Raw genomic sequence first — 57,267 nt, 5'->3', positions numbered from 1 at the left:
ACCTGGACGACCCGCGCCGCCGTATCCGCTTGCTCGAGGATCAGCTGGCGAAGCTCAAAGCGGCGAATCAAGGCGAAGTGAACCGGCTGCTGGCGGCCAGCGAGGAGCGTTACCGTACGCTCTTCAAAGCCATCGACTCGGGGTTCTGCATCGTCGAGATGCGCTTCGACGATGCGTTGCGGGCGATCGATTATCGCATCGTCGAGGGCAACCCCGCGTTCGAACGCATGACCGGCCTGTTCGATGCCAACGGCAAATGGGTCAGCGAAATCGCCCCGGACCTCGAGCGCCACTGGTTCGATCTCTATGGCCGCGTCGCGCTGACCGGTGAGCCGGTGCGCTTCGAAAACGCGGCCGAGGCCTTCGGCCGCTGGTACGACGTCCAGGCGCTGCGCATCGGCGAGCCGTCGGAGCGGCGCGTGGCGATCCTGTTCAATGACATTTCCGAGCGCCGGCAGGCCGAACTGGCGTTGGCCCGTAGCGAGGAACACTGGCGCAGCCTGTTCGAGAACCTCAGCGAGGGCTTCATTCTCGGTCAGCTACTGCGCGACGAGGTCGGCAATCCGGTCGACTGGCGCTACCTGGACATCAACCCGGCCTGGGCCAGGATGACCGGCATCAGCGCCGCAGACGCTACCGGCAAAACGGTGCGCGAAGTTTTCCCCGGTATCGAACAGGAATGGATCAGCGAAACGGCCCAAGTGGTTGCGTCCGGAAACTCTGCCACGTTTACCCGGCAGATCGGCGCGCTTGGCCGCTGGTATGAAGGGCGCGCGCATCGCGTCGATGCGCATCGGGTCGACGAGGAGCGTTTCGCTATCATCTTTCGCGACGTGACGGAGAGTCGAAAAGCCGAGGTGCGCCGCAACGGCCTGCTCGAGCTCAGCGATCAGCTGCGCAACATGCGCGACCCGACCGAAATGTCCTACGTTGCCGCCGAAGTGCTGGGCAGGACCTTGGGGGTCGACCAGGCAGGCTATTGCATGCTCGACCTGGATACCGAAACCGCGCTGCTTGAGCGCGACTGGACTGCACCGAACGTGCCTAGAAGCACGGGCGGGTACCGGATGCGGGACTTCGGCTCCTTCATGGACGATCTCGGTCGAGGCGAAACCGTGGCCATCACCGATATCCGGATCGACCCACGTACGCGGACACATGCCGAGGTCCTTGATGGCCTCTCGGTACGCGCGCTGCTCAACGTGCCCGTCGTCGAACAGGGCCGCACCGTCGCCTTCATCTTCGCCAATTGTTCCTGGCCCAGAGCCTGGGATGACGAGGAAGTGGCCTTTGCCCGTGAGGTCGTCGAGCGTACCCGAGGCGCCATCGAACGCCGCCGCGCCGAAGACAATCTGCGAGAGCTCAACGCGCGGCTCGAGAGCCTGGTCGCCGAACGCACCGCCGAACTGTTGAAGTCCGAAGAGCTGCTGCGCCAATCGCAGAAAATGGAAGCGGTCGGGCAACTCACCGGGGGGCTGGCACATGACTTCAACAACCTGCTCTCGGGTATCAGCGGGAGCCTTGAGCTATTGTCCAAGCGCCTTCAGCAAGGGCGCCTGAACGACCTCCCACGCTATCTGGACGCAGCTCAGGGCGCGAGCCGACGGGCCGCCGCCCTCACCCACCGACTCCTGGCCTTTTCCCGTCGCCAGACCCTCGACCCCAGGCCCACCGATGTCAATTGCCTGGTGGACAGCATGGAAGACCTGGTACGGCGCACCATGGGACCCGAAGTCGTGATCGAGGTGATCCGCGCGCCCGGTCTCTGGTCGACGTTGGTCGACTCCAATCAGCTGGAAAACACGCTGTTGAACTTATGCATCAACGCCCGCGACGCCATGCCCAGCGGCGGCAAGCTGACCGTGGAAACCGCCAATCGCTGGCTGGACACCGACGCTGCCCGTGAGCTGGACGTGCCGGCCGGGCGCTACGTGTCGCTGTCGGTGACCGACACCGGCAGCGGCATGCCGCCAGAGGTGCTGAGCAAGGCGTTCGATCCGTTCTTCACCACCAAGCCGCTGGGCATGGGAACAGGCCTTGGGCTGTCGATGATCTACGGCTTCGCCCGGCAATCGGGCGGGCAGGTGGTGATCCGTTCCCGCCTCGATGAAGGCACGCAGGTCAGCGTGTTGTTACCTCGCCACTTCCAGCAGGCCGGCACCGCCGAGCACGCCCCCATGCACGGCGAGCCGCCCCGGGCTGTCGCCGGCCAGACCGTACTGGTAGTCGATGACGAGCCGACCATCCGCATGCTGGTCTGCGAAATTCTGGAGGAACTGGGCTACGCCGCGATCGAGGCCGAAGACGGCGCCTCCGGTCTGAAGGTTCTGCAATCGGACCAACGCATCGACCTGCTGGTCTCGGACGTCGGCCTGCCCGGCGGCATGAATGGCCGGCAGATGGCCGATGCCGCCCGTGTCGGGCGCCCGGATCTGAAGGTCCTGTTCATCACCGGTTACGCCGAAACCGCCGCCGCGATCGGCAGCACCCACCTGGAAACCGGCATGTACGTGATGACCAAGCCCTTCGACATCGAAGCGCTGGCCGTTCGGATCAAGGAACTGATCGGCGACTGACCCCAGCTCAGGGTCGGGCGCCGAAGCTCCGTTCGACCAGCGTCCAGCCGCGTACCTGCTCATGAATGCTGAGTCCCAATCCTGGCCGTTGCGGCACGATCATGGTGCCGTCGCGGATCTCCAGGCGCTCGTTGAATGCCGGCTCCAGCCATTCGAAGTGCTCGACCCAGGTGTCGTGCTCGTAGGCCGCCGCCAGGTGCAGATGGATCTCCATGACGAAGTGCGGCGCCATGGTCATGCCGCGTATTTCGGCCAGCGTGGCCGCCTTGAGAAACGGCGTGATGCCGCCGATACGCGGCGCATCGTGCATCAACACGTCCATCGCCGCATTTTCGATGAAGGCATGGACATCGGCGCTGCTGGTGAGCATCTCGCCGGTGCCCACCGGCGTGTCGAGCTGGGCGGCCAATGCCGCATGGCCCGCCATGTCGTGGGCGTCCAGCGGTTCCTCGATCCACTCCAGGGCGTAGGACTCCAGCGCGCGCCCCATGCGCAGGGCCGTGGTGCGATCCCATTGCTGGTTGACGTCGACCATCAGCGGCACCGCATCGCCCAGATGCTTGCGCAGCGCCTCGACGCGCTGCAGATCGACACGTCGGTCGGGATGGCCGACCTTCATCTTGATGCCCCCAATGCCACGCGCCCGCGACTGGGTGGCCTTGTCCAGTACCTCTTCGATCGAGGCCTGCAGATAACCGCCGGAGGTGTTGTAGCAGCGCACGGCATCACGCCGGGCACCGAGCAGCTTGGACAGCGGAAGCCCGGCACGTCGCGCCTTGAGATCCCAGAGCGCCGTGTCGAGGGCGGCGATTGCCTGCACCGCTACGCCGCTGCGGCCGACCGAGGCGCCGGCCCACAGCAGTTTGCTCCAGAGTCGGGAAATGTCGTTGGGGTCCTCATCCAGCAGCAACGGCACCATCTCGCAGGCATGCTCGAACTGGGCCCGCGCGCCAGCGCGCAGTGTGTAGCTGAAGCCCATCCCGGCGTGCCCCTGGGCCGTTTCGAGTTCGGCGAACAGCAGTGCGACCGAAGCCAGGGGACGTTGTTTGCCGGTGAGTACCTTGGCGTCGCTGACCGGCGCCGCGAGGGGCAGATCGACCGAACGCAGCCTGATCCAGACGATTCGATCGCCCTGTGTTTCGGTGCTGGATGCGTGCATACCATCCTCCCGTGTGCAGAGTGAAGCCTGAGGGAGCGGTCTCGACCGCGAAAGGGCATGCGCACGAGCGACCAGACATCGGGTGTCGCTGGCTTTAACAGCTCGCGGTCGAGACTAGAGACTAGGCGTCCCGACCACTCCCACGGGGTATCGAGGCCACCGCAGACTCGCAGTGGCCGAGAGAGGCGTTATTGCGCGCCCTGCTTCTGGACCAGCGCGGCCAGGCGCTCGTACTCGTCGGGCTTGAGGTCGGTCAGCGGCGCGCGAACCGGGCCGGCGTCGTAGCCTGCGATCTTCGCACCCGCCTTGACGATGCTCACCGCATAGCCCTTGCACTGGTTGCGGATGTCCAGGTACGGCAGGAAGAAGTCGTCGATCAGCTTGCCCACCGTCTCGTGGTCGTCGCGGGCAATGGCGTGGTAGAAGTCCATCGCCGTCTTCGGGATGAAGTTGAACACCGCCGAGGAATACACCGGCACGCCCAGCGCCTTGTAGGCCGCAGCGTAGACTTCGGCAGTCGGCAGACCACCCAGGTAGCTGAAGCGATCGCCCAGACGACGGCGGATCGAGACCATCAGTTCGATGTCGCCCAGGCCGTCCTTGTAGCCGATCAGGTTCGGGCAGCGCTCGGCCAGTTGCTCGAGCAGCTCAGGCGTCAGCCGGCAGACGTTGCGGTTGTAGACCACCACGCCGATCTTCACCGCCTTGCACACCTGCTCCACATGGGCGGCCACGCCTTCCTGGCTCGCTTCGGTCAGGTAATGCGGCAGCAGCAGCAAGCCCTTGGCGCCTAGGCGCTCGGCTTCCTGGGCGTATTCGATCGCCAGGCGGGTCGGGCCACCGACGCCGGCGAGGATCGGTACCTGGCCGGCGCAGGTGTCCACCGCCGTCTTGATGATGTCCGGGTACTCGCTCGGGGCCAGCGAGAAGAACTCGCCCGTACCGCCCGCCGCGAACAGCGCAGTCGCGCCATAGGGCGCCAGCCACTCGAGACGCTTGGCGTAGCTCGCGCGGTTGAAGTCGCCCTGGGCATCGAAATCGGTAATCGGGAAGGACAGCAGGCCGGACGAAAGGACGGACTTCAGCTCTTGTGGATTCATGGAGGGTCACCTTGAAAGGGTCTTATTGTTGGGTGCGCAAAATCGTTGCGTGGCTTGTTATAGGTCATCGTACAACTACATGCAAGTCACCCAAGCCACTCTGGGTCGTCACTCCGCCGTTCCGATGTCGACGTTAGTGCAATGGGCAAGCCTGACCGGGCTGGATAAGGTAACCCGCGAACCTGTTGCCCCGAGCCTTGTCTGATCACGCTAAGCCGCGTTCTAAAGCGCCGGAGCCGATAGACACGCAACGAATCCGGAAACTGGCGAGCAATGCCTGCCAGCCGGCGGGTTGACAAAGACAAGACAGCTGCAAAATAATCGAACCTCGTCATACGACGACCGATGACACTAACAAAAATAAGCGACGGGCCTATCCGACCATGACAAGCACGACCTTCTCCTATACGCCCTTCAACCGCATCCTGCTGACTGGCGCCGCAGGAGGTCTGGGCAAGGTGTTGCGCGAAAGCCTGCGTCCTTACGCCTCTATCATCCGCCTGTCCGACATCGCACCCATGGCACCGGCCGAAGGCAGCCATGAGGAAGTGGTGCAGTGCGATCTCTCTGACAAGGCAGCCGTGCATACCCTCTGCGAAGACGTGGATGCTATCTGTCACTTCGGCGGTGTGTCGGTCGAGCGCCCCTTCGAAGAGATTCTCGAAGCGAATATCCGCGGCATCTTCCATATCTACGAAGCCGCACGCCGCCACGGCATCAAGCGGGTGATCTTCGCCAGCTCCAACCATGTGGTCGGCTTCTACAAGCAGACCGAGAAGATCGACGCCAGCGCCCCCCGCCGCCCGGACAGCTACTACGGCCTGTCCAAGTCCTACGGCGAGGACATGGCCAGCTTCTACTTCGATCGCTACGGCATCGAGACCGTCAGCATCCGCATCGGCTCCTCCTTCCCCGAGCCGCAGAACCTGCGGATGATGTCGACCTACCTCAGCTACCGCGACCTGACCAATCTCATCGGCCGCTCGCTGTTCACGCCCGAGGTGGGTCACACCGTGGTCTACGGCATGTCGAACAACCGCGACGTGTGGTGGGACAACCATATGGCCGCGCACCTGGGCTACGAGCCCCAGGATAGCTCTGAAGAATTTCGCGCCAAGATCGACGCCCAGCCGCCATATGCCCCCAACGATCCGGCGGGCATCTACCACGGCGGCGCATTCGTAGAGGCGGGCCCGTTCGAAGACTGACCTGACCCAACGCCGAACCGCGAACAACAACAAAGAGAATCGCAATGGCCAGCCAAGCAGAACTCATCTTAGACGCGCAGAACGCCACCGGCGAAAGCCCGGTCTGGGTGGCAGCGGAACAGGCGCTCTACTGGGTCGACATCCCCAATCGTCAGCTCCTGCGCTGGACGGCCGCCGATAACCAGGTCACGCGCTGGACCGGCGAACAGATGATCGCCTGCATTGCCCGCCGCAGCGGCCAGGGCAACCGCTGGGTCGCAGGCATGGAAAGCGGCGTGTTCGACGTCGTCCCGCAGGATGACGGCACTCTGGCCGCCAGCCCCGTCGCCTCGGTTGAGCATGCCCAGGGCGGCATGCGCTTCAACGACGGGCGCTGCGACCGCCAAGGACGTTTCTGGGCCGGCACCATGGTCATGGACATGGGCGCCGGGGTAGCGGCCGGCGCGCTCTATCGAATCGACGGTGCCTCGGACGACGACACCCTCTCCGCGCAACTGAGCGGCTTCATCGTGCCCAACGGCCTGGGCTTCAGCCCCGACGGCCGCACCCTGTATCTCTCCGATTCGCACCCCAGCGTGCAGAAGATATGGGCTTTCGATTACGACACCGACAGCGGCACGCCGAGCAATCGCCGGCTGTTCGTCGACATGAACGAGCACCCTGGCCGGCCGGACGGCGCCGCGGTGGATGCCGACGGCTGCTACTGGATCTGCGGCAACGATGCCGGGCTCGTCCATCGCTTCACGCCGGACGGCCGCCTCGACCGCTCCCTCGCCGTGCCGGTCAAGAAGCCGGCCATGTGCGCCTTCGGCGGCAGCCGCCTCGACACCCTCTTCGTCACTTCCATCCGGCCCGGTGGCGATCTTTCCGATCAGCCGCTGGCGGGCGGCGTGTTCGCCCTCCACCCGGGCGTCACCGGACTGGAGGAACCTTTTTTCCGCTGACCCGTGTTCCAACCGAGGCAGGGCTGTTCCGGCCGCTACCTTGATGCTCGCAACGCTGCACACCAAACAACAACAAGATGGAGATTCACATGAACTTCAAACGCAAGTTGCTCCTTGCCGCCCTCCCCTTCGCCTTCTGCCTGTCCGGGCTGGCACAGGCCGACATGACCCTGAAGATCGCCGAGATCCACCCGGCCGGCTATCCGACGGTCGTTTCCCAGGAAAACATGGGTAAGGCCATCGAAAAGGCGACCAACGGCGAGCTCAAATTCCGAATGTTCTCCGGCGGCGTGCTCGGCTCCGAAAAGGAAGTGGTCGAGCAGGTACAGATCGGCGCAGTGCAGATGACCCGCGTCAGCCTCGGCACACTCGGCCCCGTGGTCCCGGACGTGAACGTGTTCAACATGCCGTTCGTGTTCCGCGATCACGACCACATGCGCAAGGTTATCGACGGTGAAATCGGCCAAGAGATCCTCGACAAGATCACCAACTCCGAATTCAACATGGTCGGCCTGGCGTGGATGGATGGCGGGGTACGTAACCTCTACACCAAGAAGCCGGTGCGCAGCCTCGAAGACCTCAAGGGCATGAAGATCCGCGTGATCGGCAACCCGATGTTCATCGAGACATTCAACGCCCTGGGCGCCAACGGCATCGCCATGGACACCGGCGAAATCTTCAGCGCCTTGCAGACCGGCGTGATCGACGGCGCCGAGAACAACCCGCCGACCATGCTCGAGCACAACCACTTCCGTAATGCCAAGTACTACACGCTGACCGGGCATTTGATCCTTCCCGAGCCGATCGTGATCTCCAAGGCGACCTGGAACAAGCTCACCCCCGAGCAGCAGGAGATCGTCAAGAAGTACGCCAAGGAAGCCCAGTTCGAAGAACGCCGGCTGTGGGACGAAAAATCGGCGGCAAGCGAGACGAAGCTCAAGGAAGCCGGTGTCGAGTTCATCGAAGTCGACAAGAAGCCCTTCTTCGACGCCACCGCGCCGATTCGTGAAAAGTACGGCGCGCCTTACGCCGAGCTGATCAAGCGGATCGAAGCGGTCGAGTAAAAAAACTCTGAAGAACCCCGCGGCGGTCAGCATGAGCTGGTCGCCGCGCTCGCGGTGAAGTCTCATGAAAAACACGATTCTGCGCATCAACGACGTGATCTACATGGCCTGTATCTGGGTCGCCGGGCTATCGGTCGCGGTCATGTCCCTGATCATTCCCTGGGGCATCTTTGCGCGTTACGTCCTTGGTTCCGGGGCCGGCTGGCCCGAACCGGTGGCGATTCTGCTGATGGTCCTGTTCACCTTCATCGGGGCAGCGGCGAGCTATCGCGCCTGCGCCCACATGGCCGTGAGCATGTGTACCGATCGACTGCCTGCCTCGATGCAGGGCGCGGTCACCGTGCTGGTTCAGATACTGATGGCGATCATCTGCCTGTTCATGGTCATCTGGGGCACCAAGCTGTGCATGGCGATGTGGAACCAGTTCATGAGCACACTGCCGACGCTGCGCGTGGGCATCACCTACTCACCCATTCCGATCGGGGGCTTTCTGACCCTGATCTTCATTCTCGAAAGACTCTTTCTCGGAGACCAGAGCCAACGCCGCGCGGTCAATTTCGAGCTGGTGGAAGACAGCAAGGAGGCCGTGTAAATGGACGCTCTCATTCTGCTCGGCAGTTTCGCCGTACTGATCATGGTGCGCATGCCGGTGGCGTATGCGCTGGGCCTGTCGGCCCTTATCGGCGCCTGGTACATCGACATCCCCTTCGATGCGGTGATGATCCAGATCGCCGGCGGCATCAACAAATTCTCGCTGCTGGCCATTCCCTTCTTCGTGCTGGCCGGCGCGATCATGGCCGAGGGCGGCATGTCCCGCCGTCTGGTGGCCTTCGCCGGGGTGCTGGTCGGATTCGTCCGCGGCGGCCTGTCGCTGGTCAATATCATGGCCTCGACCTTCTTCGGTGCCATTTCCGGCTCGTCCCTGGCCGATACTGCGTCGGTGGGTTCGGTGCTGATTCCGGAGATGGAGAAGAAAGGCTACCCGCGCGAGTTCTCCACCGCGGTCACCGTCAGCGGCTCGGTACAAGCCCTGCTCACCCCGCCCAGCCATAATTCGGTGCTCTATTCGCTGGCCGCTGGCGGCACGGTATCGATCGCCTCGCTGTTCGTCGCCGGCATCGGCCCGGGCCTGCTGCTCAGCGCGGTGATGATGACCCTGTGTCTGATCTTCGCCAAGAAACGCAATTACCCCAAGGGCGAGGTCATTCCGCTCAAGCAGGCACTGAAGATCTGCGTCGAGGCCATGTGGGGCCTGATGACCATGGTGATTATCCTCGGCGGGATTCTGTCGGGCATTTTCACCGCGACCGAGTCAGCCGCCATCGCGGTGGTCTGGGCTTTCTTCGTGACCATGTTCATCTACCGCGACTACAAGTGGCGTGACCTGCCCAAGCTGATGCACCGCACAGTGCGCACGCTGTCGATCGTGATGATCCTGATCGCCTTCGCCGCCAGCTTCGGCTACATCATGACGCTAATGCAGATCCCCTCGAAGATCACCACCGCGTTCCTGACCTTGTCGGACAACCGCTACGTGATCCTCATGTGCATCAACTTCATGCTGCTGGCACTGGGCACGCTGATGGACATGGCGCCGCTGATCCTGATCCTCACGCCCATCCTGATGCCCGTGATCACCGGCATCGGCGTCGACCCGGTACACTTCGGCATGATCATGCTGGTGAATCTGGGTATCGGGCTGATTACCCCGCCGGTGGGTGCTGTGCTCTTCGTGGGCGCGGCGATCGGCAAGGTGAGCATCGAAAGCACCGTCAAGGCGCTGCTGCCCTTCTACGCCGCGCTGTTCATGGTACTGATGGCCGTCACCTACATTCCGGCCATCTCGCTGTGGCTGCCCAACCTGGTGCTGTAACGCGCTGAGCCGCACGTAGGCCCCACCTCCCCGCTCCCGCTTGTTCACGCAGGCGGGAGCGGTGCGCTTTACCCCATGTCAAAGCTTCGATTTTTCAGTCAAAAAGCAGGTTCCATGACGCTGCCCACTCCTTTTCCTCGTCACATCGCCGTTCTCGTTCTGCTCTGCCTGGGCTGTTCCTTCGCCGGCAACCACGTCGCCGCACGGGTCGCCTTCGATAGCGGCGCCGGTGTCCTGCTAGCCATTCTTTGCCGTTCGGGCGGTACCTTGCTGGTGCTCACTGCGCTGGTGATCTGGCAACGCCAGCCGTTGCGACTGCCTCCTGGCACCGGACGGTGGCAATTGCTGCTGGGCCTGCTGATCGCGATCCAGAGTCTGTGTCTCTATTCGGCCGTGGCACGGATTCCGGTGGCGCTGGCGTTGCTGGTGGCCAACGTGTTTCCGATCCTGTTGGCGCTGCTCACCTGGGCGCTGGGTGGGCCGCGCCCCACCGCGCGCGCCTCGTTGATCATGGGTCTGATTCTGGTGGGCCTGGCCTTCGCCCTGGATGTTCCGTCGCGTCTGGGCGACGGCGCGCCGGTTGGCGACGACTGGGCGCTGGGCATCGGACTGGCGTTCTGCGGCGCCAGCGTCTTCGCCTGCGCCCTGTGGATCACCGATCACAAGCTGTCCACGCTACGCGGCTCGGTACGCAGCATGCTGACCATGGCGATCGTCTTCTCCAGCGCCAGCGTGGCCGGGTACAGCGGACTGTTGCCCGGCGGGCTCGACCTGCCCGGCAGCGACTCCGGCTGGTTGGCGCTGTGTCTGCTGGTGGTGCTCTACGGCGCCGCGTTCATCACGCTGTTCGTCTGCGTGCCGCGACTGGACATGGCACGCAACGCCCCGGTGATGAACATCGAGCCAGTGGCGACGCTGCTGATGGGCTGGGTGGTGCTGGGCCAGATGCTCAGCCCGATCCAGATGTTCGGCGGGCTGATTGTCGTCATCGGGATCGTCATCCTGACCTCGCGCAAGGCTTGAGGATGATGATCGATCGCGGACAGGCCACACCGCGAATAGGCCGCTGAGCCTCGCGGCAGTCGCTAACTCACGCAAGGCCCATTTCGGGCCTGTCTTTACTCGCTCTCCGCCTCTGCCTCTTCATGGGCCTGACGCAGGCGTTCGCGGCTGTTGGTCAGGTGCAGGCGCATGGCGGCACGCGCGGCATCGGAATCCTGACGAGCGATGGCGCTGTAGATCTCTTCATGTTCGCGGCTCAGACGGCCGAGGTAGTGCTGCTGGTCATCGTGCACCAGCCGCGCCGAGTTGAGCCGCGCACGCGGAATGATCGCGGTGCCCAGGTGCTTCATGATGTCGGTGAAGTAGCGGTTGTCGGTGGCTTCGGCGATCTGCTGATGAAACTGGAAATCGGAAACCACGGCATCGCTCGAATGCGCCACGCTGTCGTTGAGCGTATCGAGGAACTTGCGCATCTCGGTGAGCTGTTCGGGGGTGCGCCGCTGCGCCGCCAGCCCGGCGGACTCCACCTCCAGGCTGATGCGCAGTTCGAGGATCGACAGCACGTCGCGCAGGGTGACGATGGTTGCCGGATCGATGCGCAGGCCCGTGGTGCTGGGCGTATCCAACACGAAGGTGCCGATGCCGTGGCGTGTTTCCACGAGTCCGGAGGCCTGCAACCGGGAGATCGCCTCGCGCACCACGGTGCGGCTGACGCCCTGCGCCTGCATGATCGCCGACTCGGTCGGCAGCTTCTCGCCGCGCTTGATGTGGCCGTCGCGTATCTGCTGCGAAAGCTCAATGACCAGCTCCTGAGCCAGGCTGCGGTGCTTGCGGCGCACTCTTGGCTGCGGTGGGCTCGAGTTGTCCATATCGGCGGCGGTTCCGGAAGAAGGAAAGTCTGGCATCTTATCCCATCCAGTTGTACGACAACATCCCTCTGGATGTTGTCGAGCGTATCGACAGCGTGACCGGCTCGTCAGGGCTGCAGTGTCGCCTGATGGTCGTTGGCCTGGCGCCAGGCCAACTCGTTGGTGATGGTTGCGAGCGGCGCCAGCATGCCGAAGTCGAACGGGGTCATGGCCACGCCCCGCTCGACGCGAAGTGGCCAGTCATGATTGGCCAGCGCGGCCTTGCCAACCGCTACCAGATCTGCCTCGCCACGCTCGATCAACCCCTGCGCCTGCTCGCCCGTGGCAATCCCGCCATTGCCTATGACCGGTACCGCGGCGCTCGCCTTGGCCAGGGCGCAGAGGCTGGGGCCTTCGCCAAAGGCAGGTGCGCTAGCGTCAGGCTCGCTGATGTGCAGGTAGTCGAGCCCGGCATTGGCCAGGGTCGCCAGACGAATCTTGGCTTCCTCGACACCGCCGTCCCACTTGAGCTGGCTGTTGGTCACCATCGCCTGGGACAGACGCAGCCCGACCACGAAGTCCTCGCCCACGGCCTTGCGCACCTCACGGATGACCGTCAACGGCAGGCTCAGGCGCGCCTTGAAGTCACCGCCCCAGCGATCGCTGCGCTGGTTGAATTCGACACTCATGAATTCGTGCAACAGGTAGCCGTTGGCACCATGCAACTCGACGCCGTCGAAACCGGCATCGCGCGCATGGATCGCCGCCTGGGCGAAGCCTGCGATTGCCTGCTGGATTTCCTCCTCGGTCATCTCGGCCGGTACCGCGTAAGGCCCTTCACCACCGTAGAAGCTCAGTTGGGTGCCGGCTGGCTGCACGGCCGAAGGCGCGACGCGGCGTGCGTGGTGAAGATTGCCCTGGGTCTGGCCGCCAGCATGCATCAGCTGCGCGATAAAGGCGGCGCCGGCGTTGTGCACCGCCTCCACGGTCAGTTTCCAGCTGTCGCGATGGGCCTCGGTGGCCAGCCCCGGCTGGTTGAAATAGCCCTGGCTGTATTCCGTATCGGTGTAGATGCCCTCGCTGATCAACAGGCTGAAGCCACCCTTGGCGAAGGCGCTGTAGTAGCTGAGCATCAGGTCGTTGGCACGGCCTTCGGGCTCGGCGCTGACCCGAGTCATGGGTGCCAGCACGGCGCGGTTGCGCAACCTGAGGTGCTTGAGTTCGAAGGGGGCGAGCAAAGGGTGCATGGGAATCCTCGTCTGGTACGCGGCGGGCGTGTCTAGTGTCTGAGGCCGAGGTCGCCGATGAGTTCGCCCGTCGAGGCTAAAGTCCAAGCGCCCCACGCCGTGGCGGACGCTAGACTCGACGCTTTGCCATGCCGAGCACCCAATGCCTGCCACGCGCATCCTGCTGCTGACCACCCTGGCCATGCTGGCCTTCACCGGCAACTCGCTGCTCTGCCGGATCGCCCTGCGCGACACCGCCATCGACGCCTCCAGCTTCACCGCCGTGCGCCTGGTCTCCGGCGCGCTGGTACTGTGGGCGCTGGTCCGCCTGCGCGCCCGGCAGCCGCTGGGGGGCAGCTGGCCGGGGGCACTGTCGCTGTTCGTCTATGCCGCCGGCTTTTCCTTCGCCTACCGGGAGCTTGCCGCCGGAACCGGCGCGTTGCTGCTGTTCGGTGCCGTTCAGCTGTGCATGCTGTCGATCGGCTGGCTGCGCGGGGAGCGGCTGACCGGCCTGCAAAGCCTGGGATTGCTGCTGGCGCTGGCGGGAATGATCACCCTCCTGCTACCGGGCGCCAGCGCACCGCCACTGGGCGCCGCCTTGCTGATGGTGCTCGCCGGGGCGGGATGGGGCATCTATTCGCTGCTCGGACGCGGCGCCGGCGACCCGCTGTCCGCCACGGCGGGCAACTTCGTCCGGGCTATTCCACTGGCCCTGGTGCTTGCACTGGTACTGCTGCCAACGCTGCGCTGGGACATGCCCGGTCTAGTCTACGCCGTGCTTTCCGGCGCCCTCACCTCCGGCCTCGGCTACGCCATCTGGTACAGCGCCCTGCCCGGACTCGGTGCCCTGCAGGCCGCCACCGTACAGCTCAGCGTGCCGGTACTCACCGCCCTGGCCGGCAGCCTGCTGCTGGCCGAAGCGCTGACACTGCGGCTGCTGCTGGCCGCGATTGCCGTGCTCGGCGGCATCGCCTTGGTACTGCAGGTACGCCGCACCGCTAGCCGCTAGCTTGCCACCGCCGCCGGCGGCTCTCGGCACCCGATTGCCGTAGTCAGAAGTCGTAGGTCAGGGTCGCCATGACGTTGCGCGCCTCGCCGTAGTAGCACTGGTTGAGGCTGTTACAGGCCGCCACGTATTTCTCGTCGGTCAGGTTGTTCAGGTTCAGCCGCACCCCGAGGCCGTCCAGACCGACACGGGACAGGTCGTAGCCGAGCATGGCGTCGAACAGGGTGTAGGACGGAATGCGCAGGGTGTTCTCCGCATCCGCCCAGCTCTTGCCGAAATAGCGCGCGCCGGCACCGATCTGCAGGCCTGCCAAAGGACCGTTGGACAAGGTGTAGTCACCCCACAGCGAGGCCATGTTGCGCGCGACCGCATTGGGCGTGTTGCCGCGGTTGTTCACGCCGGCCGTCCCCACGTAGTCCTTGCTGTACTCCACATCCAGGTAGGTGTAGCTCGCCAGCACGTTGAGGTCCCGAACCGGACTGACGCGCGCCTCCAGCTCGACGCCGCGGGAGGTGATCTCGCCCACCGAGCGGAAGAAGCTTTCGTTGGAATCCTTGCTCGACAGGTTCGACTGCTTCAGGTCGAACAGCGAGAGGGTGTACAGGTCGTCCGTTCCGAGCGGCTGATATTTGAGGCCCACCTCCACCTGCTCGCCTTCGGTCGGATCGAGCAGTGTGATGTCATAGGCGCTGCCGTCGAAGTTGTAGGCACCGGTGGCGTTGGGGTTGAACGATTCCGAATAGCTGACATACGGCGACAGCCCGTTATCGAACGCGTAGAGCACACCGACCCGGCCGGTGAACTGCTCCAGCTTGGAGCGATCGGACTGATCGCCGTAGAGCGACTCCGTCTGCCTGAACGAGACATCCACCCAGTCTTGCCGCACGCCGAGCGAGAACCGCCAGTTTTGCAGGCTGATCAGGTCCTGCAGGTACAGGCCGGTCTGCTCCAGCTCGCGCGATTCGTCGTACTGGTGGTAGAACGCCAGGTTGCCGGGGTTGGCGACACCGGTGTAGGGGTTGATGCTGCCGACGCCCGTTGCGGCGTCGTAGTTGACCTTGGCCTTGCGCCGCTGATAGTCCAGGCCGGTGACCAGCGTATGGCTCAGGGCACCGGTATCGAAAAGGAACTGGAGCTGATTATCCAGCGTCCAGGCGTGCAGCACCTCATCGGCGCCGGTGTGATAGCGATCCAGCTCGTCGGCGGTGAGATAACCGTACTGGTAGACCTGACCGGACTCGACCGTCGAATCCAGGTACTGGAAATTCTGCCGCGCGGACACCACGTCGTTGAAGCGGTGCTCGAGCTGGTAGCCGATCATCTGCTGGGCGCGCTCGAACTTCTCGTAGGCCTCATCGCCCTCGAAGAAGCTGCGCGAGATGCGCCGGCCATTGTGGGAGGTGACGGTGCCGTCGGCCGGCAGGCCGCCGTGATAGCCGCTTTCCGGGTCACGCTGGAGCATCGCCAGCAAGGTCAGTCGGGTGTCTTCGCCAAGGTTGACGGCCAACGAAGGCATCAGTGCGTAACGCTTTTCCTCGACGCCGTCGACCTGGTTGTCGGCGTCCTTGACGACCCCGACCAACCGATAGGCCAGGCGCTGCTCCTCATCCAGTGGGCCGGTGAAGTCGAAAGCGGCCTGCTTGTAATCGTCGCTGCCATAGGAAAGCTGAAGCTGGCGACGGGTCTCGTACTGCGGCTTCTTGGTGGTCATCGCCACCAGCCCACCCGGCAGGCTGCGGCCATAGAGCACCGAAGACGGGCCCTTGAGCACGTCGATCCGCTCGATGAAATAAGGGTCGACCTGAAGGCTGCTATAGGTCCCGCTGTCGCCGAGCAGCTTCTGTCCGTCGAGGTAGAGGTTGTCCACCGAGCCGTCCGTGATCCCCCGCATGGCCACGTAGTCGTAGCGGGTCGTCGCGCCGTACGGCGTGCTCATCAGGCCGGGCGTGTAGCGCAGCGCCTGGGCGACAGTGCGCGAACCCTGGTCATCCATCTGCTGGCGGGTGACGACCGAGACCGTCTGTGAGGTTTCGGCCAGGGGCATGCTGGTCTTGGTGGCCACGCTGCTATGGGTCGCGTTGTAGCCGTCCATCTCGCCCAGGGCATTGCCCAGGGCGAACCCCTGCACGACCATCGGTTCCAGTTCGGCTGCCGCCTGCGCCGCAGACGTCGGCGCCGGCCTCAGGGAATAGTTGCCCTGCCCGTCTCGCGTGGCCTGCAGGCCGGAGCCCCGCAACAAGGCGGCAAAACCTTCATCGATGCCGTACTGGCCGCTCAGCCCGGGCGACTGCAACCCGCGGACCAGCTCGCCATTGACCGACAGCAGCACGCCGGCCTCGCCGGCGAACCGGCTCAGCGCCCCCGAGAGAGACCCGGCGGGAATCTCGTAGCTGCGCTGCGCCTGGCGGATCTGGTTCGGCTCGGCCGCGACGGCAAGCGAAGGGGGCAGCGCAGCCAAAGGCAGGGCCAGCAATGCGGCGCGGACGGCCAAGGCGAGGGAGCGCTGTCTGATGGGGTTGAATGGCTTACGGGCGTTACGCATGGCGAATCCTTCTGTTTCCATGGGCGGGTGCGAAGACCTTTGCGCCTATTGCCCCTCTGGAAACGGAAAAGGGAACTGCGAATACGAATATTTCGCGTAGTGTTCGTTCAGCCCTGGTGTAGCTCGGCGCGCGGCTCGAGGGTGATCCACCAGCGCGTGTGGCGATGAACCCGTACCGGCAGCGTCGAGGCCAGCGCCGCGAGAATCCGCTCGGTATCGCCCAACGGGAACGCGCCCACCACCGGCAGGCCGGCAACCTGTGGATCGCATGCGAGGTAACCGCGGCGGTAGCGTGAAAGCTCGTCAATGAAGTCGCCCAGACGGATGCTGTCGGCCAGCAGCACGCCATCGACCCAGGCCTGCCGGGCCTGTTGCAGCGGCTCGCTGGCCGACACCCTGACGCTGTCGAAGCGGGCCTGCTCGCCCGCCCGCAGCCAGGTGCCGCTGGCGGCCTCGTAGGGCATCACCTCCACCGCTCCGCTGAAGACGCCCAGTTGCGTCCGGCCCGATCTCTGGCGCACCGCGACCCTGCCCTGTGCCTCGGGACGCACCCAGCCCTGCGCCGACTCCAGCCTGAACGGCGGGCTGCCGGCGGCGGGGTCGATCAGGACCTCACCACGGTGCAGCCGCAAGTGCCGCGTCGCCGCGTCGAAATCGGCGGCGGTATCGGTGTTCAGCCACAGGTGCGAACCGTCCGCCAGCCGCAGGTCGCGCACCTCGCCGACACCGCTGCGCAGCGAGGCCGACCATTCGCGCCAGGGCAACGCACCGACGCCACCCATGCCCAGGGCGCCGCCACCTACCAGCAGCGCGAGGATCTTCAGGGCCTGCCGACGGCTCGCCTGCCCGCCGTGCAGTCTCGCACCGGCCTCACGCGCCGCCGGGTCGAGGGCAAGGCGCTCGAACCGGCCGCTGATGCGTTCGACCCGCTGCCAGGCGAGCGCATGCGCCGGTTCATCGAGCCAGCGCCGCCAGGCCAGCCGGTCAGCCTCGCTGACGTCCCCCGAGCCCAGTATCGAGAACCACCGGGCCGCCTCTTCGAGTACGCGCAAGTCGGTACTCATGAGGCGTCCTGCAGGGCCAGGCAATGCAGCATGGCCTGCGCCATGTACTTCTTGACCATCCGCTCGGAAACCCCCAGCGCCTCGCCAATGGCGGCATAGGTGAGCCCCTGCAGCTGGGACATGAGAAAGGCGCGCCGCACCCGGTCCGGCAAGCGGGCCAGCATGGCGTCCACCTCGAGCAGGGTCTCGACGATCAGCGCGCGGGTCTCCGGAGAGGGCGCCACCTGTTCGGGCTGCAGGGCCAGCGCCTCGAGGTAGGCCAGCTCGATCTGCCGGCGCCGCCAATGGTTGGCAAGCAAGCCCTTGGCGATGGTGTGCAGGTAGGCGCGCGGCTCGCGGATCGAGGCAACGTCCTGATCCCTGGCAAGAATGCGTACGAAGGTATCCTGGGCCAGATCGGCCGCGTGATGCGAACAGCCGAGATGCCGCCTCAGCCAGCCCTGCAGCCAGCCGTGGTGGTCGCTGTAGAACCGGTGCAGCTGCTGCTGTCTGAGGATGCCATCGCCTGCCATGATCTGCCCTCGCACGGAGGACGAGAATGCTAACGCTTCTCAACACCATGCACCAGGCATTGCAACTCAGCTTTCGATCAATGCCTGAATGCGCCGCGCCAGTACGTCGAGCGCGAAAGGCTTGGTAATCAGCTCCATATTGTGGTCCAGGAAGCCGCTGGCCACTGCAGCGTTTTCCGCGTAGCCGGTCATGAACAGCACTTTGAGCCCGGGCCTGGCCAGGCGCCCGGCATCGGCGACCTGACGACCGTTGAGCCCCGGCAGGCCGATATCGGTCACGAGCAGGTCGATGCGCTGCGAGCCGTTGAGGACCGCCAGCCCCGAAGGGCCGTCGGACGCTTCGAGCGAGGCGTACCCCAGGTCGCGCAGCACCTCCACGATGAGCCCGCGTACCACCGGCTCGTCCTCAACCACCAGTACCACTTCGTTTTCGCCGGTGGCGGCCAGTGCTTGCTGATCGTCCTCGTCATGTTCCTCGATGCCGCCCTCGTCGCGATAACGCGGGAGGTAGAGCTTTACTGAGGTGCCCTGCCCCACTTCGCTGTAGATCACCGCATAGCCTTCTGACTGCCGCGCAAAGCCGTAGATCATCGACAGACCCAGGCCGGTACCTTGCCCGGTCGGCTTGGTGGTGAAGAAAGGGTCGAAGGCCCGCTCGATGATCTCAGGGGCCATGCCGACACCGGTGTCGGTAACGCTCATGCAGACGTACTGCCCAGCGCTGACCTCATGGTGCCTGGCGGCATAGGCCGAATCCAGGTGTGCGTTGCAGGTCTCGACGATCAGCTTGCCGCCGTCGGGCATGGCATCGCGTGCGTTGATCGCTAGGTTGAGCAGCGCACTTTCCAGCTGATTGGGGTCGCACAGGGTCTGCCAGAGTCCGGCCGAGAGCACCAGCTCGACCTCAATCAGCTCGCCCATGGTGCGGTGCAGCAGGTCTTCCATCGAGGAGACCAGGTGATTGGCGCGCACAGGCTTGGGGTCCAGCGGTTGGCGACGGGAGAAGGCCAGCAGTCGGTGAGTCAGGGCGGCGGCACGTTTCGCTGACGTCATGGCACTGCCGACGAAGCGCTCGAGTTCGCCCGTTCGGCCTTGCAACAGTCGCGTCTGCATCAAATCCAGCGACCCGGTGATCCCCTGCAGGAGGTTGTTGAAGTCATGGGCAATACCGCCGGTGAGCTGGCCGACCGCTTCCATCTTCTGTGCCTGCCGCAACGCCTCCTCGGTGCGACGCAGGGTCTCCGCAGCCTGCTTCTCGGCCGTCACGTCGCGGCCGATGGCATGGATCAGCCCAGCTCCGGGTACTGCCGTCCAAGAAAGCGCTATGTAACTGCCGTCGCGATGCCGGTAGCGATTTTCAAATCGAAGAGTCGTCACCCCCTGTTCCAGCGAGCCAACCTCGGCAAGCGTTGCCGGCAGGTCGTCGGGATGCACATAGTCCAGGAACATCGCGCCGAGAAGCTCGCTCTCGTCGCGTCCGAGCATGGTCGACCATGCCGGGTTGACCGCCTCGATGACCCCATCGAAGCGCGCCACCAGCATCAGATCGGTAGACAGGGTCCAGATGCGGTCACGATCAGTGCGCAACGCAGTTTCCATTATCTTGCGTTCATGGATGTCGTTGTTGCTGCCCAACCAGGCGACCACATCTCCGGCCTCATCGCGCACCGGCAGAGCACGTATGAGGAACCATCGATATGCGCCGTCGGAGCGCTGCAACCGCGCCTCGGTTTCGTAAAGCAGTCCCCCGGCGCGAGCCACGGCCCAGACGTCGAGCAGCATCTGCCTATCATCCGGGTGGATGATTTCGACCCAACCGAAGGGCAATGCTTCCTGCGTCGACCGGCCGGTATATTCCAGCCAGCGTTCATTCAGGTAGCTCAACGAACCGTCAGGATTGCCGAGCCAGATCATCGAAGGCCCAAGATTGGCGAGCTGCCGGAAACGCGCTTCGCTCGCTTTCAAACGCAACTCGTTGGCGCGCAGCGCGTGCTCGGCCTCTTTAGCCTGGGTAACGTCGTGCCCCTGGACAAAAATGCCCTTTACCTCGCCGTCCGCATCCGTAATCGGCTGATAGACCAAGTCCAAGTACCGCTGCTCGCGCGCGGCTTCCGGCGTACGCTGGATCAACAGCGGGTAACCGTGGGCGATAAACGCCTCGCCGCTGAGGTACACCTCGTCCAGCAGGTCGAAGAACGCTTGATCGGCCACGTCCGGAAGCGCCTCACGTACCGTACGGCCCAGCACCTGGCGGTGACCGATGAGCTGCTGATAGGCCTGGTTCACCAGCTCGAACTCGTGATCCGGACCGCGCAGCACTGCCATGAATCCAGGCGCCATTTCGAACAACGCGCGCAGCCGATCGCTTTCCTCGGCGAGCCGGGAGTTGAGCCTGGCGACGGCCTGCTTCTCCAGCCGAAGCACGTCGTTGACACGCTGCAGCGCCGCTTCCGCACTCACACGTTCTATCGAAGCCCAGGCACGGTCGACTACTTCGCGCAGAAGTTCGACCTCGCTGTCATGCCATTTTCGAGGATGGTGCTGGGTCACGAAGAGAATGGCGGATAGCCTGCCCTGTTTGATCACCGGCAGGTGAAGCAAGGCAGTTACTCCGATGTCCTCGAATTCCTTAGGGCACGTGGCGGTTCGCGGATCAAGCGCCACATCATCCACGCTCACAACATCACCGTTGAGCAGACTAGCGAAGAATGCATCACCAAACTTCGGCATGTAATGCCTTCCGGCGATGGAGGACACTCCAGGGCCGCACCAGTCTCGCTCGATCAGCGCCCAGTTGCCGGCATCTACTACGGCAAAACCCGCACGAGAAGCCCCAAGGGTGCGCCCGACAATCTCCGCCGCCGCATGGGATATCTCCGCCACATTCCGAAGCTCGCGCAGCCGCTCGCTGAGTTCCAGCAAGGCGGCTTCACGGCGTTGCCCACGCTTGCGGCCATTGATGTTGCGGTAGAAGACCGCCAGCCCCTCGTCGATAGCGTAAGCGCGGATCTCCAGCCAAACGTCCTTGTCAGGCGAGACGAAGTGGTAATCGAATTCAGTTGTCCCCCGTTCGGCCATTGCCTTGCGATAGCGCAGTTCCAGCTCGGTGCCGCGGGTATTCGGCCAAACCTGCCAATGGTCCTGGCCAATCAGCTGTTCAGGAGGCCGGCCATCGCCCCGCAAGGCCGCATCGTTCATGCGGATAATGCGATAGTTTCTGTCCAGCACTAGGAAGGCCTCGCCCATGCCCTCAAGCACATTGCGAGCTCGTGCCTCGCTAGCGACCAGTGCACGCTCGGCCAGAATCCCAGCGGTGGTTTCGGTACAGGCGCAGAACAGGCCTGCCACCTGCCCCTGCTCATCACGGATCGGACTGTAGGAGAATGTGAAATAAGCTTGCTCGGGGAATCCGTTGCGCATCATCAACAGCGGCAGGTCCTGCGACCAAGTGCCTGCCCCAGAAAGCGCCTGTTCGACTAGCGGCTCGATGTCGTCCCAGATCTCCGACCACAAATCGGCAAAGCGCTGCCCCAGCGCGCCCTCGGCTTTGGCACCGAGTACGGCGGCATATGCCTGGTTATGGATGAATACCAAGTCCGGCCCCCAGGCGAGGAACATCTGGTGACGCGAAGCCAGCACGATCGCGACTGCGGTACGCAGGGACTGAGGCCAGTGCTCAAGGGGCCCCAGTGGATTGTTCGACCAGTCGACTGCGAGCATCGGCTCTACCATCGCCCCGCCATCACGCAAAAAAACCGGCACGGCCGACTCGGATACCTCAGCTGTCATCACCACCTCGTCTTGCATATCGCCGATGACACGGCGCACCGAACTTAGACCCGGTCCCGTCAAGATGATCCATTTCACATAAGCGGGCCAGCGACACACGACGAGCACTCGCCGGTGCGTTTCGGTATAGCCACAGAACCGAAGCGCCTTCGCCGCGTCTATTCCTCCTGTGCCGCCATCGGTCTGCTTCTAAGAGAAACGCAATGAACGTCACCCACGGAGTGGTGTTGCTAGCGCGCAGCGGGTATGCCGCCCGCGGCGTCGTGTATGTGATCATCGGAATATTCGCTTTCACCGCCGCCCTGGGCTCGGGGCGCACCGTTGACAGCAAAGGCGCTGTCGAGCAACTGCTGTCGCAGCCTTTCGGTACCGCCCTGCTCTGGCTGTTGGTCATCGGCCTGTTGGCGCATGTCATCTGGCGGCTGACCCAGGCGATCGGTGATACCGACCGCCACGGCACCGGTGCCAAGGGCTTGCTGGTGCGTGCCGGCTTGATCGGCAGCGGCATCACCAATCTGCTGCTGGCGCTGTTCGCCCTGGGCGTTCTGGGAAGCGATCTGGCCTCACTGACAGGTGACGGCTCAGGGAGCGGCGGCGGGAACGGGGACTTTCTGTCGCGCTTTTTGGGATGGCGCAACTCCAACCTGGTGATTTATCTGCTGGCGCTGATCCCGCTGGGGGTCGGGGTCGCTCACCTGATCAAGGCCTGGCGCGGCAGTTTCGAGCGCTACTTCCAGTGCGATGAACAGAAGATGCGTCTGATCACGCCCGTGTCGCGGATCGGGCTGGTCGCGAGGGGTAGCGTCTTCCTGATCATCTCGGCGCTGCTGCTGGTGGGTGGAAACCGCTATGAGCCCACAGACCCGCCCGGGTTGAAGGAAGCGCTCCAGGCCTTACAGGGCCTACCGCTCGGCTGGTTATTGCTGGGCGCGGTCGGCCTGGGTCTACTGGCCTTCGCCCTCTATAGCTTCGCCCAGGCCCTATGGCGCAGGATCGACCTGTCCGAAGTCACCGGCTAGCTGCCTCATTGCGGCGCCAACTCGACCTGTAAAGCTCGCGGTCCCCTTCGCTACCCAAACGAAAAAGCCGACCCTGAGGTCGGCTTTTTCGAAACAGCTATCAGCCCGCCTGATACTCGCGCTCGGCCTCTTCGAAGCGCTCGACCATCGCCGACGAAGGCCCCTGGCCGATGCGGCTGAAGACCACGATAGCGAGGCTCGCCAGGATGAAGCCCGGGATGATCTCGTACAGACCCAGCCCGATGAACTGCTTCCACACCACCACGGTGACGGCTCCAACCAGCATCCCGGCCAGCGCGCCGTTGCGGGTCATGCCCTTCCACAGCAGCGAAATCAGCACCACCGGACCGAACGCCGCGCCGAAGCCGGCCCAGGCGTAGGACACCAGGCCCAACACCTTGCTCTCGGGATTCGAGGCGATACCGATGGCGATCAGTGCAATCAACAGCACCATGCCACGGCCGACCCAGACCAGCTCGGTCTGCGAAGCGCTCTTGCGCAGCATCGCCTTGTAGAAGTCCTGGGTCAGGGCGCTGGAGCTCACCAGCAGCTGCGCGCTCAGGGTGCTCATCACTGCCGCCAGTACGCCGGAGAGGATGATCCCGGCGACCCAGGGGTTGAACAGGATCTTCACCAGTTCCAGGAATACCCGCTCGCCGTTCTCGCTCACCGGGCCGGCCTGCTCCGGGTGGCCGGCGAAGTAGGCGATACCGAAGAAGCCCACCGCCACGGCGCCGGCAAGCGTCAGGATCATCCAGGCCATGCCGATGCGACGGGCGTTGGGGATGGTCCGGACCGAGTCGGCGGCCATGAAGCGCACCAGGATGTGCGGCTGGCCGAAGTAGCCCAGGCCCCAGGCCAGCAGCGAGATGATCGCCACGAAGGACAGCCCATTGAACATGTCGAAGGCGGCCGGGTTCTGGGTGGCGATGGTGTCCATCGCAGCCCCCATGTCGCCCACCGCCAGGATCACGAACACCGGGGTGATCAGCAGCGCGAAGATCATCAGCGTGGCCTGCACGGTGTCGGTCCAGCTCACCGCCAGGAAGCCGCCGATGAACACGTAGAGGATGGTCGCCGCCGCGCCGATCCACAGTGCGTATTCGTAGGGCACGCCGAAGCTGCTCTCGAACAGGCGCGCACCGGCCACCACGCCCGAGGCGCAGTAGATGGTGAAGAACACCAGGATTACCAGCGCCGAAAAGATGCGCAGCAGGCGGCTGGTGTCTTCGAAGCGGTGGGTGAAGTAATCCGGCAGTGTCAATGCGTTCTGATTGCACTCGGTGTGCACCCGCAGGCGGCCGGCGACGAACAGCCAGTTCAGCCAGGCACCGGCGATCAGGCCGATGGCGATCCAGCTCTCCGAGAGACCGGCGACGAAGATCGCACCCGGCAGGCCCATCAACAGCCAGCCGCTCATGTCGGACGCGCCGGCCGACAGCGCAGTGACGAAACTGCCCAGGCTGCGACCGCCGAGGATGTAGTCGGAGAAGTTCTTGGTGGCACGGTAGGCGACGAAGCCGATCAGGATCATCGCCACGATGTAGACCACGAACGTGATCAGAGTCGGGTTGCTAAAGTCCATGGAATTATCCTTGTTAGGCGCAGCCCGATGCCTGCTGCTGCGCTGGAACGCACGAATGTCTGACTGCCTGGCCGGAGCGGCCAAGCAATTTTGGCGCGCAAGAATACCGGCACTGGGGGATTTCCGACCAGCGCTCCCTGTATGCGGGACGGCAAACAGCTCTGAGTGGCGCGAACCTGGCGGCCATTTAACCGCGTAGTCGAATGGCTGAATACCGCGTCAGACCTCCAATGCGTTGCCCGGGGCGACAAGCCGGCTTCATCCCTCCGAAAGCCGTTGCGGCACGGACAACCGTATCGATGGTCTAGACGTTATCGACTGTCACGAAGGTGCGGTCCACGACAAACCAGGAGGTTCGCCATGATCGTCAACATCGATACCGCCACCGGCACCTGCAGCACCGTTGTCAACGAAACCACCTACCGCAGCGCCATCATGGACGTGCGCATCAGCACCGACCCGCAGGCGCGCATGTCGGTCGCGCACATCGACAGCGCCAGCGTCCATGTTGCCGAAGACGAGGCTGAACACCTGATCGCGGCGGGCGCAAAGGATGACCGGGAGAACCTGGTTGCCGACGTCTGAGCGACCGGCATGAGTCCAACCGGACGAAGGTAGAGAGAAAACCCGAGGCCGTATACCCGGCCGCGGGTTCCTGCTTGCGAAGCACGAGCAGAGTGAGGAAAGTGGCTCTGTAAAAGCTCGCGATCAAGACCGCTCCACGGCTCGCAGAGATCGCCGGAGCGACATGTTCCAGGTTTCGGGGAGTGCGTGGGAGCGGTCTTGACCGCGAACTGTGGGCTCACCACCCTCCAAAACGAAAAAAGCCGACCCTGAGGTCGGCTTTTTCGAAACAGCTATCAGCCCGCCTGATACTCGCGCTCGGCCTCTTCGAAGCGCTCGACCATGGCCGACGAAGGACCCTGGCCGATGCGGCTGAAGACCACGATGGCGAGGCTCGCCAGGATGAAGCCCGGGATGATCTCGTACAGACCCAGCCCGATGAACTGCTTCCACACCACCACGGTGACGGCTCCAACCAGCATCCCGGCCAGCGCGCCGTTACGGGTCATGCCCTTCCACAGCAGCGAAATCAGCACCACCGGACCGAACGCCGCGCCGAAGCCGGCCCAGGCGTAGGACACCAGGCCCAGCACCTTGCTCTCGGGATTCGAGGCGATACCGATGGCGATCAGTGCAATCAACAGCACCATGCCGCGGCCGACCCAGACCAACTCGGTCTGCGAGGCGCTCTTGCGCAGCATCGCCTTGTAGAAGTCCTGGGTCAGGGCGCTGGAGCTCACCAGCAGCTGCGCGCTCAGGGTGCTCATCACTGCCGCCAGTACGCCGGAGAGGATGATCCCGGCGACCCAGGGGTTGAACAGGATCTTCACCAGTTCCAGGAATACCCGCTCGCCGTTCTCGCTCACCGGGCCGGCCTGCTCCGGGTGGCCGGCGAAGTAGGCGATACCGAAGAAGCCCACCGCCACGGCGCCGGCAAGCGTCAGGATCATCCAGGCCATGCCGATGCGACGGGCGTTGGGGATGGTCCGGACCGAGTCGGCGGCCATGAAGCGCACCAGGATGTGCGGCTGGCCGAAGTAGCCCAGGCCCCAGGCCAGCAGCGAGATGATCGCCACGAAGGACAGCCCATTGAACATGTCGAAGGCGGCCGGGTTCTGGGTGGCGATGGTGTCCATCGCAGCCCCCATGTCGCCCACCGCCAGGATCACGAACACCGGGGTGATCAGCAGCGCGAAGATCATCAGCGTGGCCTGCACGGTGTCGGTCCAGCTCACCGCCAGGAAGCCGCCGATGAACACGTAGAGGATGGTCGCCGCCGCGCCGATCCACAGTGCGTATTCGTAGGGCACGCCGAAGCTGCTCTCGAACAGGCGCGCGCCGGCCACCACGCCCGAGGCGCAGTAGATGGTGAAGAACACCAGGATCACCAGCGCCGAAAAGATGCGCAGCAGGCGGCTGGTGTCTTCGAAGCGGTGGGTGAAGTAGTCCGGCAGTGTCAATGCGTTCTGGTTGCGCTCGGTGTGCACCCGCAGGCGGCCGGCCACGAACAGCCAGTTCAGCCAGGCCCCGGCGATCAGGCCGATGGCGATCCAGCTCTCCGACAGGCCGGAGACGAAGATGGCGCCGGGCAGGCCCATCAGCAGCCAGCCGCTCATGTCGGACGCGCCGGCCGACAGCGCGGTGACGAAACTGCCCAGGCTGCGACCGCCCAGGATGTAGTCGTCGAAATTCTTGGTGGCACGGTACGCGATGAAGCCGATCAGGATCATCGCGCCGATGTAGACCAGGAAGGTGATGAGTGTGGGTGTACTGATGCTCATTGTGTTCCCTCGTTAGTTGTTGTCGATGGGTGCGAGGGAAGCCCCGAACCCACCTGGCAGAGGGCGATGGCCATGACGCCATCACCGGGCGACGAACCAGAACCGGCTCGTCAGTGGCGCAAGAGCGATACGCCAACTGTTCGTGTTGTTGTACGTCGCCGGCAGCCGAATCGACTGCCGGCTGGTGCACCCGTAGCGGTCAGTCGTCGACTAGCGACAGCAGCGAGGCGTTACCGCCTACTGCCGTGGTGTTGGTCGAGGTGGTGCGTTCGTTGATGAAGCGCAGCAGGTAGCTCGGGCCGCCCGCCTTCGGGCCGGTTCCGGACAGCCCGTTGCCACCGAACGGCTGCACGCCGACCACCGCACCGACCTGGTTGCGGTTGATGTAGAGGTTGCCGATCCGGGCCAGCGACTCGATGCGCGCGGCGGTTTCCTCGTTGCGGCTGTGCACCCCGAGGGTCAGCCCGTAGCCGGTGCCGTTGATCGCAGCGACCACCTTTTCCAGATCGGCGGCGTCGTAGCGCACCACATGCAGGACTGGCCCGAAATGCTCCTTGGTCAGCTCGTGAATGCCGCCGATCTCGAATGCCACCGGGGCGACGAAATGGCCGTTCAAACCCTCCGGCAGACGGGCTTCGGCAATCAGCCGACCTTCGCCCTTGAGCTTCTGGATGTGCGCCAATAGACCTTCACGGGCTTCGGCGTCGATCACCGGACCCAGGTCGTTCTCGCGCAGATGGGTCGGGCCGACCTTGAGCTCGGCCATCGCGCCCTTGAGCAACTCGATCACGCGGTCGGCGATGTCGCGCTGCACGTAGAGCACGCGCAGGGCCGAGCAGCGCTGGCCGGCGCTGGTGAAGGCCGAGCCTATGGCATCCTTGACCACCTGCTCGGGCAGCGCAGTGGAATCGACGATCATCGCGTTCTGGCCGCCGGTCTCGGCGATCAGGGTGGCGATCGCCCCCTCCTTCTCGGCCAGCTGGCGATTGATGATGCGCGCGGTGTCGGTGGAGCCGGTGAAACACACGCCAACCACACGCGGATCGCGGCAGAACACGCTGCCCAGGGTCGCGCCCTCGCCGGGTAGGAAGGCGATGGCATCCTTTGGCAGGCCGGCTTCGAACATCAGTTCCAGTGCGCGCGCCGCGATCAGGCTGGTCTGCTCCGCCGGCTTGGCCAGCACGGTGTTGCCGGCCACCAGCGCCGCGGTGATCTGACCGAGGTAGATCGCCAGCGGGAAATTCCAAGGGCTGACGCAGACGAACACGCCACGGCCCTCATGGAACAACTCGTTGCGCTCGCCGGTCGGGCCCTTGAGCTCTTCGCGGCCCAGCTTCTGGCGCGCCTGCAGAGCGTAGTAGCGACAGAAATCCACCGCCTCGCGGACCTCGTCGATACCGTCCTGCAGGGTCTTGCCGGCTTCACGGGTGCAGAGCGCCATGAGTTCGGCACGGTTGGCCTCGAGCAGGTCGCCGAGCCGTTCGAGAATCGCGGCGCGCTCTTCGACCGGCGTCGCGTTCCAGCGCGGCCAGGCTGCCGCCAGGCCATCGAGTGCCTGGCGGGCGTGCTCGGCGGTAGCGAACTGGGCAGTTCCGACCACATCGGCGAGGTCATAGGGGCAACGGACTTCGCTCGCGGTACCGCCCAAGGTCTTGCCGTCGATGACCGGCGCAGCCTGCCACTGGCGCGACAAGAAAGGTTGGTAAGCGCTGGCCAGTTCGTTCCATTGAGTCTGGATATTCATGTTGATGCCTTGCGAGTTTTTCCGATTGCCGTACAGCGCCGGCGGGAGCGGGATGCGTGAGTTGCCAAAGGTCTTGAACTGGCGCAGCTGGGTCACCGGATGATCGATCAGCGATTCCACCGGCACGCGCGGATCGACCAGCTGGTGGACGAATGAGGAGTTCGCGCCGTTTTCCAGCAGACGCCGCACCAGGTACGGCAGCAGATCCTTGTGCGCCCCGACCGGCGCATAGATGCGCACGTTCTTGCGGTATTTCTCGATCACCGTGTCGTACAGCGCATCGCCCATGCCGTGCAGGCGCTGGAACTCGAACTCGCGCGCGTGCCCGGACGCAGCCTGCGCCTCCTGGGCCATCGCCAGGATGCAGCTGACGGTATGCGCGTTGTGGCTGGCGAATTGCGGATAGATCACGCCGCGGGTCTGCTCGGACAACAGGTAGCGCGCACAGGCCAGGTAGGAGGTATCGGTGCCCTCCTTGCGGGTAAACACCGGATAGCCGGACAACCCCTGAACCTGACACTGCTTAATCTCGCTGTCCCAGTAGGCGCCCTTGACCAGGCGCAGCGGGATACGTGCGCCGAGTTCCTTGCCCAGCAAGGTCAGCCACACCAGCACCGGCAGGCAGCGCTTGGAGTACGCCTGGATAACCAGACCGAACTCACCCCAGCCGGCGATCGCCGGGTCGCGCATGAGCTTTTCGAAAAGCTCCAGCGACAGCTCGAGTCGGTCCGCCTCTTCGGCATCGATGGTGATGCCGACGTCGAGTGTGCGTGCCAGTACCGCCAGCTCACGCACGCTCTCGAACAGTTCACTGAGCACGCGCTCGCGCTGGGCGACCTCGTAGCGCGGGTGCAGCGCCGACAGCTTGATCGACACCGACGGTCGCGGGCCCGGCCCGACCTGGGGCTCGGCGCCGACGGTCTCGACGGCACGGCGGTAGTCGGCCATGTACTTGTCGGCGTCTTCGACCGTCAGGGCCGCTTCGCCGAGCATGTCGAAGGAGTAGGTGTAGCCCTTTTCGCGTTCGGGACGGCCGTTCTTCAGCGCCTCGGAAATGGTGCGCCCGAGGACGAACTGCTTGCCCATCAGCTTCATCGCCTGGTTCATCGCGGCGCGAATCACCGGCTCGCCGGAGCGCTTGATCAGGCGACCGAGGACATTCTTCGGCCGGCCATCACCGCTTTCCGGGTCGACAACCCGGCCAGTCATCACCAGCCCCCAGGCGGCGAAATTGACCAGCACGTTGTCGCTCTGGCCCAGGTGACGCTCCCACTCGGCAGCGTTGAGCTTGTCGCGGATCAGCGCATCGGCAGTCACGGCGTCTGGCACGCGCAGCAGCGCCTCGGCCAGGCACATCAGCATCAGGCCTTCCTGGGTATCGAGGCTGTACTGGCGCAACAGTGCATCGAGGGTATCGACCGCATTGTCACGGCCGCGAACGGCCTCGATCAGGCTGCGCGCCTCCTGTCGGATCGATTCGATGCCCGCCTCGCCAGGGTCGGCGAGTTGCAACAATTCGTTGAGATACTCGGCTTCGTCGACGCTGTAGTTTGCGCTGACCTGGGGAAAGAACTCGGCGGCTTTCAGATTGGCGAAGTCGCCCTGCAAGACGTGACCGGCTTTGAACATCTCGCCGCTCCTCTGGAGGTGAAGATAGGTATGGGTCTAGCCCACGACAGCACCGCTCACAACACGTGCGCGCGGCTGCTTTCGCAAGGGGATGGCGGAATGTAGAGGCAGCCACCGGGGCGGTTCTTGCGCAAAGCTATGAAGTTTTTGCGAAAAGCTCCGCCAGCTGCGGTTATTTGGCGCAGGAATGCGCCTGGCACCAATAAGGTGCGCGGCGGCGATGAGAAAGGAATTCCCCGTAAAGGGCGAAGCCGTCAGGCCGGCTCGCGGCGCATCCGTCTTGGTGTCAGGCCCAGGTAGCGGCGCATCGCAGTGGTCAGCGCGCTCTGGCTGGAAAATCCGCACTCCTCGGCGATCCGTACCAGCGGCAGCGGGCTCTCGCGCAGCATCCGCGTGGCACGGTCCAGACGTGTCTTGAGCAGGTACTGATGAGGCGTCAACCCGACGCAGTCCTTGAACTGCATGTGAAAGTGGCTGGGGCTCAGGCAGGCGACCTGAGCCAGCTCGGCGACGCTGATGCGCCTGGCCAGGTTGTCATGGATGTGTGCGTCGAGCCGCTCGATGTCCAGCGAGCCGGCAGGGACGCGCTGCTGCTCGCCGAACAGGCGCAGATGCAGCGCCCGCAGCAGCACGCCGCCCAGCGCACGCCCCAGCAAAGGGTCGCTGCCGTAGCGAGCAAGCTCGGCGCCGGCGTAGCTCAGCAAGTTCTGGAAGTCCGCATCGAGCGCCGGATAGCGCGGCGTATCGAACAGTTGCGCGAGCAGGTCGCGGTCCTCCTGAGGGAGGTTCTGCTCGTCGAGGTCGAGAATCAGCATGCGATTGTCGCCAACCCCGGCGAACTCGTGCTCGGCATCGCCTGGCACCAGGCACGCCCGCATGCGACAGACTTCGCCACCCGCACCGTTGACCTCGAATTCCGCACGCCCAGCCAAGGACAGCACCAATTGGTGATAGTCGTGGGCGTGTTCGTGGGCCTGTGAGTCCAGGCAAAGCAGGCGGGCTTGGAGCATTGGCGGGTACCTCGGGATTCGGTCGACTTTAACCGAGCCCCGCCCTACTTGCACAGCCACAGGACGCGCGGGATTGAAATCATCGACGGCGCTACCCATCTAAGCAGCATCCAATGCCAACAGGTGCCCCATGAGCGATCAGGACAACACGCCGGAAATCGTCGAAGAGATCACCCAGTCAGGCGGCAGCCTGGCACTGCCTGGGCAGACGCTCCCCGAGCGCGTCTACATCATCCCGATCCATAACCGCCCCTTTTTTCCGGCACAGGTGCTGCCGATCATCGTCAACGAAGATCCCTGGGCGGAAACCCTCGAACTGGTTTCCAAGACGCCACACCAGCGCCTGGCTCTGTTCTATATGGACAGCCCGACCGAAGATAGCAGCAGCTTCGACCCGAACAGTCTGCCCCAACACGGCACCCTGGTTCGGGTCCACCACGCCACCCGCGAAGGCGGCAAGCTGCAGTTCGTCGCCCAGGGCCTGACCCGCGTACGCGTGCGCGGCTGGCTGCGTCGCAAGCCGCCTTACCTCGCCGAGGTCGATTACCCGCAGAGCGAAGACGACCCGCGCGACGAGGTCAAGGCCTACGGGATGGCGCTGATCAACGCCATCAAGGAGCTGCTGCCGCTCAATCCGCTCTATAGCGAGGAATTGAAGAACTACCTCAATCGCTTCAGCCCCAACGACCCCTCGCCGCTGGCCGACTTCGCCGCGGCGCTGACCACTGCGCCAGGACTGGAACTGCAGGAAGTGCTCGACTGCGTGCCGATGCTCAAGCGCATGGAAAAGGTCCTGCCGCTGCTGCGCAAGGAAGTCGAGGTCGCCAAACTGCAGAAAGAACTCACCGGTGAGGTGAACCGCAAGATCGGCGAGCGCCAGCGCGAATTCTTCCTCAAGGAACAGCTCAAGATCATCCAGCGCGAACTGGGCATCACCAAGGACGACAAGAGCGCCGACGCCGACGAATTCCGCGCCCGGCTGGTCGGCAAGACCTTGCCCGCCCCGGTGCAGAAGCGTATCGACGAGGAGCTCGGCAAGCTGTCCATCCTCGAAACGGGTTCGCCTGAATACGCCGTCACCCGCAATTACCTCGACTGGGCCACCGCCCTGCCCTGGGGCGTCTACGGCGAAGACAAGCTCGATCTCAAGCGCGCCCGCAAGGTGCTGGATCAGCATCATGCCGGGCTCGACGACATCAAGAGCCGCATCCTCGAGTTTCTCGCCGTAGGCGCCTTCAAGGGCGAGATCGCCGGTTCCATCGTCCTGCTGGTCGGCCCGCCCGGCGTCGGCAAGACCAGCATCGGCAAATCGATTGCCGAATCGCTCGGCCGCCCGTTCTATCGCTTCAGCGTGGGCGGCATGCGCGACGAGGCCGAGATCAAGGGCCACCGACGCACCTACATCGGCGCGATGCCCGGCAAGCTGGTGCAGGCGCTCAAGGACGTGGAGGTGATGAACCCGGTGATCATGCTCGACGAGATCGACAAGCTCGGCGCCAGCTACCAGGGCGACCCGGCGTCGGCCCTGCTCGAGACCCTCGATCCGGAGCAGAACGTCGAGTTTCTCGACCACTACCTGGACCTGCGCCTGGACCTGTCCAAAGTGCTGTTCGTCTGCACCGCCAACACCCTGGACTCCATCCCCGGCCCGCTCCTGGACCGCATGGAGGTGATTCGCCTTTCCGGCTACATCGCCGAGGAAAAACTGGCCATCGCCAAGCGTCACCTGTGGCCGAAGCTGCTGGAGAAGACCGGCGTACCGAAGCAGCGGCTATCGTTGAGCGACAGCGCCCTGAAGGCGGTGATCGACGGCTATGCCCGCGAAGCGGGCGTGCGTCAGCTCGAGAAACAGCTGGGCAAGCTGGTGCGTAAAAGCGTCGTGCAGCTGTTGGAAGACCCGGAGCGCACGATCAGGATCGGGCCGAAGGATCTGGACGACTACCTCGGCAAACCGGTGTTCCGCAGCGAACAGGTGCTCTCGGGCGTCGGCGTCATCACCGGGCTGGCCTGGACCAGCATGGGCGGCGCGACGCTGCCGATCGAGGCCACCCGCATCCACACCCTCAACCGTGGCTTCAAGCTGACCGGCAAGCTCGGCGACGTGATGAAGGAGTCGGCGGAAATCGCCTACAGCTACGTCAGCTCGCACCTGAAGGAATTCAAGGGCGATCCGCAGTTCTTCGACGAGGCCTTCGTTCACCTGCACGTGCCCGAAGGCGCCACGCCCAAGGACGGTCCGAGTGCTGGCATCACCATGGCCAGCGCCCTGCTTTCTCTGGCCCGCGGCCAAGCGCCGAAGAAAGGCGTGGCCATGACCGGCGAGCTGACCTTGACCGGACAGGTGCTGCCGATCGGCGGGGTGCGCGAGAAGGTCATCGCGGCACGTCGGCAGAAAATCTTCGAACTGATCCTGCCCGAGCCCAACCGGGGGGACTTCGAAGAGCTGCCCGATTACCTCAAGGAAGGCCTCACGGTGCATTTCGCTCGGCGTTTCGCCGACGTCGCCAAGCTGCTGTTCTAACCGCGCTTCATTGGCATGCCGCAGCCCGCGCCTGGGCCTTTGTGCCCGGGCGGGCTATCCTTGCGGTTCGTTTTACGGATCGGTCACGCCCATGCTTTCGGTTCCTCGCCTCATCCTGCCCGCCTCGCTGGTACTGCTCGCCGCCTGTTCGAGCACCCCGCCCAGCAGTGTCTCGCTCAAAGACGATCGCAGCTGCCCGCTGAGCCTGCACAACGGTCAGATGCTGATCGTCAGTCTGCCCAGCAACCCCACCAGCGGTTACCGCTGGAACCTGCAGGACGCAGCACCCGCTCAGCTCAAGAGCCTCGGACCCGAAGTGTTCAGCTCACCGGACAAGGACGTGATCGGCGGCGAAGGGCTCTCCACGTGGCGCTTCCAGGTGCAGGGTAGCGGCACAGGCAGGCTGTACCTGGCCTACCAGCAACCCTGGGACGCCGCCGCCGAACCGGCCGGATTGTTCGACTGCCGCATCGAGGTGCGCTGACGCGCTGTACGCGCCGCCCTCTGCGTTTCCGCTACAATGCCGGCCCTTTTCGCCGCATCGCCAAACGCCGTGAGCCACGATCCCGATCATCTGTTCGCCAAGCCCCTGCCCCACGTACCGGACTTCGTGTTCAACGAAGATGTGGTGCGCGTGTTCCCGGACATGATCAAGCGCTCGGTGCCGGGTTACCCGACCATCGTCGAGAACATCGGCGTGCTCGCCGCGCAATTCGCCCAGCCCGACAGCTGCCTGTACGACCTCGGCTGCTCGCTGGGCGCGGTCACCCAGGCGCTGCGCCGCCACGTGAAGGCTGACAACTGCCGGGTGATCGCGGTGGACAATTCGGCCGCGATGACCACGCGCTGCAACGAATACCTGCATGCGCAGGATTCGATGTTCCAGGAGCTGCTGCCGGTCAGCGTGATCGAGGCAGACATCCTGACCCTGGAGTTCCAGCCCGCCTCGCTGGTCGCCCTCAACTTCACCCTGCAATTCATCCCGCCCGAGCAACGCCCGGCACTGCTGACGCGCATCCGCCAGGCCCTGCTGCCAGGCGGCGCGCTGATCCTGTCGGAGAAGCTGCGCTTCGAGGATGAGCAGGAGCACGCCTTGCTCACCGACCTGCACGTCGCCTTCAAGCGCGCCAATGGCTACAGCGAGCTGGAAATCGCCCAGAAACGCAGCGCCATCGAGAACGTGATGAAGCCCGACAGCCTGCAAACCCACCGCCAGCGCCTGCTCGACGCCGGCTTTTCCAAGGTGGTGCCCTGGTTCCAGTGCCTGAATTTCGCCTCTCTGATTGCCCTGCCATGAATCTCGATCTTTCCTCACTGGCCTGGCGCCTGGCCGGTACTCCCCTGGCCGCCTGGGCCAACGGCCTGCAGCAACAACTCGACGCCAAGCTGGAGATCGGTCACGGCGACCTGCCGCGCTGGCAACGCGCCGTCGACGCCCTGCCCGACCTGACGCCGACCGATGTCCGCCTGGATCAGGGCGTTCGCCTGAGCGCTGCTGGCCAAGAACAGCTCCATGGGCAGACGCTCGAAGCCCTGCGCGGGCTGATCCCCTGGCGCAAGGGCCCGTTCGAGATCTTCGGCGTGCCGGTGGATACTGAATGGCGCTCGGACTGGAAATGGTCCCGTGTCGCCCCGCATCTGGATCTGTCCGGCAAGCGCATCCTCGATGTCGGCTGCGGCAACGGCTACTACATGTGGCGCATGCTGGGTGCCGGCGCCCACAGCGTGGTCGGCATCGATCCCAACTGGCTGTTCTTTTGCCAGTTCCAGGCGATCAAGCGCTACCTGCCGGAGCATCCCGCCTGGCATTTACCGCTGGGCATCGAAGAGCTGCCCGCCAGGCTCGAAGGCTTCGACACGGTGTTCTCCATGGGCGTGCTCTATCACCGCCGCTCCCCCATCGATCATTTGCTCGATCTGCGCGACTGCCTGGTCAAAGGCGGCGAGCTGGTTCTCGAGACTCTGGTAGTCGAGGGCGATGAGCACACCGCCCTGGTGCCGGAAGACCGCTACGCGCAGATGCGAAATGTCTGGTTCCTGCCCTCCGTACCGGCGCTGGAGCTATGGCTGCGGCGGGCAGGCTTCGTCGATGTACGCTGCGTGGACGTCAGTCTCACCAGCACCGAGGAGCAGCGCAGCACCGAATGGATGCGCTACCAGTCGCTTCCGGACTTCCTCGATCCGCAAGATCCGAGCAAGACCCTCGAGGGGCTGCCGGCGCCGATGCGCGCAGTGATCGTCGCCCGCAAGCCCTGAGATCAGGCGAAAGGGCCTCGGCGAGAGACGTGGCACGCAACGATTTCCTGTAGCGGTCGCCGAGCTCCCTGCATCACCTCCTCGCGAACCGAGCCCAGGCGCGCCTGTCCTCGTGCCTCCAGCGCGATCAAACGACGCAACCGGCGTCGCCAGCGCCAGGCCCAGAGCCAGTCGGCGACACGCCGTTGCAGCCCCAGGGGCCACATCGCCGGCAGGTAGAAGTCCGGCATAAAGTCCCGATCGTTCCGCCCATGTCTAGCCCGTGTCTTCCGTTCCGAAGTCTTCATGACGCAGCCTCCGTTACCGGGTACGCCTGATTGCGCCCCTGGAGACAGAATGAAAGTGATGCAGTGTTCATTCAAACGACTAAACTACAATCGTCGATTAAGAAAAATTGAACGGTAGACATGAACGACGCGAGCTTCTCGGTGCAGCATTCGCCGCTGCCGTTGCTGGAAAGCGACCAGCTGCGAACCTTCATTGCCATTGCCGAGACCGGCAGTTTCACCCGCGCCGCCGGGCAGATCTTCCGCACCACCTCCGCAGTGAGCATGCAGATCAAACGGCTGGAGCAAACGCTGGGCCACAGCCTGTTCGTTCGTGAAGCGCGCCAGGTGCGCCTCACGCCCGAAGGCGAGACGCTGCTCGGCTATGCCAGACGTCTGCTGAAACTGAACGAGGAAGCGGTGGCGCATTTCGTGCGCGCCCCGATCAAGGGGCTCGTGCGTTTCGGCACTCCGTCGGACGTCGGCTCGCAAATCCTGCCGGGCATCCTCGCGCTGTTCGCCCGAAGCCACCCGGGAATACAGGTGGAGGTTTCGGCCGGACGCAGCATCGAGCTGCTCGAGCGCCTGGACGATGGCGAGCTGGACCTGACGCTGATCAGTATCGGCAACGCGGGGCAGGACGAGGCACGAGGCGAATTGATCCACTCCGAACCGCTGGTATGGGCCGGGCGTGACGGTGGCCTGGCCGTCGAGCGCTCACCGCTGCCGTTGGCCCTGTCCAGTCAGGATTGCCGCTGGCGCCGCACTGCACTCGATGCGCTCGACCGGATGGGCAAGCCCTACCGGATCGCCTACAGCAGTGAATATTGCGCCGGGCAGGCTGCGGCGATGCTCGCCGACCTGGCGATAGCGCCCTTCCCGCTGAGCCTGGTCCAACCTCCGCTCAGGCAGTTGGGCGCTCAGCATGGCCTGCCCGAACTGGGCCAGTGTCATATCAAGCTGGTGCGCAGCAGCAACCGCGGCAGCGCGGTCGAGGCCCTTGCCCTGCAAATTGCCGCGGCGTTTCGCGCACCACGAAGGTGAGCACCCAGCCCCTCAGTGACGCGAGGTGCTGACGATCAGGTGCTTCATTTCCTTGACCGCCTGCTTGAAACCGACGAACAGGGCATGGGCAACGATGGCATGACCGATGTTCAGCTCGTGGATCCCTTTGATCGCCGCCACCGCCTGGGTGTTGTGGTAGTGCAGGCCATGGCCCGCATTGACGATCAATCCGAGCTCGTTGCCTAGCGCCACGCCTCGACGGATGCGCTCGAGCTCCTCGGCCTGCTTGGCCGGCGTTTCGGCATCGGCATAACGGCCGGTGTGCAGCTCGATGGCCGGCGCGCCGATCCGCCGCGCAGCCTCGATCTGCTCGGGTTCGGCGTCGATGAACAGCGAGACTTCGCTGCCGAGCCGGCTCAAGCGCTCCACCGCCGTGCGGATACGCGCTTCCTGGCCGGCAACATCCAGTCCGCCTTCCGTGGTCAGTTCCTGGCGGGTTTCCGGGACCAGACAGATGTGCTCGGGGCGGATGCTTTCGGCGAACTTGAGCATCGCGTCGGTAACGCCCATCTCGAAGTTCATCCGGGTCTGCAGCGCGTCCTTCATCATCCGTACGTCGCGCTCCTGGATGTGGCGACGATCTTCGCGCAGGTGAAGGGTGATGCCGTCGGCCCCGGCCTCCTCGGCATCCAGCGCCGCCTTGAGCGGGTCCGGGTAACGGGTGCCGCGCGCCTGGCGCAGGGTGGCGACGTGATCGATGTTGACGCCAAGCAGAATACGACTGGATTCAGCCACGGGTAGGCTCCTTGAGGTTCATGAACAGCTCGCGGCTGACCAGCGGTCGGCCGCCTAAGTGAGGGGCGAGGGCCTGTCGCATCAGGCGTTTGGCCGCGGCCAGCGCACCGGGCGATTGCCAGTCGGCCTCGGCCATCGCCAACAGTTCGGCGCCCTGAAACAGCCCGGGTTGAAACTGCCCGACCGGCTCCAACCCCGCATCCGGCATCAGCCGATAGAGCCCGTCCGCAGCGACGGGCTGCCCCTGAATATCGTGGTCCAGCGCAAAGCCGTACCCGAGTTCGGACAACAATCGCCACTCGAACGCTCGCAGCAAAGGCTCCAGCGGACGCTTGGCCGCCAACGCCGGCAGCGTCGCCGCATAGTGCTCGAACAGATCGGGGTGAGCGTCTTCGGCGGGCAGCAGCCGAATCAGCAGCTCGTTGAGGTAGAGCCCGCTGAACAGCGCATCGCCATCGAGCCAGTGAGCGAGCCCTACACCTTCCAGGCGCGCCAAGGTCTTCAGCTCGCTGCGGCCGCGCAACTCCACTTCCAGCGGCACGAACGGCCGCGCCAGACTGCCGGCCCTGCCCCGTGCGCTGCGCAGCACGGCGCGCAGGCGCCCCTGGGGCGTGAACAGGTCGACCAGGGCGCTGCTTTCCTTGTAGGGACGGCTATGCAGGACAAAAGCGGCTTGAGCGGTCATGGCAGCTCATCGGCAATGACGCGGGAACGGTGCCGCAACGGTGCGGCCCGGCAATCAACTGTCGCGGTAACCGAGCGAGTGCAACGCGCGCTCGTCGTCGGACCAGCCGCCCTTCACCTTGACCCAGAGGTTGAGCATGACCTTGGAGTCGAACAGCACCTCCATGTCCTTGCGCGCTTCCTGGCCGATGCGTTTGATGCGCTCGCCCTTGTCGCCGATGATGATCTTCTTCTGACCGTCGCGCTCGACCAGGATCAGGGCATGGATGTGCAGCACCCGGCCCTCCTGCTTGAAATCTTCGATCTCGACGGTGATCTGGTAAGGCACTTCGGCGCCGAGCTGGCGCATGATCTTCTCGCGCACCAGTTCGGCAGCGAGGAACCGGCTGCTGCGGTCGGTGATCTGGTCTTCCGGGAAGAAATGCTCGCCTTCGGGCAAGCGTTCGGCCACCAGTCGCTCGAGGGTGTCGAGGTTGTGGCCGTGCTGGGCGGAGATCGGCACGATCTCGGCGTTCGGCAACTGCTGCGCGAGCCACTCGAGGTGCGGCATCAGCTCGCCCTTGTCCTCGACGCGGTCGGTCTTGTTGACCGCCAGGATCACGGGGCCCTGCACGTACTGGACGCGCTCGAGCACCAGTTGGTCCTCGTCGGTCCAGCGGGTACGGTCGACCACGAAGATCACTACATCGACGTCCTTCAGTGCCGAGGACGCGGTGCGGTTCATGTAACGATTGAGCGCCGTCTCGCCGTTCTTGTGCAGCCCAGGCGTGTCGACGTAGACGGCCTGGATCGCGCTCTCGGTCTTGATGCCGAGCATGTTGTGACGGGTGGTCTGCGGCTTGCGCGAGGTGATCGCCAGCTTCTGTCCAAGGATGTGGTTGAGCAGGGTCGACTTGCCGACGTTCGGCCGCCCGACGATCGCCACATACCCACAGCGGCTCACCGCGCCCTCTTCATTCATTTCCGTTCTCCACGCCAAGGGCGATCAATGCGGCTGCCGCGGCAACCTGTTCGGCGATCCGCCGGCTGGCGCCCCGCCCTTGTGTCGTCTCGTTGAGCAACGCCACCTGGCACTGGACGAAGAAGGTCCGGCAATGTGGCTCACCCTGGATATCCACCACTTCGTAGCGCGGCAGCTCGCAGGCGCGCGATTGCAGAAACTCTTGCAGGCGCGTCTTCGGATCCTTGTTGGTATCGACCAGCGTCAGGCTCTGCAGCTCGTTTTCCAGCCAAGCCAGCACCCGCTCGCGCGCGGCGTCGATGCCGGCATCCAGGTAGATCGCCCCAATCAGGGCCTCCAGCGCATCGGCCAGAATCGACTCACGGCGAAAGCCGCCGCTCTTCAGCTCGCCTGAACCCAGACGCAGGTAGTCGCCGAGCTCGAAACCGCGCGCCAGGATTGCAAGCGTTTCGCCTTTGACCAGGCGCGCGCGCAGCCGTGAAAGCTGCCCTTCACGTGCCTGGGGGAAGTGATTGAACAGGGCTTCGCCAGCGACGAAGTTGAGAATGGCATCGCCGAGAAACTCCAGGCGCTCATTGTTGCGCCCGGCATAACTGCGATGAGTGAGAGCCAGGAGCATCAACTCCTGGTCCTTGAATTGGTAACCGAGCTTGCGCTCCAGGCGGGCTAACGAAGTGCTCACGGCATCCTTAAACGATATTCTTTGTCGAAGCGCGCAACGAGGTCCAGGTTGCGGATCATCGGCTCACGCTTCTCGTAATTCAGGTGCGCCTTGAACTCGTTGTTCTCGACTTCCACCTTGAGCACGTCTCTGACTTTCAGGTCGCGGACGCCATTGACCTGCATCCCTTTTTCCACATGACTATAAAAGTCGCGAACACTGCGGATGTCCAGCGCCTTGTCGGTTTCCACCGAGCTGATGATCTTGTCCATCGACATGTAGTCGAAGTAATGCGGCATCATCTTGAAAGCCGTGCTTGCGACGAACGCAACCACCGCCAGCAGCATGACCCAGCCCAGCATGGACATCCCTTTCTGAGAACGCGCGAAACTCATTTCGACCTCAACGTCTTGCAGTACCCACCGATCGGGGCTCGACAAATATAGCGGCCTGCGCAAAGCGAAGACGGCGGCAATTCACAGCTTTAGTGAATCAGCCCCACGCGTGAGAAGTTCGGCAGGTTGCTGAACTTCGGATCGGGCCAGCTCATCCATACGGCGAATGCCTTGCCGACGATATTGCGGTCGGGGACCATACCGGCCAGGTTCGCCGGAATGCCCGGATCCTGCCAATAGCGGCTGTCGTTCGAGTTGTCGCGGTTGTCGCCCATCATGAAGTAATGCCCATCCGGCACGGTCCACTGGCGCCCGGGCTCGACCCGATAGCGACCCATCTCTTTGCGGATCTGGTGCTCGACCTCGCCCAACTGCTCGTTGTAAAGCGCCGCGCTGCCAAGGCTGCCCGGCTCCTCACCGATCAGGGTTTCCGCCACCGATTGATCATTGATGAACAAACGCTTGTCGCTGCTGTAGCGGATGACATCTCCAGGCAACCCGACCACACGTTTGATGTAGTTGACATTAGGGTCGCTGGGGTAACGGAACACCATCACGTCGCCACGCGCTGGATCGCTTACGTCGATGATCTTGGTATCGATCACAGGTAGGCGAATACCGTAGGCAAACTTGTTGACGAGGATGAAGTCGCCGACTTCCAGCGTCGGTTTCATCGAGCCAGACGGGATCTGGAACGGCTCGACCAGAAACGAGCGCAACACCAGCACGATCGCCAATACTGGAAAGAACGATTTGCCGTACTCGATCAGCAAAGGTTCCTTGTTCAGCGCGTCCAGCGTGCTCTGGTCGGTCTCCCCTACTCGTCCTTCGTAGGCAGCGATCGCCCTGCGGCGGCGTGGCGCCAGTACCAGCAGATCGATGAGCGCCAGCGCACCACTGACCGCCACGGCGATGACCAGCAACAACGGGAAATTGATCGACATATCAGCTATCTACCTTCAGCACCGCCAGGAACGCTTCCTGGGGGATTTCGACGTTGCCAACCTGCTTCATGCGCTTCTTACCGGCCTTCTGTTTTTCCAACAACTTGCGCTTACGGCTAACGTCACCGCCGTAACACTTGGCCAGAACGTTTTTGCGCAGTGCCTTGACGGTGCTTCGCGCGACGATCTGACCACCGAGCGCAGCCTGAATGGCGACATCAAACATCTGCCGTGGGATCAGCTCCTTCATCTTCTCGACAAGGATGCGCCCTTTGTAGTGTGCGTTGTCGCGATGAACGATCAGCGCCAGTGCGTCGACCTTGTCACCGTTGATCAGGATGTCGAGCCGAGTCAGGTTGGCTGACTGGAAGCATTCGAAGCTGTAGTCCAGCGAGGCGTAGCCACGACTGACAGACTTGAGGCGATCGAAGAAGTCGAGCACCACTTCGCTCATTGGCAAGTCATAGCGCACCTGGACTTGCGAGCCTAGGAACTGGAGGTCTCGCTGAACGCCGCGTTTCTCGATGCACAGGGTGATGACACTGCCCAGGTGCTCCTGGGGCACCAGGATATTGGCGCGCACGATGGGCTCGCGCATGTCCTCGATCGCGGACATGTCCGGCAGCTTGGAGGGGCTATCGACGTAGATGGTCTCGCCGTTCTTGAGCAACAGCTCATAGACCACGGTCGGCGCAGTGGTGATCAGATCCAGATCGTATTCGCGCTCGAGGCGCTCCTGGATGATCTCCATGTGCAGCATGCCGAGGAAGCCGATGCGGAAGCCGAAGCCCAATGCGTCAGAGCTTTCGGGCTCATACTGCAATGCCGCATCGTTGAGCGTCAGCTTTTGCAGCGCCTCGCGGAAATCTTCGAAATCGTCTGAGCTGACTGGGAACAGTCCCGCGTAGACCTGCGGTTTTACCCGTTTGAAACCAGGCAGCATCTCGACATCGGGCGTGCTCGACAACGTCAAGGTATCGCCAACCGGCGCACCGAGGATGTCCTTGATGCCAGCAATGATGAAACCCACTTCGCCGGCCTTCAGATCGGCCGTGCTGGTGTGCTTAGGGTTGAACACGCCGACGCTGTCGACCTGATGCACCTTGCCGGTGGACTTGACCAGGACCTTGTCGCCCTTCTTGATCCGGCCATGACGAACACGGACCAACGAGACCACACCAAGATAGTTATCGAACCAGGAGTCGATGATCAGTGCCTGCAGCGGCGCTTCGATTTCGCCCGTCGGCGGCGGGATGACGGCTACCAGACGCTCAAGCACATCGTCCACGCCCATCCCGCTCTTGGCGCTGCAGGCAACGGCGTCGGTGGCGTCGATGCCGATGATGTGCTCGATCTCGCCCTTCACCTTGTCGGGATCAGCCTGGGGAAGGTCCATCTTGTTCAGGACTGGCATCACTTCCAGCCCCTGCTCGATAGCCGTGTAACAGTTAGCAACGGACTGGGCTTCGACGCCCTGCCCCGCATCGACGACCAGCAACGCGCCTTCACAGGCGGCCAATGAACGGCTCACCTCATAGGTGAAGTCCACGTGACCGGGGGTGTCGATGAAATTCAACTGATAGGTGATGCCATCTTTCGCCTTGTAATAGAGCGTGACGCTGTGCGCCTTGATGGTAATGCCTCGTTCCCGCTCCAGATCCATCGAGTCGAGGACCTGAGACGCCATTTCGCGCTCGGTCAGGCCACCACACATCTGGATGAAGCGGTCCGCCAAGGTCGACTTGCCGTGATCAATGTGCGCGATGATGGAAAAATTGCGGATATGACTCAGGTCACTCACAGCTCAACACTCGAAATGCCGCAGGCCGATTGCCTGCCGAAAATAGCCGACAAGTGTACTCGAACGCCTAAGCAAGCGCCACGCCGGCCATACGACCGGCCTTTATTGGGATAGTGACCGAACAGCCGCCCACCCCTGCGCCTAGCTCTCAATCGGTGAGTTTGAAAGTAATGAAACTCGCACGCCCTTGGCGCAGCACCCGCATGGAGACCGAGCGGTGCTTCGGCAGTTCTTCGGCGACCTGGGTAAAAGTGCGAACCGAATTGATCGCATGGTTATTCAGGTGCGTGATGATGTCGCCAGGACGCAATCCGATCATCGCCGCGGGACCGTTGATGATTTCACTGATCACAACGCCGCTTTGCAGATCCCATTCCTGCTTCTGCTCAGGGGTAAGCTCGTTAACCCGCACGCCCAATCGCTTGCTGCCCTGGTCAATCTCCATTTCCGGCTCGGCAGCGGAGGCCAGCTCCTGACCTTGCTCCGGCAGCGTACCGACGGCGACCTCCAGCGTCGTTCGGCTGCCTTCGCGAACAACCTCCAATCGAGCCAACTTCCCAGGACGCAAGGCACCGATCTGGTGAGGCAGATCCGCAGCCATGCTGATCGGTTGGCCATTGACACTGAGGATCACGTCACCGACTCGCACACCACCCTTGGCCGCCGGACCGTTTTCCAGCACCTGGGCAACCAACGCGCCAGCCGGGCGCTCAAGCCCGAACGACTCGGCGAGCTCCCTGTTCACCTCCTGAATCGCTACGCCCAGCCAACCCCGACTGACCTTGCCTTCGGTACGCAGCTGATCGGCAACATCCAACGCCACGTCGATCGGTATGGCGAACGACAGCCCCATGAAGCCACCGGAGCGGGTAAATATCTGAGAGTTGATGCCAACAACCTCGCCGGCCAGGTTGAATAACGGGCCTCCAGAATTACCCGGATTGATCGCGACATCGGTCTGGATGAACGGCACGTAGCTTTCAGCCGAGAGACTGCGGCCGGTTGCGCTTACCACCCCGGCAGTGACAGAGCGATCAAAACCGAACGGAGAGCCTATCGCCAGCACCCATTCGCCCGCCTTCAACTCGCTGGATTTGCCCAGCGTGACGGCAGGCAAATCCTGGCCTTCTACTTTCAGCAGCGCGATGTCGGCGCGTGGATCGGCGCCCACCACCTTCGCCTGCAGCTCCCGCCGATCAGTCATCCGCACCATGATTTCCGTCGCGTCGGCAACCACATGGTTATTGGTCAACACATAACCGTCGCTGGAAATGATGAAACCCGAGCCCAGCGACTGAGCCTCGCGCTGACGTCCGCGATCAGGCTGGCCAGGATTTTGCGGAATGCTGCGTTCGAAGAACTCCCGAAAAAAAGGTGGCAGCCCTTCCAGCTCCGGCATAGGAACTCTACCTGCACGCGAAGTGACTGCCTGTCTGGCGCTGATGTTGACGACGGCCGGAGAGGCCCGCTCGACCAGAGGGGTGAAATCTGGAAGCGCCGCCCGCACCACTAGCACCTGGCTCAATAAAAGCAACCCGGTAAAACGGGCGGCAAGACGGGTCCGGTTCAACATGCAGGGTCTCCCCAAGAACGACAGGTTAAAGAGCCCTTTCGAGAGGCACCGATGTTGTGCGTAGAACGACGGGGCGCAGCTGCGGGTCATGCCCAAGGCGGCTGTTGCGCCTCCAAACGCTAAACCATGCCAGCGCAAAGCCACCCAAGCCACAGAAAATCACAGCGGGCTCGCCAAATGAAAGATAGGAAGCGAGAAATGCCGATGCGAACAACACCAGCAAGGGAAAGAGGTATACCGATGCAGCGGCTTTGAGCAGTGTCGCCTCAGGGAGGCCGATAACGACCTGATCCCCCACATCAAGAACCAGATCTGACGACGCGAATACCCGATGACGCCGCTCGCGAACACCGAGCCGATCCATCAAGCCCTGGCCGCATCCGCTGCGGACCGAACAGCCAGAGCACGTGCTTTTTTGCAGAGGCTCGACCCATGCGCCCTCCGCCTCGAGCGCCACCACCCGGCCCCGCTCTTCGATCATCGCTGCGCCTGGGCGGCACCTGCCCTCATCGACAAGGCTACGCGCTCGGCGGTTCCCGGCGGAATCTCACCGACCACAGTCACCATCACATCGCCTTCGGCGGCAGTGATGCGCTTGGATACCGCAACGGTCGGACCCATTTGGCTGCGAGCGTCTTCTACGACTTCACCCTTGAGCGGCTCGATGAACACCGAAAAACTCGCCAGACCATCGCTGTAGGCCAACCAGGAAACCGATTCATCCGACGCAGGACTCGGCCGCACATCGGCCTTGGTCAGGCGAAAGCCCGCCGGCAACCAATCCGAGCGCCAATTGGTTTCCAGCTGCTGATCCAGCTGAGTCGAAGGTGCCACCGTAGCGCACGCCATCGAAGGCGTGAGATCGCTGTCAGAAACGTCACCGGTATCGAGATGAGCGAACTGGAAGCGCTCGAGCAATTGCCCCCGCTCACTCAGAAGCAGGGACTTGAGGGGCAACGCGGTTTCACGATCGAGATGGAGTTCGAATCCATAGCGATGCTGATCGCGCGGCAAGATGGCCAGCGCGACCGCCTCGCGGCCGGCGACGCGTGAATCGCCGATCACACGGAATTCGTACCACTCGGAAAGCGCGTGCGTATCGAAGCTTTGTTCATGCCACGCCTTGCCGCCGGAGAACTGCCCGGCCAGCTCGGTGCTCAGGCATTTGAGCTCACCATTCACGCGAACGACTTCGGACGCCGGCCCATCGAGCTGCAGCATCCGCTCACGCACGACATCGCCGTCCACCCCTTGCCACACGGCATGGCTGGAGAAGGCTCCGTTGCGTTCGTAGACGAAGATTCCGGAATAGCTCTGAGTGTGCTCGGTCTTGGCCAGACGGCTCATCCACTCATCGGCATCAGCAGCAAGGGCCGGCATCGATAGCCAGCCCCCGAGCACCACATACAGCGGTAGGACGCGCATGTTTCTCCCTAGCGTTTAGCGTTCTTCCATGCTGGCGGCGCGAGCGAACGGAAGGGCACTGTCCGACCCACCGCTGAAAGCGGCCTGCTGCGCGTGCTGACGCACGAACGACGGCAGACGCTGCTCATGCCAACCTTCAGCAGGAGCGGCTTGCGCATCGCCTGCTTCGCTCTGACCTTCGCTGTAACCAGCCAGTACGGCCGGACCTTGAGCCTGGCTCGCCTGCGGCACACTGATAACCGGCGCAGGCGCCTGCTGTGCCAACTGCTGACCCGACAGATCGTTCTGGTTGTACAGACGAACACCTGCCAGAACTGCCACTGTCACCGAGGCAGCAACAGCCAGACGGCCCATGCTGCGCCATGGCGAGCGCTGAGCCTTGACCACCGGAGCGGCCTCGTCGGCAATCGCGGCGGATACGGCCGCTGCGATATCCAGACGCGGATCGATCAGTTCCTTGTGCAGTGCGGCACGGGCAACTTGATAGCGCGACCAGGTGGATCGCATTTCGTCTTCACCGCTGGCGGCGAGCACACGACGTATTTCCAACTCGTCCGCTTCGTTATCCATCACCGCGGACAGCGATTCATGCAGGGCTTCACGACTCATGGCGGTTCCTCTCTTGGCTGTCGCCGCTGTCTCAGGATTCATGCAACAAGGGTTGCAATGCTTTATCGATGGCTTCCCGCGCCCGGAAGATCCGGGAGCGCACGGTCCCCACCGGACACTGCATGACGCTCGCAATGTCTTCATAACTAAGACCATCGAACTCGCGCAATGTTAGAGCGGTGCGCAAATCTTCAGGCAATTGCTGGATGGTTCGATGAACGGTGCCTTCGATTTCATCCCTGAGCAAAGACCGCTCCGGCGACTCGATGTCCTTGAGCGCGTGATCGCCCTCATAGAACTCGGCATCTTCGGAACTCACATCGTTATCTGGGGGCCGCCTTCCGCGGGCCACCAGATGATTCTTCGCCGTGTTGATGGCGATGCGGTACAGCCACGTATAGAACGCACTGTCACCACGGAAATTCGCAAGTGCACGGTAGGCCTTGATAAACGCCTCTTGAGCCACATCCTGGGCTTCATGGGAATCATGCACGAACCGTACGATCAACCCTAGAATCTTGTGCTGGTATTTCATGACCAGCAGATCAAAAGCCCGCTTATCCCCACGCTGCACTCGTTCGACCAGTTGCTGGTCCTGCTCCTGGGTTAGCATGAACACTCCTTGGAAAGATCGAAGGGGTGTCGCTTAAACCAGCGAACCGACCTGCCAGAATAGACCCGGGCTTTACGCAAAAGTTCTCCCCTCCTAGCAAGCTGTCATGCGAAGCGATCAACGGTATCGCTTACATAAATAAGACGCCGGTACGGCGTGCGGGCATCCAACGACACCCATAGCGCACCCTGGCCGCCTATCTTGGAATAGCCAGCCAGGCTGCTTATATAACTTTCTATTGAGCCGCATGCGCAGGAAAAGTTCCACGCAGGCAGCCAGTGAACCGGATAGCGGGGCAGCATATGTCGCGCGAAGCCCCCAGCGCAAACCCGCAAGCCGCCCCGAGCCATCCCTATTCTTGCACCCGCCTCCCCCCGATATACTCGCCTGCTCGCTTTCAGGGATTCGACATGAGCCAACTCTTCGAACACGACGTCCTGGTCATAGGCAGCGGAGCGGCCGGACTGACGCTGGCACTGAACCTGCCGGAGGACATGAGCATCGCGGTGATCAGCAAGGGCGAACTGGCCAATGGTTCGACCTATTGGGCCCAAGGGGGCGTGGCCGCCGTACTGGACACCCGCGATACGGTCGAGTCCCATGTCGCCGACACGCTGAATGCCGGCGGAGGATTGTGCCGCGAAGAAGCCGTACGTTTCACTGTCGAACACAGCCGGGAGGCGATCGACTGGCTGATCGAGCAAGGCGTGCCCTTCACCCGCGACGACAGCGCCGCCCTCGAAGACGGCGGGTTCGAGTTTCATCTCACCCGCGAAGGCGGGCACAGCCACCGACGGATCATCCATGCCGCCGACGCTACCGGCGCGGCCATCTTCAACACGCTGCTGGTCAAGGCACGGCAAAAGCCGAATATCCAACTAATGCAGCAACGCGTTGCGGTGGACCTGATCACCGAACGGAAGCTCGGTCGCAGCAGCCAGCGCTGCCTCGGCGCCTATGTACTCAACCGCGTGACGGGAGACGTCGACACCCATCAGGCGCGCTTCGTGGTGCTGGCATCCGGTGGCGCAGCGAAGGTCTACCTCTACACCAGCAATCCCGACGGCGCCTGCGGCGACGGGATCGCCATGGCCTGGCGCGCCGGATGCCGGGTAGGCAATCTGGAGTTCAACCAATTCCATCCCACCTGCCTGTACCACCCCCAGGCCAAGAGCTTTCTTGTCACCGAAGCCCTGCGCGGCGAAGGGGCGCTGCTCAAGCTGCCTGACGGCGAACGCTTCATGGCCCGTTTCGATCCCCGCGCCGAACTGGCGCCACGCGACATCGTCGCGCGGGCCATCGACCATGAAATGAAGCGCCTGGGCATCGACTGCGTCTACCTGGACATCAGCCACAAGCCCGCAGATTTCGTGAAGTCGCACTTTCCCACCGTTTACGAGCGCTGCCTCGATTTCGGAATCGACATCACACAACAGCCGATACCGGTGGTCCCGGCTGCCCACTACACCTGTGGCGGCGTGCTCGTCGACAGCCACGGCCGCACCGATGTGCCCGGCCTGTACGCCATTGGCGAAACCAGTTTCACCGGACTGCACGGCGCCAACCGGATGGCCAGCAATTCGCTGCTCGAATGCTTCGTCTACGCCCGCTCGGCGGCCGAAGACATCCTGCGCGAGCGCGCGTTAATCGCCGAACCCGTCGACCTGCCGGCCTGGGACTCGAGCCAGGTAACCGATTCGGACGAAGACGTGATCATCGCCCACAACTGGGACGAATTGCGGCGATTCATGTGGGACTACGTGGGGATCGTGCGCACCAACAAACGTCTGCAACGCGCCCAGCACCGGGTGCGCCTGTTGCTCAGCGAGATCGACGAGTTCTACAGCAACTATAAAGTCAGCCGCGATCTGATCGAGCTGCGCAACCTGGCCCTGGTAGCCGATCTGATGATCCGTTCGGCGATGGCACGCAAGGAATCCAGAGGCCTGCACTATACGCTCGACTATCCCGAGCAACTGTCCGAGGCGCTGGACACTATTCTGGTGCCGCCCACCTTCGTCGACTGAACTTCAACCGCAGGCGGAGCCTGCGGTGCTGATCCCGAGGCAGCGCGTCGCGAGGAATGCAGACGCTACAGGCGAAACGCTGGCCCTCGACCCGAAAGCGCAGAACGATGGCAAGCGGCAGCGCCAGGCTGTCACGTCGAAGCTGCACCCGTTGCCAGCCGGCTCGCTCATTCCACAGCTGCCAGCCGCCTGCGTCATGGCGTAGCGCGCGCCAGGCCTTTCGATGGGACAACAGAATCTGCCGCGGCAAGGTCCAGCCGGCATGCGCGATGCAGCCCGCCAGCCCGAGCAGCTTGACCCCCAGCGGCGCAGACACGACCAGAAGCGTCAGTAACGCCAGCGACTGGCCCAGCAGATACAGCGCCAGCAAGCGCGTCGACGGCTTCCATTGGCAGACGAAGGGATCACTTGGGTTGGACACGGTCGAGAATCATGCGAACCATGCGCTTGAGATCCTCGTCCTCGGGCTCGTCGCGCTCCATGAACCAACCGAACATGTCCTGATCCTCGCAGGCGAGCAGCTTGCGGTAGCGCGCCTGGTCGTCGGCATCGAGATCGGCGTAAACCTCCCTGACGAAGGGCACCAGCAGCACATCGAGCTCGAGCATGCCGCGGCGGCTGTGCCAGAACAGACGATTGAGTTCGGTTTGGTCGACCATGGGACAGCTCCAGGAAAGCGGGTCGGCATTATAACGGCGTGCCGTCGAGCGGCACCATCGGCCAAGCGCTCGCTCGCGATCTTGCACGGCGGGCCTGCTATGATGGCCCTCCGCACCTACACGGCGATCGAGCATGACCGACACAGCTTTTTTCTGCGCCCTGTCGCACGAAGGCGTCCTAGCCGTTCGCGGCGTCGATGCCAGCAAATTTCTGCAAGGCCAGCTGACCTGCAACCTCAACTATATCGACGCGGAGCACGCCTCATTGGGCGCACGCTGCACACCCAAGGGGCGCATGGTTTCGAGCTTTCGCCTGCTCGCCGAAACCGATGGCTACCTGCTCGCGATGGCGCAGGAGCTGCTCGAGCCGCAACTGAGCGACCTGAAGAAATATGCGGCGTTTTCCAAATCCACCCTCTCTGACGAAAGCGCACGCTGGATTCGCTTCGGCCTGCACCGCGGTGACGGTGTCCTGCTGAGCCTGGGACTGGATCTGCCGCAGGAGCCTGGCCGGGTAGTTCACGCCAACGACCTGATCGCCATAAGGCTGCCAGGCGGCAACTGCGAGCTTTGGGCCGACGCCGAAAACGCCGAATCACTGACTTGCCGGCTCGACGCACAGCTTCGCCAAGCGCCCCTGAACGATTGGTTGCTGGAGCAGGTACGGGCAGGGGTTGGCCAGGTATTCGGCTCGACGCGCGAGCTGTTCATCCCGCAGATGATCAACCTCCAGGCATTGGGCGGCGTCAGCTTCAAAAAAGGTTGCTACACCGGCCAGGAGATCGTGGCGCGCATGCAGTACCTGGGCAAGCTCAAACGGCGGCTGTTTCGCCTGGCCAGCGACAGCTCAGACGAGCATGACCTGCCTGCCCCTGGAGTCGACCTTTATTCACCCGTTCACAGTTCCAGCGTCGGCGAGGTCGTGCTCGCCGCGAAGGCGACCGAAGGTGTGGAACTGCTCGCCGTACTGCAGGAAGATGCGGCCGCCGATGGTCGGGTATTTCTGGGTTCACCGGACGGCCTGCCACTGACCCTGCTGCCGCTCCCTTATTCGCTGGATTCGGACCGCGAAATCCAGCGCTAGCTTTCACGAACGCCTACCAGGCATAACCGGCTCAAAAGGAAATGACATGAGTACCCTTGCCGAAAACGTCCAACATCAACTGATCCAGGCGATCGAGAACGACGAACTGGTGCTGCCCACCCTGCCTGAAGTGGCTCTGCGCGTACGCGAAGCAGCGGAAGACCCGAACATCAGCATTCCCAACCTGTGCAAGGTGATCGGCAACGACGCCGCCCTTACCGCCCGCATCATCAAGGTCGTCAACAGTCCCTTGCTGCGCTCGAACAAGGAGATCAACGATCTGCAGATGGCGGTTGGCCGCCTGGGCATCAACTACACTTGCAACCTGGCTACCGGCCTTGCGATGGAACAGATGTTCCAGGCCACAACCGACGTGGTCGATCGCAAGATGCGAGAAGTCTGGAACAAAAGCACGGAGGTCGCCGCGATCTGCCATGTGCTCTGCCGCCATTACACACGCCTGGCGCCGGATCAGGCGACGCTGGCAGGACTGGTACACCAGATCGGCGTCCTGCCGATTCTCACCTATGCCGAGGAGCACAGCGAACTGCTGTCCGACTCCATCAGCCTCAACCACGTGATCGACAAGATCCACCCGATCATTGGCGAAAGGATCCTGCGTGCCTGGGAATTCCCCGAGCCGATCGCCAAGGTTCCCGGTGAGTACGTGGACTTCTCCCGGGATTCGGCCAAGGCCGACTACGTGGACATCGTTCAGGTAGCGACGCTACAGAGCTACCTGGGTACCGGGCATCCCTACACCCAGCTGGACTGGAACCAGATTCCTTCGTTCGCCAAACTGGGCATCGATCCGAACTCCCTGGTGGACGAGGATGAAGACCTCTCCGCCGCCATGGACGCGGCCATGAGCATGCTGCAGTAAGCCCCTCCGGGCCGGCGCTCGCCGGCCCAATCCTACCGTTCGCCGGACCCTGCTGAACCCTTATTTGTGGCACCAGTCACAAAATGGACGGCGCCTTCGCCGTACTCGCTTGCATGCCACCAGGCCCACCTGGCCAGTCATTGCAGTTTCGTCAGCAGAGGAAGGAAAACGACATGAACGCTAAAACAAAAGCTTTTTTCAGCGGCACGATGGCCGTGCTGTTCGGCATGGCCGCCAACTTGGCGCTCGCAGCCGAGGGCGACAACTTCGTTGACGAAGCATCGGCCAAAGGCATGGCGGAAATCGAAACCGCCAGGCTGGCGCTGGAAAAAGGCACAGCCGAAGACATCCGGACGTTCGCCCAGCAGATGATCGACGACCACACCAAGGCCAACCAAGAGCTGGCCCAGCTGGCCGGTGAAAAGAATTTGGAAATGTCCGATGAAGCGACCTTGATGGACAAGGCCAAAGCGATGATTTTGCAGATGCGCGATGGCGAAAACTTCGACCAGGCCTATGCGAACAACCAGGTCGTCGCTCACGAACAGACCATCGAGCTGTATCGTGACTACATCCAGGGTGGTGAGAACGCCGACCTCAAGCGTTATGCCGAGCAGACCCTGCCGACCCTGGAACAGCATCTGGAGCATGCCCGCAAGCTTCAGGCCCAACACGGCAAGCAATAAGGATTGATGACCGGTGCCGCAATCTGCGGCACCGGACTACACCTCGGCCGGCAAGCTCCAGTCGATCGGCGTCAGGCCGTTCTGCTTGAGAAACTGGTTGGCACGGCTGAAGTGCCCATTTCCCAGGAAGCCCCGATGCGCCGATAACGGCGAGGGATGGGCGGACTTCAGCATCAGGTGGCGGGTAGGATCGATCAGCGGAGCCTTGCTCTGCGCATGAGCCCCCCAGAGCATGAACACCAGGTGAGGCCTTTGCTGCACCACCACCTCAATGATCCGATCGGTGAATCGCTGCCATCCGGCCTTGGCATGCGAGCCGGCATTACCCTGCTCGACGGTCAGCGAAGTGTTCAACATCAGCACCCCCTGGTCGGCCCAGGACTGCAGGTAGCCATGGGCCGGAATGTCGAGATTCAGGTCGCGCTTGAGTTCCTTGAAGATGTTCTGCAACGAAGGCGGCGGGGCAACGCCCGGCTGCACTGAAAAGCACAGCCCGTGGGCCTGCCCAGGGCCGTGGTATGGATCCTGGCCGAGGATCACCACCTTCACCTGATCGAGCGGCGTGGAATTGAGCGCGTTGAATATCAGCGGGCCAGGCGGATAAATCACCTTCCCTGCAGCTTTTTCGCGTCGCAAAAAATCCTTCAGTTGCAGCATGTAGGGCTGCTGAAACTCTTCCTGCAGAGCGGTTTTCCAGCCCGGCTCCAGCTTGATGCGATCGTCTTGAGTCATCCGAAATCTCGATTGGCGGCTGCCGCACCCTAGAAAAGCACGGCCAGGGTGTCAATCTGCATCGTCACAAGGGAGCCGCCAATCAATTGCGTGAAATGTGAACTCCGTCGCCCCCTCTAGACCAATAGACGATGCCCCATGGAGCGATGCGCGCGTAGAAAACAGCGTGGGTTCTTATAAAAACAACAAGGAATATCTCATGATCAGACCACTCCTCGCGCTTGCGTTGTATCTAGGCACCACGGTTGCCGCATTGGCAGCGGAGCCAGTCACCCTTGGCCTCAACTACCCACGCACCGGCAGCTACAAGGAGGAAGGCCTGGCGCAAATGCGCGGCGCACTACTGGCGATCGATGAAATCAATGAGAAAGGCGGCGTGCTGGGGCGCCCGCTGCGGCTGGCCAGCCACAATACTGCCTCGATCCCGGAACGTGCAGTGGCCAACGTCGACAAGCTGGCTGACGAAGGCGCAGTAATGCTCTTCGGAGGTGCGTCGAGCGCCGTAGCGATCGCCGCCGGCAAGCGCGCCAAAGAGCGCGGCCTGCTCTATTTCGGCACCCTCACTTATTCCAACGACACTACCGGAAAGGATGGCCATCGCTATCAGTTTCGCGAGTGCAACAGCGCCTGGATGAGCGCCAAGGTGCTCGGCCAGTACCTCAACCAGCATATGCCCAACAAGCGCTACTTCTACATCACCTCCGATTACACCTGGGGGCATACCAGCGAATCGTCATTACGACAGACCACAAACAGCCAGGACAGCAGCCGCCATCCCGGCATCAAGGTCCAGTTCCCCGGCGCGCGCCTGTCCGACTACCGCGACGCTCTGGCACAAGCCGCATCGAGCCAGGCCGAAGTGCTGGCACTGGTGCTGTTCGGCGATGACCTGGTCAGGGCGATGCGCATCGCTGACGAGTTGGGGCTGACCGAGCGCATGCAGATCGCGGTACCGAACCTCACCTTGAGCATGGTGGAACAGGCCGGTCCTGACATCATGCAGGGCGTCCTGGGGACCGAACCTTGGACCTGGCGCGTGCCGGCGCTGGAAGGATCCGAGCGCGGCCAGGCCTTCGTCGAGGCATTCGATGCCCGCTACCAGACGCACCCTTCAAGCTCCGCTGCGTCGGCCTACAGCATCGTCCACCAGTGGGCCGAGGCCGCCACGCGGGCGCGCAGCTTCAACAGCGAAGCTCTGATCGCCGCCCTCGAAGACTACCGCTACCGGCTGCTCAAGGACGAACAGTACTGGCGTCGCTTCGATCACCAGAATGTCCAGACCATCTATGCAGTCCGGGTGAAACCCCGCGAGGACGTACTGAAGGATCGCTTCAAGCAGGATTACTTCGAAATCGTGCACCGCCTCTCCGGCGAGCAGGCGGCACCGACGCTTGCCCAATGGCAACAGGAGAGGCAGAGCGCTGGCCTATCGACGAAGCTCGAGTGACCTCAGGCCGCCTGCAAAATCTGCGCGACGGCGCTCCTGAGTGTCTCGAACTCCACCGAGCCATGCAGACAGATCGCCTCGTCCAACAGCTGGCTGGCCGGCCGGATGCAAATGACCGGCAACACTGAGGTGTCGAGCGACTCGGCCTGCTGCCGGTCGGCGAACAGGTCCTCCAGATACAGGCCGGTGTCGATGGCCTGCTTCAGGGCGTCGGTGTCGAGGCTCAGTTCCTGGGCCAGCTCCAGCAACACAGTTTCTTCACCGATGTCGCGTCCTTCCTCGAAATAGGCTCGGAACAACGCCTCGTGGACCATCTCGAAGCATCCCCTCTGCCGGGCGAAGGCCGCCATCTCGAATGCCTTGCGGCTCAATGGCTGGCCGACAGGTCGTCGCGGTACGATCTGGCGTAGCGAGGCCATGGGAAACGCCTCCCTAGACCAGTCGTCGCCGGGCTCCTCGGCATCCGGGTCGGGCACCAGCATGGATTCCGGGCGCAGCTCGAACGCATGCCAGACCAGCGCTACCCGCGGGCCCAGCTCGTAGGCGAGCTGCTTGAGCACGGGCAGCTGGATGTAGCAGACCGGACAGACATAATCGCTCCAGACGTCGATCCGGATGGTGGCGGTAGCCATGGCACTCTCCTGATGGACTCCCTTCTTGCGACCCGACCCAAGACGTGAAATTCACCCCTGCGCATTAATTGCTCAGTGCGTGGCAGCCGCACCGGGAACAACCACCGCAAGAGCCGGCCCAAAGATCATCGACCATCCGAGGTGTCACGATGAGCAAAGCAATCAAACCCGACGCCGAGCGCCCGTACTTCGACGCGCCGGCCGGCATTCCAGCCGGCAGCGATCATCAGATCCCCCACAGCCATCGCTTCAGGCACAACGACCTGGACGTGATCGTGCACCTGACCGGCTATGAATACGAAAGCCTGGGGCAGACCCTGTGGACCTTCGGCATCGAGCTGGTGCGCGATCGGCAGATCGTCCAACCGGTTCGGGTCAACCAGGAGCGGTATTACGGGCAATTCGAAGACGCGCTGGCCGATGGCATCGAGCAGGGCCGGCAACAGGCAGAAACGTTCGACGGATAGGCCCGCCGCGCCACGTTTTCTAAACTCATGTAACCGCTACCTGGCGCGAGCAATAGACGAAAAGGATCGATCGCATGACCAATGCCCTTGAGCCCTACCAAGCCGGCGTTTTCGACCTGACTCACAAACTCACGGTGGAAAAGCACGGCCATACCGCTCTGATCACGATCAACCACCCTCCGGCCAATACCTGGGACCGTGAATCGCTGATCGGGCTCAGGCAGGTGGTCGAGCATCTCGACCGGGATCCGGACATCTATGCGCTGGTCATTACCGGCCAGGGTGAAAAATTCTTCAGCGCTGGTGCCGATCTCAAGCTGTTCGCCGACGGCGATCGCCACCGCGCACGCGAGATGGCCCGCCGCTTCGGCGAAGCCTTCGAGGCCTTGCGCGACTTTCGCGGCGTGACCATCGCGGCGATCAACGGCTTTGCGCTGGGCGGCGGGCTCGAATGTGCCCTGGCCTGCGATCTGCGCATTGCCGAGCGACAAACCCAGCTGGGGCTACCGGAAGCGGCGGTCGGCCTGCTGCCGTGTGCCGGAGGAACCCAGGCGCTCGCCTGGCTGGTAGGTGAAGGCTGGGCCAAGCGGATGATCCTTTGCGGCGAGCGCATCACCGCCGATACGGCGCTGCGCATCGGTCTGGTCGAACAGCTGGTCGACGCGGGCGAGGCGCGCGGCCATGCCCTGCTGCTGGCGACCCGTGTGGCGCGGCAAAGCCCGGTTGCCGTGCGCGCCATCAAGCCTTTGATCAACGGCGTTCGAAGCCGAGGGCCGGACACCTTTGCCGCTGCCGAGCGCGAGGCCTTTCTCGACCTCTTCGAGGCGGAGGACACCCGTGAAGGGGTCAACGCCTTCCTGGAAAAACGCGACCCAAAATGGCGCAACCGCTGACAT

Annotated in this window: 51 protein-coding genes (1 of these 51 running past the window's edge); 22 read left to right on the top strand and 29 right to left on the bottom strand. The window is 63.3% G+C overall.

All coding sequences use genetic code 11. The features are described from left to right. A protein-coding gene (locus G7026_RS02400) for an ATP-binding protein (protein ID WP_181069042.1) crosses the window boundary here: on the top strand, window positions 1–2,576 show its 3' portion. Its footprint begins 7 nt before the window's first position; the window shows 2,576 of its 2,583 coding nt (coding positions 8–2,583); the start codon falls outside the window, past its left edge; its stop codon occupies window positions 2,574–2,576. A 7-nt stretch (window positions 2,577–2,583) separates the two neighbouring features. Here the strand turns inward: G7026_RS02400 and G7026_RS02395 are convergent, their stop codons facing one another. Both G7026_RS02395 and kdgD read right to left on the bottom strand, forming a co-directional pair. Further along, complete coding sequence (locus G7026_RS02395) at window positions 2,584–3,735, bottom strand: L-talarate/galactarate dehydratase (RefSeq protein ID WP_181069040.1); 1,152 nt, start codon at window positions 3,733–3,735, stop codon at window positions 2,584–2,586. A 188-nt stretch (window positions 3,736–3,923) separates the two neighbouring features. Beyond that, window positions 3,924–4,835, bottom strand: coding sequence for a 5-dehydro-4-deoxyglucarate dehydratase (gene kdgD, locus G7026_RS02390; RefSeq protein WP_181069039.1), 912 nt, complete (start codon window positions 4,833–4,835; stop codon window positions 3,924–3,926). A gap of 383 nt (window positions 4,836–5,218) precedes the next feature. Here kdgD and G7026_RS02385 point away from each other — a divergent pair, with 383 nt between their 5' ends. The 6 genes from G7026_RS02385 (at window position 5,219) to G7026_RS02360 (ending at window position 10,947) form a co-directional block, all read left to right on the top strand. Continuing rightward, on the top strand, window positions 5,219–6,043 hold the full coding sequence (locus tag G7026_RS02385; protein ID WP_181069038.1) for an NAD-dependent epimerase/dehydratase family protein: 825 nt from the start codon (window positions 5,219–5,221) through the stop codon (window positions 6,041–6,043). A 44-nt stretch (window positions 6,044–6,087) separates the two neighbouring features. Beyond that, window positions 6,088–6,987 (top strand): SMP-30/gluconolactonase/LRE family protein, encoded by a 900-nt coding sequence (locus G7026_RS02380; RefSeq protein ID WP_181069037.1) that lies wholly within the window; start codon window positions 6,088–6,090, stop codon window positions 6,985–6,987. A gap of 89 nt (window positions 6,988–7,076) precedes the next feature. Beyond that, complete coding sequence (locus tag G7026_RS02375) at window positions 7,077–8,051, top strand: TRAP transporter substrate-binding protein (RefSeq protein WP_181069036.1); 975 nt, start codon at window positions 7,077–7,079, stop codon at window positions 8,049–8,051. Between the two features lie 64 nt (window positions 8,052–8,115). Beyond that, window positions 8,116–8,643: a TRAP transporter small permease gene (locus G7026_RS02370; RefSeq protein WP_181069035.1), complete on the top strand. Its 528-nt coding sequence runs from the start codon at window positions 8,116–8,118 to the stop codon at window positions 8,641–8,643. Beyond that, window positions 8,644–9,924, top strand: a complete 1,281-nt coding sequence (locus G7026_RS02365) for a TRAP transporter large permease (protein ID WP_181069034.1) — start codon at window positions 8,644–8,646, stop codon at window positions 9,922–9,924. Window positions 9,925–10,038: 114 nt separating this feature from the next. Beyond that, window positions 10,039–10,947, top strand: a complete 909-nt coding sequence (locus tag G7026_RS02360; protein ID WP_181069033.1) for an EamA family transporter — start codon at window positions 10,039–10,041, stop codon at window positions 10,945–10,947. Window positions 10,948–11,042: 95 nt separating this feature from the next. Here G7026_RS02360 and G7026_RS02355 read toward each other — a convergent pair whose 3' ends face one another. Then, on the bottom strand, window positions 11,043–11,795 hold the full coding sequence (locus G7026_RS02355) for a FadR/GntR family transcriptional regulator (RefSeq protein ID WP_181069239.1): 753 nt from the start codon (window positions 11,793–11,795) through the stop codon (window positions 11,043–11,045). Window positions 11,796–11,902: 107 nt separating this feature from the next. Continuing rightward, window positions 11,903–13,021 carry an oxidoreductase gene (locus tag G7026_RS02350; RefSeq protein WP_181069032.1) on the bottom strand — a complete coding sequence of 373 codons (1,119 nt, stop codon included), beginning with the start codon at window positions 13,019–13,021 and terminating at the stop codon, window positions 11,903–11,905. 142 nt (window positions 13,022–13,163) lie between these two features. Here G7026_RS02350 and G7026_RS02345 point away from each other — a divergent pair, with 142 nt between their 5' ends. Beyond that, a complete protein-coding gene (locus G7026_RS02345; RefSeq protein WP_181069031.1) occupies window positions 13,164–14,009 on the top strand; it encodes a DMT family transporter in 846 nt (281 codons plus the stop codon). Between the two features lie 43 nt (window positions 14,010–14,052). Here the strand turns inward: G7026_RS02345 and G7026_RS02340 are convergent, their stop codons facing one another. From G7026_RS02340 to G7026_RS02325, 4 genes are all read right to left on the bottom strand, one after another. Further along, the gene (locus G7026_RS02340) at window positions 14,053–16,548 is read right to left on the bottom strand and encodes a TonB-dependent siderophore receptor (RefSeq protein WP_181069030.1); all 2,496 of its coding nucleotides are present in this window, start codon (window positions 16,546–16,548) and stop codon (window positions 14,053–14,055) included. Window positions 16,549–16,655: 107 nt separating this feature from the next. Continuing rightward, a complete protein-coding gene (locus G7026_RS02335) occupies window positions 16,656–17,612 on the bottom strand; it encodes a FecR domain-containing protein (protein WP_181069029.1) in 957 nt (318 codons plus the stop codon). Continuing rightward, window positions 17,609–18,124 (bottom strand): sigma-70 family RNA polymerase sigma factor, encoded by a 516-nt coding sequence (locus G7026_RS02330; protein WP_181069028.1) that lies wholly within the window; start codon window positions 18,122–18,124, stop codon window positions 17,609–17,611. Before G7026_RS02330 ends, G7026_RS02335 begins: the two co-directional genes overlap by 4 nt. 66 nt (window positions 18,125–18,190) lie before the next feature. Beyond that, a complete protein-coding gene (locus G7026_RS02325; RefSeq protein ID WP_181069027.1) occupies window positions 18,191–21,913 on the bottom strand; it encodes a PAS domain-containing protein in 3,723 nt (1,240 codons plus the stop codon). A 203-nt stretch (window positions 21,914–22,116) separates the two neighbouring features. On the opposite strand from G7026_RS02325, the gene G7026_RS02320 reads away from it, so the two are divergent. Further along, a complete protein-coding gene (locus G7026_RS02320) occupies window positions 22,117–22,932 on the top strand; it encodes a DUF1206 domain-containing protein (protein WP_181069026.1) in 816 nt (271 codons plus the stop codon). Window positions 22,933–23,032: 100 nt separating this feature from the next. Here the strand turns inward: G7026_RS02320 and putP (G7026_RS02315) are convergent, their stop codons facing one another. Then, window positions 23,033–24,517, bottom strand: a complete 1,485-nt coding sequence (gene putP / locus G7026_RS02315) for a sodium/proline symporter PutP (protein WP_181069025.1) — start codon at window positions 24,515–24,517, stop codon at window positions 23,033–23,035. Window positions 24,518–24,877: 360 nt separating this feature from the next. On the opposite strand from putP (G7026_RS02315), the gene G7026_RS02310 reads away from it, so the two are divergent. After that, window positions 24,878–25,102 carry a DUF3203 family protein gene (locus G7026_RS02310; RefSeq protein ID WP_181069024.1) on the top strand — a complete coding sequence of 75 codons (225 nt, stop codon included), beginning with the start codon at window positions 24,878–24,880 and terminating at the stop codon, window positions 25,100–25,102. A 275-nt stretch (window positions 25,103–25,377) separates the two neighbouring features. On the opposite strand, the gene putP (G7026_RS02305) is transcribed toward G7026_RS02310, so the two are convergent. From putP (G7026_RS02305) to G7026_RS02295, 3 genes are all read right to left on the bottom strand, one after another. After that, entirely contained in the window at window positions 25,378–26,862 is a 1,485-nt protein-coding gene (gene putP, locus G7026_RS02305; RefSeq protein ID WP_181069023.1) for a sodium/proline symporter PutP, read from the bottom strand. Window positions 26,863–27,061: 199 nt separating this feature from the next. Continuing rightward, window positions 27,062–30,235, bottom strand: a complete 3,174-nt coding sequence (gene putA, locus G7026_RS02300; RefSeq protein WP_181069022.1) for a bifunctional proline dehydrogenase/L-glutamate gamma-semialdehyde dehydrogenase PutA — start codon at window positions 30,233–30,235, stop codon at window positions 27,062–27,064. A gap of 254 nt (window positions 30,236–30,489) precedes the next feature. After that, entirely contained in the window at window positions 30,490–31,245 is a 756-nt protein-coding gene (locus tag G7026_RS02295; RefSeq protein WP_181069021.1) for an AraC family transcriptional regulator, read from the bottom strand. A 130-nt stretch (window positions 31,246–31,375) separates the two neighbouring features. On the opposite strand from G7026_RS02295, the gene lon reads away from it, so the two are divergent. From lon to cmoB, 4 genes are all read left to right on the top strand, one after another. Then, window positions 31,376–33,766, top strand: a complete 2,391-nt coding sequence (gene lon, locus G7026_RS02290) for an endopeptidase La (protein ID WP_181069020.1) — start codon at window positions 31,376–31,378, stop codon at window positions 33,764–33,766. Between the two features lie 91 nt (window positions 33,767–33,857). Beyond that, window positions 33,858–34,250, top strand: coding sequence for a protease inhibitor I42 family protein (locus G7026_RS02285; RefSeq protein WP_181069019.1), 393 nt, complete (start codon window positions 33,858–33,860; stop codon window positions 34,248–34,250). A 69-nt stretch (window positions 34,251–34,319) separates the two neighbouring features. Beyond that, window positions 34,320–35,063 carry a carboxy-S-adenosyl-L-methionine synthase CmoA gene (cmoA, locus tag G7026_RS02280; RefSeq protein WP_308811746.1) on the top strand — a complete coding sequence of 248 codons (744 nt, stop codon included), beginning with the start codon at window positions 34,320–34,322 and terminating at the stop codon, window positions 35,061–35,063. Beyond that, window positions 35,060–36,022: a tRNA 5-methoxyuridine(34)/uridine 5-oxyacetic acid(34) synthase CmoB gene (cmoB, locus tag G7026_RS02275; RefSeq protein ID WP_181069017.1), complete on the top strand. Its 963-nt coding sequence runs from the start codon at window positions 35,060–35,062 to the stop codon at window positions 36,020–36,022. Before cmoA ends, cmoB begins: the two co-directional genes overlap by 4 nt. Window positions 36,023–36,024: 2 nt before the next feature. Here cmoB and G7026_RS02270 read toward each other — a convergent pair whose 3' ends face one another. Next, the gene (locus G7026_RS02270) at window positions 36,025–36,252 is read right to left on the bottom strand and encodes a hypothetical protein (protein WP_181069016.1); all 228 of its coding nucleotides are present in this window, start codon (window positions 36,250–36,252) and stop codon (window positions 36,025–36,027) included. 177 nt (window positions 36,253–36,429) lie between these two features. Here G7026_RS02270 and G7026_RS02265 point away from each other — a divergent pair, with 177 nt between their 5' ends. Next, entirely contained in the window at window positions 36,430–37,332 is a 903-nt protein-coding gene (locus G7026_RS02265; RefSeq protein ID WP_181069015.1) for a LysR family transcriptional regulator, read from the top strand. A gap of 12 nt (window positions 37,333–37,344) precedes the next feature. Here the strand turns inward: G7026_RS02265 and pdxJ are convergent, their stop codons facing one another. The 12 genes from pdxJ to rpoE all read right to left on the bottom strand — a co-directional run bounded on the left by pdxJ (window position 37,345) and on the right by rpoE (window position 47,754). Then, complete coding sequence (gene pdxJ, locus G7026_RS02260) at window positions 37,345–38,088, bottom strand: pyridoxine 5'-phosphate synthase (protein WP_181069014.1); 744 nt, start codon at window positions 38,086–38,088, stop codon at window positions 37,345–37,347. Beyond that, window positions 38,081–38,773, bottom strand: a complete 693-nt coding sequence (recO, locus tag G7026_RS02255; RefSeq protein ID WP_181069013.1) for a DNA repair protein RecO — start codon at window positions 38,771–38,773, stop codon at window positions 38,081–38,083. The genes pdxJ and recO overlap by 8 nt, the downstream gene beginning before the upstream one ends. 54 nt (window positions 38,774–38,827) lie before the next feature. Continuing rightward, complete coding sequence (gene era / locus G7026_RS02250) at window positions 38,828–39,733, bottom strand: GTPase Era (RefSeq protein WP_181069012.1); 906 nt, start codon at window positions 39,731–39,733, stop codon at window positions 38,828–38,830. Beyond that, window positions 39,726–40,415, bottom strand: a complete 690-nt coding sequence (rnc, locus tag G7026_RS02245) for a ribonuclease III (protein ID WP_181069011.1) — start codon at window positions 40,413–40,415, stop codon at window positions 39,726–39,728. Before rnc ends, era begins: the two co-directional genes overlap by 8 nt. Then, complete coding sequence (locus G7026_RS02240; protein ID WP_181069010.1) at window positions 40,412–40,789, bottom strand: DUF4845 domain-containing protein; 378 nt, start codon at window positions 40,787–40,789, stop codon at window positions 40,412–40,414. The genes rnc and G7026_RS02240 overlap by 4 nt, the downstream gene beginning before the upstream one ends. An 89-nt stretch (window positions 40,790–40,878) precedes the next feature. Next, the gene (lepB, locus tag G7026_RS02235; RefSeq protein ID WP_181069009.1) at window positions 40,879–41,733 is read right to left on the bottom strand and encodes a signal peptidase I; all 855 of its coding nucleotides are present in this window, start codon (window positions 41,731–41,733) and stop codon (window positions 40,879–40,881) included. 1 nt (window position 41,734) lies between these two features. Continuing rightward, complete coding sequence (gene lepA / locus G7026_RS02230) at window positions 41,735–43,534, bottom strand: translation elongation factor 4 (protein ID WP_181069008.1); 1,800 nt, start codon at window positions 43,532–43,534, stop codon at window positions 41,735–41,737. A 148-nt stretch (window positions 43,535–43,682) separates the two neighbouring features. After that, entirely contained in the window at window positions 43,683–45,107 is a 1,425-nt protein-coding gene (locus G7026_RS02225; RefSeq protein ID WP_181069007.1) for a DegQ family serine endoprotease, read from the bottom strand. Window positions 45,108–45,132: 25 nt separating this feature from the next. Then, window positions 45,133–45,588, bottom strand: coding sequence for a SoxR reducing system RseC family protein (locus tag G7026_RS02220; RefSeq protein ID WP_181069006.1), 456 nt, complete (start codon window positions 45,586–45,588; stop codon window positions 45,133–45,135). Beyond that, complete coding sequence (locus tag G7026_RS02215) at window positions 45,585–46,532, bottom strand: MucB/RseB C-terminal domain-containing protein (RefSeq protein WP_181069005.1); 948 nt, start codon at window positions 46,530–46,532, stop codon at window positions 45,585–45,587. The genes G7026_RS02220 and G7026_RS02215 overlap by 4 nt, the downstream gene beginning before the upstream one ends. A 15-nt stretch (window positions 46,533–46,547) precedes the next feature. Beyond that, on the bottom strand, window positions 46,548–47,141 hold the full coding sequence (locus G7026_RS02210) for an RseA family anti-sigma factor (RefSeq protein WP_181069004.1): 594 nt from the start codon (window positions 47,139–47,141) through the stop codon (window positions 46,548–46,550). A gap of 31 nt (window positions 47,142–47,172) precedes the next feature. Beyond that, entirely contained in the window at window positions 47,173–47,754 is a 582-nt protein-coding gene (gene rpoE / locus G7026_RS02205; protein WP_138408179.1) for an RNA polymerase sigma factor RpoE, read from the bottom strand. A gap of 410 nt (window positions 47,755–48,164) precedes the next feature. Between rpoE and nadB the strand changes: the two genes are divergently transcribed. Then, window positions 48,165–49,781 carry an L-aspartate oxidase gene (nadB, locus tag G7026_RS02200; RefSeq protein ID WP_181069003.1) on the top strand — a complete coding sequence of 539 codons (1,617 nt, stop codon included), beginning with the start codon at window positions 48,165–48,167 and terminating at the stop codon, window positions 49,779–49,781. Here the strand turns inward: nadB and G7026_RS02195 are convergent. Together G7026_RS02195 and G7026_RS02190 are read right to left on the bottom strand one after the other, a co-directional pair. After that, window positions 49,750–50,202, bottom strand: coding sequence for a protein YgfX (locus G7026_RS02195; protein WP_181069002.1), 453 nt, complete (start codon window positions 50,200–50,202; stop codon window positions 49,750–49,752). The two genes, nadB and G7026_RS02195, sit on opposite strands and share 32 nt — an antisense overlap. Beyond that, entirely contained in the window at window positions 50,186–50,440 is a 255-nt protein-coding gene (locus G7026_RS02190; protein ID WP_181069001.1) for an FAD assembly factor SdhE, read from the bottom strand. The genes G7026_RS02195 and G7026_RS02190 overlap by 17 nt, the downstream gene beginning before the upstream one ends. Before the next feature lie 133 nt (window positions 50,441–50,573). On the opposite strand from G7026_RS02190, the gene ygfZ reads away from it, so the two are divergent. The 3 genes from ygfZ (at window position 50,574) to G7026_RS02175 (ending at window position 53,093) form a co-directional block, all read left to right on the top strand. Beyond that, window positions 50,574–51,524, top strand: coding sequence for a CAF17-like 4Fe-4S cluster assembly/insertion protein YgfZ (ygfZ, locus tag G7026_RS02185; protein ID WP_181069000.1), 951 nt, complete (start codon window positions 50,574–50,576; stop codon window positions 51,522–51,524). A gap of 46 nt (window positions 51,525–51,570) precedes the next feature. Then, window positions 51,571–52,407 (top strand): HDOD domain-containing protein, encoded by an 837-nt coding sequence (locus G7026_RS02180; protein ID WP_181068999.1) that lies wholly within the window; start codon window positions 51,571–51,573, stop codon window positions 52,405–52,407. Window positions 52,408–52,580: 173 nt separating this feature from the next. Next, window positions 52,581–53,093 carry a DUF4142 domain-containing protein gene (locus tag G7026_RS02175; RefSeq protein WP_181068998.1) on the top strand — a complete coding sequence of 171 codons (513 nt, stop codon included), beginning with the start codon at window positions 52,581–52,583 and terminating at the stop codon, window positions 53,091–53,093. A 36-nt stretch (window positions 53,094–53,129) separates the two neighbouring features. Here the strand turns inward: G7026_RS02175 and ung are convergent, their stop codons facing one another. After that, window positions 53,130–53,825: a uracil-DNA glycosylase gene (gene ung, locus G7026_RS02170; protein WP_181068997.1), complete on the bottom strand. Its 696-nt coding sequence runs from the start codon at window positions 53,823–53,825 to the stop codon at window positions 53,130–53,132. 199 nt (window positions 53,826–54,024) lie between these two features. Here ung and G7026_RS02165 point away from each other — a divergent pair, with 199 nt between their 5' ends. Next, window positions 54,025–55,272 (top strand): ABC transporter substrate-binding protein, encoded by a 1,248-nt coding sequence (locus G7026_RS02165; protein ID WP_181068996.1) that lies wholly within the window; start codon window positions 54,025–54,027, stop codon window positions 55,270–55,272. Window positions 55,273–55,274: 2 nt separating this feature from the next. On the opposite strand, the gene G7026_RS02160 is transcribed toward G7026_RS02165, so the two are convergent. Beyond that, window positions 55,275–55,904 (bottom strand): DsbA family oxidoreductase, encoded by a 630-nt coding sequence (locus G7026_RS02160; protein WP_181068995.1) that lies wholly within the window; start codon window positions 55,902–55,904, stop codon window positions 55,275–55,277. Window positions 55,905–56,053: 149 nt separating this feature from the next. Between G7026_RS02160 and G7026_RS02155 the strand changes: the two genes are divergently transcribed. Together G7026_RS02155 and G7026_RS02150 are read left to right on the top strand one after the other, a co-directional pair. Then, a complete protein-coding gene (locus G7026_RS02155) occupies window positions 56,054–56,371 on the top strand; it encodes a hypothetical protein (protein WP_181068994.1) in 318 nt (105 codons plus the stop codon). Between the two features lie 74 nt (window positions 56,372–56,445). Beyond that, window positions 56,446–57,264, top strand: a complete 819-nt coding sequence (locus G7026_RS02150) for an enoyl-CoA hydratase (RefSeq protein ID WP_181068993.1) — start codon at window positions 56,446–56,448, stop codon at window positions 57,262–57,264. The last annotated feature ends 3 nt before the right edge of the window (window positions 57,265–57,267 follow it).

Origin of the sequence: Stutzerimonas azotifigens, from assembly GCF_013522725.1 — a bacterium.
In the GTDB taxonomy this organism is placed as follows: Bacteria; Pseudomonadota; Gammaproteobacteria; order Pseudomonadales; family Pseudomonadaceae; genus Stutzerimonas; species Stutzerimonas azotifigens_A.
Note: the sequence above shows the minus strand (reverse complement) of the source record. Positions and strands in the feature narration are given on the sequence as shown.

Coding starts and splice junctions, on each gene's coding strand:
- G7026_RS02395 (WP_181069040.1), bottom strand. CDS start 3,735: ATGCACGCATCCAGCACCGAAACACAGGGCGATCGAATCGTCTGGATC.
- kdgD (WP_181069039.1), bottom strand. CDS start 4,835: ATGAATCCACAAGAGCTGAAGTCCGTCCTTTCGTCCGGCCTGCTGTCC.
- G7026_RS02385 (WP_181069038.1), top strand. CDS start 5,219: ATGACAAGCACGACCTTCTCCTATACGCCCTTCAACCGCATCCTGCTG.
- G7026_RS02380 (WP_181069037.1), top strand. CDS start 6,088: ATGGCCAGCCAAGCAGAACTCATCTTAGACGCGCAGAACGCCACCGGC.
- G7026_RS02375 (WP_181069036.1), top strand. CDS start 7,077: ATGAACTTCAAACGCAAGTTGCTCCTTGCCGCCCTCCCCTTCGCCTTC.
- G7026_RS02370 (WP_181069035.1), top strand. CDS start 8,116: ATGAAAAACACGATTCTGCGCATCAACGACGTGATCTACATGGCCTGT.
- G7026_RS02365 (WP_181069034.1), top strand. CDS start 8,644: ATGGACGCTCTCATTCTGCTCGGCAGTTTCGCCGTACTGATCATGGTG.
- G7026_RS02360 (WP_181069033.1), top strand. CDS start 10,039: ATGACGCTGCCCACTCCTTTTCCTCGTCACATCGCCGTTCTCGTTCTG.
- G7026_RS02355 (WP_181069239.1), bottom strand. CDS start 11,795: ATGGACAACTCGAGCCCACCGCAGCCAAGAGTGCGCCGCAAGCACCGC.
- G7026_RS02350 (WP_181069032.1), bottom strand. CDS start 13,021: ATGCACCCTTTGCTCGCCCCCTTCGAACTCAAGCACCTCAGGTTGCGC.
- G7026_RS02345 (WP_181069031.1), top strand. CDS start 13,164: ATGCCTGCCACGCGCATCCTGCTGCTGACCACCCTGGCCATGCTGGCC.
- G7026_RS02340 (WP_181069030.1), bottom strand. CDS start 16,548: ATGCGTAACGCCCGTAAGCCATTCAACCCCATCAGACAGCGCTCCCTC.
- G7026_RS02335 (WP_181069029.1), bottom strand. CDS start 17,612: ATGAGTACCGACTTGCGCGTACTCGAAGAGGCGGCCCGGTGGTTCTCG.
- G7026_RS02330 (WP_181069028.1), bottom strand. CDS start 18,124: ATGGCAGGCGATGGCATCCTCAGACAGCAGCAGCTGCACCGGTTCTAC.
- G7026_RS02325 (WP_181069027.1), bottom strand. CDS start 21,913: ATGACAGCTGAGGTATCCGAGTCGGCCGTGCCGGTTTTTTTGCGTGAT.
- G7026_RS02320 (WP_181069026.1), top strand. CDS start 22,117: ATGAACGTCACCCACGGAGTGGTGTTGCTAGCGCGCAGCGGGTATGCC.
- putP (WP_181069025.1), bottom strand. CDS start 24,517: ATGGACTTTAGCAACCCGACTCTGATCACGTTCGTGGTCTACATCGTG.
- G7026_RS02310 (WP_181069024.1), top strand. CDS start 24,878: ATGATCGTCAACATCGATACCGCCACCGGCACCTGCAGCACCGTTGTC.
- putP (WP_181069023.1), bottom strand. CDS start 26,862: ATGAGCATCAGTACACCCACACTCATCACCTTCCTGGTCTACATCGGC.
- putA (WP_181069022.1), bottom strand. CDS start 30,235: ATGTTCAAAGCCGGTCACGTCTTGCAGGGCGACTTCGCCAATCTGAAA.
- G7026_RS02295 (WP_181069021.1), bottom strand. CDS start 31,245: ATGCTCCAAGCCCGCCTGCTTTGCCTGGACTCACAGGCCCACGAACAC.
- lon (WP_181069020.1), top strand. CDS start 31,376: ATGAGCGATCAGGACAACACGCCGGAAATCGTCGAAGAGATCACCCAG.
- G7026_RS02285 (WP_181069019.1), top strand. CDS start 33,858: ATGCTTTCGGTTCCTCGCCTCATCCTGCCCGCCTCGCTGGTACTGCTC.
- cmoB (WP_181069017.1), top strand. CDS start 35,060: ATGAATCTCGATCTTTCCTCACTGGCCTGGCGCCTGGCCGGTACTCCC.
- G7026_RS02270 (WP_181069016.1), bottom strand. CDS start 36,252: ATGCCGGACTTCTACCTGCCGGCGATGTGGCCCCTGGGGCTGCAACGG.
- G7026_RS02265 (WP_181069015.1), top strand. CDS start 36,430: ATGAACGACGCGAGCTTCTCGGTGCAGCATTCGCCGCTGCCGTTGCTG.
- recO (WP_181069013.1), bottom strand. CDS start 38,773: ATGACCGCTCAAGCCGCTTTTGTCCTGCATAGCCGTCCCTACAAGGAA.
- era (WP_181069012.1), bottom strand. CDS start 39,733: ATGAATGAAGAGGGCGCGGTGAGCCGCTGTGGGTATGTGGCGATCGTC.
- G7026_RS02240 (WP_181069010.1), bottom strand. CDS start 40,789: ATGAGTTTCGCGCGTTCTCAGAAAGGGATGTCCATGCTGGGCTGGGTC.
- lepB (WP_181069009.1), bottom strand. CDS start 41,733: ATGTCGATCAATTTCCCGTTGTTGCTGGTCATCGCCGTGGCGGTCAGT.
- G7026_RS02225 (WP_181069007.1), bottom strand. CDS start 45,107: ATGTTGAACCGGACCCGTCTTGCCGCCCGTTTTACCGGGTTGCTTTTA.
- G7026_RS02220 (WP_181069006.1), bottom strand. CDS start 45,588: ATGATCGAAGAGCGGGGCCGGGTGGTGGCGCTCGAGGCGGAGGGCGCA.
- G7026_RS02215 (WP_181069005.1), bottom strand. CDS start 46,532: ATGCGCGTCCTACCGCTGTATGTGGTGCTCGGGGGCTGGCTATCGATG.
- G7026_RS02210 (WP_181069004.1), bottom strand. CDS start 47,141: ATGAGTCGTGAAGCCCTGCATGAATCGCTGTCCGCGGTGATGGATAAC.
- rpoE (WP_138408179.1), bottom strand. CDS start 47,754: ATGCTAACCCAGGAGCAGGACCAGCAACTGGTCGAACGAGTGCAGCGT.
- nadB (WP_181069003.1), top strand. CDS start 48,165: ATGAGCCAACTCTTCGAACACGACGTCCTGGTCATAGGCAGCGGAGCG.
- G7026_RS02190 (WP_181069001.1), bottom strand. CDS start 50,440: ATGGTCGACCAAACCGAACTCAATCGTCTGTTCTGGCACAGCCGCCGC.
- ygfZ (WP_181069000.1), top strand. CDS start 50,574: ATGACCGACACAGCTTTTTTCTGCGCCCTGTCGCACGAAGGCGTCCTA.
- G7026_RS02180 (WP_181068999.1), top strand. CDS start 51,571: ATGAGTACCCTTGCCGAAAACGTCCAACATCAACTGATCCAGGCGATC.
- G7026_RS02175 (WP_181068998.1), top strand. CDS start 52,581: ATGAACGCTAAAACAAAAGCTTTTTTCAGCGGCACGATGGCCGTGCTG.
- ung (WP_181068997.1), bottom strand. CDS start 53,825: ATGACTCAAGACGATCGCATCAAGCTGGAGCCGGGCTGGAAAACCGCT.
- G7026_RS02165 (WP_181068996.1), top strand. CDS start 54,025: ATGATCAGACCACTCCTCGCGCTTGCGTTGTATCTAGGCACCACGGTT.
- G7026_RS02160 (WP_181068995.1), bottom strand. CDS start 55,904: ATGGCTACCGCCACCATCCGGATCGACGTCTGGAGCGATTATGTCTGT.
- G7026_RS02155 (WP_181068994.1), top strand. CDS start 56,054: ATGAGCAAAGCAATCAAACCCGACGCCGAGCGCCCGTACTTCGACGCG.
- G7026_RS02150 (WP_181068993.1), top strand. CDS start 56,446: ATGACCAATGCCCTTGAGCCCTACCAAGCCGGCGTTTTCGACCTGACT.